At 63.4% G+C, this 51,999-nt stretch carries 56 protein-coding genes, 1 other RNA gene and 2 pseudogenes; 22 read left to right on the forward strand and 37 right to left on the reverse strand.

All coding sequences use genetic code 11. The annotated features are described in order from the left end of the window. From ACR2J1_RS11765 to ACR2J1_RS11835, 15 genes are all read right to left on the reverse strand, one after another. A partial coding sequence (locus tag ACR2J1_RS11765; RefSeq protein ID WP_434019512.1) for a dihydropteroate synthase occupies positions 1 to 616 on the reverse strand: 616 nt, incomplete at its 3' end. A gap of 108 nt (positions 617 to 724) precedes the next feature. Beyond that, complete coding sequence (gene ftsH, locus ACR2J1_RS11770; RefSeq protein WP_434019513.1) at positions 725 to 2,659, reverse strand: ATP-dependent zinc metalloprotease FtsH; 1,935 nt, start codon at positions 2,657 to 2,659, stop codon at positions 725 to 727. Between the two features lie 168 nt (positions 2,660 to 2,827). Further along, positions 2,828 to 4,123 carry a tRNA lysidine(34) synthetase TilS gene (tilS, locus tag ACR2J1_RS11775; RefSeq protein WP_434019514.1) on the reverse strand — a complete coding sequence of 432 codons (1,296 nt, stop codon included), beginning with the start codon at positions 4,121 to 4,123 and terminating at the stop codon, positions 2,828 to 2,830. A 1-nt stretch (position 4,124) separates the two neighbouring features. Then, positions 4,125 to 5,156, reverse strand: coding sequence for a tol-pal system protein YbgF (ybgF, locus tag ACR2J1_RS11780; protein WP_434019515.1), 1,032 nt, complete (start codon positions 5,154 to 5,156; stop codon positions 4,125 to 4,127). Positions 5,157 to 5,390: 234 nt separating this feature from the next. After that, the gene (gene pal / locus ACR2J1_RS11785) at positions 5,391 to 5,894 is read right to left on the reverse strand and encodes a peptidoglycan-associated lipoprotein Pal (protein WP_434019565.1); all 504 of its coding nucleotides are present in this window, start codon (positions 5,892 to 5,894) and stop codon (positions 5,391 to 5,393) included. A 225-nt stretch (positions 5,895 to 6,119) separates the two neighbouring features. Continuing rightward, complete coding sequence (locus ACR2J1_RS11790; RefSeq protein ID WP_434019516.1) at positions 6,120 to 6,275, reverse strand: hypothetical protein; 156 nt, start codon at positions 6,273 to 6,275, stop codon at positions 6,120 to 6,122. Between the two features lie 279 nt (positions 6,276 to 6,554). Beyond that, positions 6,555 to 7,895, reverse strand: coding sequence for a Tol-Pal system beta propeller repeat protein TolB (tolB, locus tag ACR2J1_RS11795; RefSeq protein WP_434019566.1), 1,341 nt, complete (start codon positions 7,893 to 7,895; stop codon positions 6,555 to 6,557). Between the two features lie 26 nt (positions 7,896 to 7,921). Then, complete coding sequence (locus tag ACR2J1_RS11800; RefSeq protein ID WP_434019517.1) at positions 7,922 to 8,803, reverse strand: hypothetical protein; 882 nt, start codon at positions 8,801 to 8,803, stop codon at positions 7,922 to 7,924. A gap of 27 nt (positions 8,804 to 8,830) precedes the next feature. After that, positions 8,831 to 9,307 (reverse strand): ExbD/TolR family protein, encoded by a 477-nt coding sequence (locus ACR2J1_RS11805; RefSeq protein ID WP_434019518.1) that lies wholly within the window; start codon positions 9,305 to 9,307, stop codon positions 8,831 to 8,833. Positions 9,308 to 9,319: 12 nt separating this feature from the next. Beyond that, positions 9,320 to 10,012 carry a protein TolQ gene (gene tolQ / locus ACR2J1_RS11810; protein WP_434019519.1) on the reverse strand — a complete coding sequence of 231 codons (693 nt, stop codon included), beginning with the start codon at positions 10,010 to 10,012 and terminating at the stop codon, positions 9,320 to 9,322. 220 nt (positions 10,013 to 10,232) lie between these two features. Beyond that, positions 10,233 to 10,706 (reverse strand): YbgC/FadM family acyl-CoA thioesterase, encoded by a 474-nt coding sequence (locus ACR2J1_RS11815; protein WP_434019520.1) that lies wholly within the window; start codon positions 10,704 to 10,706, stop codon positions 10,233 to 10,235. A 2-nt stretch (positions 10,707 to 10,708) separates the two neighbouring features. Further along, the gene (gene ruvB, locus ACR2J1_RS11820; RefSeq protein ID WP_434019521.1) at positions 10,709 to 11,746 is read right to left on the reverse strand and encodes a Holliday junction branch migration DNA helicase RuvB; all 1,038 of its coding nucleotides are present in this window, start codon (positions 11,744 to 11,746) and stop codon (positions 10,709 to 10,711) included. A gap of 51 nt (positions 11,747 to 11,797) precedes the next feature. Further along, entirely contained in the window at positions 11,798 to 12,415 is a 618-nt protein-coding gene (ruvA, locus tag ACR2J1_RS11825) for a Holliday junction branch migration protein RuvA (protein ID WP_434019522.1), read from the reverse strand. Continuing rightward, positions 12,412 to 12,954, reverse strand: coding sequence for a crossover junction endodeoxyribonuclease RuvC (gene ruvC, locus ACR2J1_RS11830; protein ID WP_434019523.1), 543 nt, complete (start codon positions 12,952 to 12,954; stop codon positions 12,412 to 12,414). The genes ruvA and ruvC overlap by 4 nt, the downstream gene beginning before the upstream one ends. Before the next feature lie 499 nt (positions 12,955 to 13,453). Beyond that, complete coding sequence (locus ACR2J1_RS11835; RefSeq protein WP_434019524.1) at positions 13,454 to 13,576, reverse strand: hypothetical protein; 123 nt, start codon at positions 13,574 to 13,576, stop codon at positions 13,454 to 13,456. Positions 13,577 to 13,783: 207 nt separating this feature from the next. Here ACR2J1_RS11835 and ACR2J1_RS11840 point away from each other — a divergent pair, with 207 nt between their 5' ends. Next, positions 13,784 to 14,845, forward strand: a complete 1,062-nt coding sequence (locus ACR2J1_RS11840; RefSeq protein WP_434019525.1) for a glycosyl hydrolase family 28-related protein — start codon at positions 13,784 to 13,786, stop codon at positions 14,843 to 14,845. 39 nt (positions 14,846 to 14,884) lie between these two features. Here ACR2J1_RS11840 and ACR2J1_RS11845 read toward each other — a convergent pair whose 3' ends face one another. The 3 genes from ACR2J1_RS11845 to ACR2J1_RS11855 form a co-directional block, all read right to left on the reverse strand. Further along, a complete protein-coding gene (locus ACR2J1_RS11845) occupies positions 14,885 to 15,067 on the reverse strand; it encodes a hypothetical protein (RefSeq protein WP_434019526.1) in 183 nt (60 codons plus the stop codon). A 106-nt stretch (positions 15,068 to 15,173) separates the two neighbouring features. Further along, positions 15,174 to 16,427 (reverse strand): ATP-binding protein, encoded by a 1,254-nt coding sequence (locus ACR2J1_RS11850; RefSeq protein ID WP_434019527.1) that lies wholly within the window; start codon positions 16,425 to 16,427, stop codon positions 15,174 to 15,176. Next, a complete protein-coding gene (locus ACR2J1_RS11855) occupies positions 16,424 to 17,152 on the reverse strand; it encodes a response regulator (protein ID WP_434019528.1) in 729 nt (242 codons plus the stop codon). The genes ACR2J1_RS11850 and ACR2J1_RS11855 overlap by 4 nt, the downstream gene beginning before the upstream one ends. 211 nt (positions 17,153 to 17,363) lie before the next feature. Here ACR2J1_RS11855 and ACR2J1_RS11860 point away from each other — a divergent pair, with 211 nt between their 5' ends. Then, positions 17,364 to 18,056: a hypothetical protein gene (locus tag ACR2J1_RS11860; RefSeq protein WP_434019529.1), complete on the forward strand. Its 693-nt coding sequence runs from the start codon at positions 17,364 to 17,366 to the stop codon at positions 18,054 to 18,056. 35 nt (positions 18,057 to 18,091) lie between these two features. Here the strand turns inward: ACR2J1_RS11860 and ACR2J1_RS11865 are convergent, their stop codons facing one another. The 8 genes from ACR2J1_RS11865 to ACR2J1_RS11900 all read right to left on the reverse strand — a co-directional run bounded on the left by ACR2J1_RS11865 (position 18,092) and on the right by ACR2J1_RS11900 (position 23,412). After that, positions 18,092 to 19,075: a Gfo/Idh/MocA family protein gene (locus ACR2J1_RS11865; RefSeq protein WP_434019530.1), complete on the reverse strand. Its 984-nt coding sequence runs from the start codon at positions 19,073 to 19,075 to the stop codon at positions 18,092 to 18,094. Continuing rightward, positions 19,075 to 20,223, reverse strand: coding sequence for a DegT/DnrJ/EryC1/StrS family aminotransferase (locus ACR2J1_RS11870; RefSeq protein WP_434019531.1), 1,149 nt, complete (start codon positions 20,221 to 20,223; stop codon positions 19,075 to 19,077). Before ACR2J1_RS11870 ends, ACR2J1_RS11865 begins: the two co-directional genes overlap by 1 nt. Positions 20,224 to 20,359: 136 nt before the next feature. Continuing rightward, the gene (locus ACR2J1_RS11875; protein ID WP_434019532.1) at positions 20,360 to 21,106 is read right to left on the reverse strand and encodes a YebC/PmpR family DNA-binding transcriptional regulator; all 747 of its coding nucleotides are present in this window, start codon (positions 21,104 to 21,106) and stop codon (positions 20,360 to 20,362) included. Between the two features lie 247 nt (positions 21,107 to 21,353). Further along, on the reverse strand, positions 21,354 to 21,539 hold the full coding sequence (locus ACR2J1_RS11880) for a hypothetical protein (protein ID WP_434019533.1): 186 nt from the start codon (positions 21,537 to 21,539) through the stop codon (positions 21,354 to 21,356). A gap of 11 nt (positions 21,540 to 21,550) precedes the next feature. Beyond that, positions 21,551 to 22,393, reverse strand: coding sequence for a TIGR00282 family metallophosphoesterase (locus ACR2J1_RS11885; RefSeq protein ID WP_434019534.1), 843 nt, complete (start codon positions 22,391 to 22,393; stop codon positions 21,551 to 21,553). A 113-nt stretch (positions 22,394 to 22,506) separates the two neighbouring features. Further along, positions 22,507 to 22,664, reverse strand: a non-coding RNA gene (gene ssrS, locus ACR2J1_RS11890) — 6S RNA. Between the two features lie 35 nt (positions 22,665 to 22,699). Further along, positions 22,700 to 23,104 (reverse strand): cell division protein ZapA, encoded by a 405-nt coding sequence (locus ACR2J1_RS11895; RefSeq protein ID WP_434019535.1) that lies wholly within the window; start codon positions 23,102 to 23,104, stop codon positions 22,700 to 22,702. 17 nt (positions 23,105 to 23,121) lie between these two features. Continuing rightward, positions 23,122 to 23,412, reverse strand: a complete 291-nt coding sequence (locus tag ACR2J1_RS11900) for a DUF4164 family protein (protein WP_434019536.1) — start codon at positions 23,410 to 23,412, stop codon at positions 23,122 to 23,124. Positions 23,413 to 23,647: 235 nt separating this feature from the next. Here ACR2J1_RS11900 and ACR2J1_RS11905 point away from each other — a divergent pair, with 235 nt between their 5' ends. The 6 genes from ACR2J1_RS11905 to ACR2J1_RS11930 all read left to right on the forward strand — a co-directional run bounded on the left by ACR2J1_RS11905 (position 23,648) and on the right by ACR2J1_RS11930 (position 29,009). Then, positions 23,648 to 24,271, forward strand: coding sequence for a thiamine phosphate synthase (locus tag ACR2J1_RS11905; RefSeq protein ID WP_434019537.1), 624 nt, complete (start codon positions 23,648 to 23,650; stop codon positions 24,269 to 24,271). Further along, the gene (locus ACR2J1_RS11910; RefSeq protein WP_434019538.1) at positions 24,268 to 25,188 is read left to right on the forward strand and encodes a tetratricopeptide repeat protein; all 921 of its coding nucleotides are present in this window, start codon (positions 24,268 to 24,270) and stop codon (positions 25,186 to 25,188) included. Before ACR2J1_RS11905 ends, ACR2J1_RS11910 begins: the two co-directional genes overlap by 4 nt. 95 nt (positions 25,189 to 25,283) lie before the next feature. Further along, positions 25,284 to 25,847, forward strand: coding sequence for an elongation factor P (gene efp, locus ACR2J1_RS11915; RefSeq protein ID WP_434019539.1), 564 nt, complete (start codon positions 25,284 to 25,286; stop codon positions 25,845 to 25,847). Positions 25,848 to 25,929: 82 nt separating this feature from the next. Next, a complete protein-coding gene (locus ACR2J1_RS11920) occupies positions 25,930 to 26,760 on the forward strand; it encodes an inositol monophosphatase family protein (protein ID WP_434019540.1) in 831 nt (276 codons plus the stop codon). A 183-nt stretch (positions 26,761 to 26,943) separates the two neighbouring features. Next, entirely contained in the window at positions 26,944 to 27,978 is a 1,035-nt protein-coding gene (locus ACR2J1_RS11925) for a flagellar motor protein MotA (RefSeq protein ID WP_434019541.1), read from the forward strand. A gap of 2 nt (positions 27,979 to 27,980) precedes the next feature. After that, positions 27,981 to 29,009 carry a peptidoglycan -binding protein gene (locus ACR2J1_RS11930; RefSeq protein ID WP_434019542.1) on the forward strand — a complete coding sequence of 343 codons (1,029 nt, stop codon included), beginning with the start codon at positions 27,981 to 27,983 and terminating at the stop codon, positions 29,007 to 29,009. On the opposite strand, the pseudogene ACR2J1_RS11935 reads toward ACR2J1_RS11930, so the two are convergent. Further along, positions 29,010 to 30,847: pseudogene (locus ACR2J1_RS11935) on the reverse strand (ABC transporter transmembrane domain-containing protein). 147 nt (positions 30,848 to 30,994) lie between these two features. Between ACR2J1_RS11935 and rpmE the strand changes: the two are divergent. Continuing rightward, positions 30,995 to 31,216 carry a 50S ribosomal protein L31 gene (rpmE, locus tag ACR2J1_RS11940; protein WP_434019543.1) on the forward strand — a complete coding sequence of 74 codons (222 nt, stop codon included), beginning with the start codon at positions 30,995 to 30,997 and terminating at the stop codon, positions 31,214 to 31,216. A gap of 2 nt (positions 31,217 to 31,218) precedes the next feature. Here rpmE and ACR2J1_RS11945 read toward each other — a convergent pair whose 3' ends face one another. Beyond that, positions 31,219 to 31,755, reverse strand: a complete 537-nt coding sequence (locus ACR2J1_RS11945) for a DUF1465 family protein (RefSeq protein WP_434019544.1) — start codon at positions 31,753 to 31,755, stop codon at positions 31,219 to 31,221. Between the two features lie 275 nt (positions 31,756 to 32,030). Beyond that, the gene (locus ACR2J1_RS11950; protein WP_434019545.1) at positions 32,031 to 32,219 is read right to left on the reverse strand and encodes a DUF1192 domain-containing protein; all 189 of its coding nucleotides are present in this window, start codon (positions 32,217 to 32,219) and stop codon (positions 32,031 to 32,033) included. Positions 32,220 to 32,295: 76 nt separating this feature from the next. Between ACR2J1_RS11950 and ACR2J1_RS11955 the strand changes: the two genes are divergently transcribed. Further along, complete coding sequence (locus ACR2J1_RS11955) at positions 32,296 to 33,303, forward strand: NAD(P)H-quinone oxidoreductase (RefSeq protein ID WP_434019546.1); 1,008 nt, start codon at positions 32,296 to 32,298, stop codon at positions 33,301 to 33,303. On the opposite strand, the gene ACR2J1_RS11960 is transcribed toward ACR2J1_RS11955, so the two are convergent. Next, positions 33,300 to 35,081: an SLC13 family permease gene (locus ACR2J1_RS11960; RefSeq protein WP_434019547.1), complete on the reverse strand. Its 1,782-nt coding sequence runs from the start codon at positions 35,079 to 35,081 to the stop codon at positions 33,300 to 33,302. The genes ACR2J1_RS11955 and ACR2J1_RS11960 overlap by 4 nt on opposite strands. 354 nt (positions 35,082 to 35,435) lie before the next feature. On the opposite strand from ACR2J1_RS11960, the gene ACR2J1_RS11965 reads away from it, so the two are divergent. Further along, entirely contained in the window at positions 35,436 to 36,734 is a 1,299-nt protein-coding gene (locus ACR2J1_RS11965) for a pentapeptide repeat-containing protein (RefSeq protein ID WP_434019548.1), read from the forward strand. On the opposite strand, the gene ACR2J1_RS11970 is transcribed toward ACR2J1_RS11965, so the two are convergent. Further along, complete coding sequence (locus ACR2J1_RS11970; protein ID WP_434019567.1) at positions 36,729 to 37,508, reverse strand: autotransporter outer membrane beta-barrel domain-containing protein; 780 nt, start codon at positions 37,506 to 37,508, stop codon at positions 36,729 to 36,731. The genes ACR2J1_RS11965 and ACR2J1_RS11970 overlap by 6 nt on opposite strands. A gap of 160 nt (positions 37,509 to 37,668) precedes the next feature. Next, a complete protein-coding gene (locus ACR2J1_RS11975; RefSeq protein ID WP_434019549.1) occupies positions 37,669 to 37,956 on the reverse strand; it encodes a hypothetical protein in 288 nt (95 codons plus the stop codon). A gap of 262 nt (positions 37,957 to 38,218) precedes the next feature. Here ACR2J1_RS11975 and ACR2J1_RS11980 point away from each other — a divergent pair, with 262 nt between their 5' ends. Together ACR2J1_RS11980 and ACR2J1_RS11985 are read left to right on the forward strand one after the other, a co-directional pair. Then, positions 38,219 to 38,986: a DUF1013 domain-containing protein gene (locus tag ACR2J1_RS11980; protein WP_434019550.1), complete on the forward strand. Its 768-nt coding sequence runs from the start codon at positions 38,219 to 38,221 to the stop codon at positions 38,984 to 38,986. Positions 38,987 to 39,241: 255 nt separating this feature from the next. Next, positions 39,242 to 40,867 carry an acyl-CoA synthetase gene (locus ACR2J1_RS11985; RefSeq protein WP_434019551.1) on the forward strand — a complete coding sequence of 542 codons (1,626 nt, stop codon included), beginning with the start codon at positions 39,242 to 39,244 and terminating at the stop codon, positions 40,865 to 40,867. A gap of 21 nt (positions 40,868 to 40,888) precedes the next feature. Here ACR2J1_RS11985 and ACR2J1_RS11990 read toward each other — a convergent pair whose 3' ends face one another. Further along, positions 40,889 to 41,308, reverse strand: a complete 420-nt coding sequence (locus tag ACR2J1_RS11990; protein WP_434019552.1) for a hypothetical protein — start codon at positions 41,306 to 41,308, stop codon at positions 40,889 to 40,891. A 360-nt stretch (positions 41,309 to 41,668) separates the two neighbouring features. Between ACR2J1_RS11990 and ACR2J1_RS11995 the strand changes: the two genes are divergently transcribed. The 4 genes and pseudogenes from ACR2J1_RS11995 (at position 41,669) to ACR2J1_RS12010 (ending at position 45,438) form a co-directional block, all read left to right on the forward strand. Continuing rightward, a complete protein-coding gene (locus tag ACR2J1_RS11995) occupies positions 41,669 to 42,118 on the forward strand; it encodes an alpha/beta hydrolase family protein (RefSeq protein ID WP_434019553.1) in 450 nt (149 codons plus the stop codon). Between the two features lie 433 nt (positions 42,119 to 42,551). Then, entirely contained in the window at positions 42,552 to 42,944 is a 393-nt protein-coding gene (locus ACR2J1_RS12000) for a DUF1622 domain-containing protein (protein WP_434019554.1), read from the forward strand. A 3-nt stretch (positions 42,945 to 42,947) separates the two neighbouring features. Continuing rightward, positions 42,948 to 43,336 (forward strand): annotated as a pseudogene (locus ACR2J1_RS12005) (tautomerase family protein). A gap of 218 nt (positions 43,337 to 43,554) precedes the next feature. Further along, positions 43,555 to 45,438 (forward strand): B12-binding domain-containing radical SAM protein, encoded by a 1,884-nt coding sequence (locus ACR2J1_RS12010; RefSeq protein ID WP_434019555.1) that lies wholly within the window; start codon positions 43,555 to 43,557, stop codon positions 45,436 to 45,438. Between the two features lie 43 nt (positions 45,439 to 45,481). Here the strand turns inward: ACR2J1_RS12010 and ACR2J1_RS12015 are convergent, their stop codons facing one another. Continuing rightward, on the reverse strand, positions 45,482 to 46,468 hold the full coding sequence (locus tag ACR2J1_RS12015; RefSeq protein WP_434019556.1) for an SH3 domain-containing protein: 987 nt from the start codon (positions 46,466 to 46,468) through the stop codon (positions 45,482 to 45,484). 267 nt (positions 46,469 to 46,735) lie between these two features. Between ACR2J1_RS12015 and ACR2J1_RS12020 the strand changes: the two genes are divergently transcribed. Beyond that, positions 46,736 to 47,110, forward strand: coding sequence for an STAS/SEC14 domain-containing protein (locus ACR2J1_RS12020; RefSeq protein ID WP_434019557.1), 375 nt, complete (start codon positions 46,736 to 46,738; stop codon positions 47,108 to 47,110). Here ACR2J1_RS12020 and ACR2J1_RS12025 read toward each other — a convergent pair. Further along, entirely contained in the window at positions 47,107 to 47,463 is a 357-nt protein-coding gene (locus ACR2J1_RS12025) for a c-type cytochrome (protein WP_434019558.1), read from the reverse strand. The genes ACR2J1_RS12020 and ACR2J1_RS12025 overlap by 4 nt on opposite strands. Before the next feature lie 229 nt (positions 47,464 to 47,692). Beyond that, entirely contained in the window at positions 47,693 to 47,869 is a 177-nt protein-coding gene (locus ACR2J1_RS12030) for a YdcH family protein (protein ID WP_434019559.1), read from the reverse strand. 211 nt (positions 47,870 to 48,080) lie between these two features. Between ACR2J1_RS12030 and ACR2J1_RS12035 the strand changes: the two genes are divergently transcribed. The 4 genes from ACR2J1_RS12035 (at position 48,081) to rpsU (ending at position 50,357) form a co-directional block, all read left to right on the forward strand. Beyond that, positions 48,081 to 48,287 carry a YdcH family protein gene (locus ACR2J1_RS12035; protein ID WP_434019560.1) on the forward strand — a complete coding sequence of 69 codons (207 nt, stop codon included), beginning with the start codon at positions 48,081 to 48,083 and terminating at the stop codon, positions 48,285 to 48,287. Between the two features lie 105 nt (positions 48,288 to 48,392). Beyond that, on the forward strand, positions 48,393 to 48,890 hold the full coding sequence (gene purE / locus ACR2J1_RS12040) for a 5-(carboxyamino)imidazole ribonucleotide mutase (protein ID WP_434019561.1): 498 nt from the start codon (positions 48,393 to 48,395) through the stop codon (positions 48,888 to 48,890). Further along, complete coding sequence (locus ACR2J1_RS12045) at positions 48,883 to 49,965, forward strand: 5-(carboxyamino)imidazole ribonucleotide synthase (protein WP_434019562.1); 1,083 nt, start codon at positions 48,883 to 48,885, stop codon at positions 49,963 to 49,965. The genes purE and ACR2J1_RS12045 overlap by 8 nt, the downstream gene beginning before the upstream one ends. 161 nt (positions 49,966 to 50,126) lie before the next feature. Then, positions 50,127 to 50,357, forward strand: a complete 231-nt coding sequence (gene rpsU, locus ACR2J1_RS12050) for a 30S ribosomal protein S21 (RefSeq protein ID WP_434019563.1) — start codon at positions 50,127 to 50,129, stop codon at positions 50,355 to 50,357. A gap of 80 nt (positions 50,358 to 50,437) precedes the next feature. On the opposite strand, the gene ACR2J1_RS12055 is transcribed toward rpsU, so the two are convergent. Further along, positions 50,438 to 51,361 carry an alpha/beta hydrolase gene (locus tag ACR2J1_RS12055; RefSeq protein WP_434019564.1) on the reverse strand — a complete coding sequence of 308 codons (924 nt, stop codon included), beginning with the start codon at positions 51,359 to 51,361 and terminating at the stop codon, positions 50,438 to 50,440. Between the last annotated feature and the right edge of the window lie 638 nt (positions 51,362 to 51,999).

A 51,999-nucleotide genomic window follows, 5' to 3' on the forward strand; every position in this document is an offset into this window, starting at 1 on the left:
TCTCGGCCGCAACGGCGAGACTGTCGGGATCGTAAGTGAGCCCCGAGACGTCATTGAAGATCGCGGCACCTGCCGTGGCGGCGGCACGCGCCACATCGGCTTTCCGCGTATCGATGGAGATGGCAGCCTTGATGCCGTGCAGCTGCTCGATGACCGGCACCACGCGGGCAAGCTCGTCTTGCGTCTCGACCGTATCGGACCCCGGCCGCGTCGACTCTCCGCCAATATCGACAATGTCTGCACCCGCGGTGGCGAGGCCAGCGGCGTGGACCACCGCTTCCTCTTTGGTGTCGTACAGCCCGCCATCGGAAAAACTGTCCGGCGTCACATTGACGATGCCCATCAGCAACGGACGGTCGAGACTGAACCCGGCGAAGGGCGGGCGCTGTGCCGTCACTCGCTCAAGCAGCGGCGTGAGATCGGCATCTCTCGATTCGGCGAGCGCGCGCGCGGCGAAGAGATGGGCCTTGCTGTCGCCGGGAACGCCTTCGATCAGCTCGGCCGCGGTGAAGGCGATCACACTGCCGGCGACCGGCAGTGCAAAACCTTCCGCAATGGCTGTCGCAGCGGTCGGGCCGTAGAGAAAGCCGATCGGCCGGAGAAAAAGCTTCGTCATCACGGCAGGCTTAGCACGGACGCCGCCCGCACGCGCCTGTGTCAAAAACGAGCATGCCCGGCACAAGGCCGGGCATGACGACTAGACTATGAGGTCGGAGCTTAAGGCTCAAGTCGTGGGCTGAGGCGCCATGCCGCCAGTGTCAGGCTCCGGCGGTGCCTTCTTGCCCTTGCCCGCGACGGGCACGGCCGAGGCTGGCGGCGGCCGCGTGCTGGTATCGGGCGTGAAATCCCGAACCGGCGGCTTGCCGTTCAGGAGATTCTTGATCTCCTCGCCGCTGAGGGTCTCGTATTCCAGGAGCCCACGCGCGACGACGTGGAGATTGTCGATTTCCGTCTCGAGAATTCTGCGCGCCTCGGCATAGGACTCGTCGACGAGGCGATGAATCTCATCATCGACGGTCTTCTGCGTCTCGTCGGAGAGATTTTGCGTGCGCGAGATGGAATGGCCGAGGAACACTTCTTCCTCGTTGTCGCCATAAGCGAGCGGGCCGAGCTTGTCGGACATGCCGTATTGCGTGACCATGGCACGCGCGAGCTGCGTCGCCATCTTGATGTCCATCGAGGCACCGGACGTGACCTTCTCGTAGCCGAAGATCAGCTCCTCGGCGACACGGCCGCCCATGGCGACGGTGATGTCCGCCTTGAGCTTCGCGCGCGTATGGGAAAGCATGTCGCGTTCCGGCAGCCGCATGACCATGCCGAGCGCACGTCCGCGCGGGATGATCGTTGCCTTGTGCACGGGATCGGACGCCGGCTGATGCAGGGCGACGAGCGCATGCCCACCTTCGTGATAGGCGGTGAGCGTCTTCTCTTCTTCCGTCATCACCATCGAACGGCGTTCGGCGCCCATCATCACCTTGTCCTTCGCGTCCTCGAACTCGTGCTGTGTGACGAAACGCTTGGACCGGCGCGCGGCGAGCAACGCGGCCTCGTTGACGAGATTGGCGAGATCGGCGCCCGAGCAGCCGGGCGTGCCGCGCGCAACGACGCGCAGATCGACATCCGGCGAGGGCGGAACCTTGCGCACATGGACCTTCAGGATCTTCTCGCGGCCGATGATATCGGGGCGCGGCACCACGACCTGACGGTCGAAGCGGCCCGGACGCAGCAGCGCGGGATCGAGCACGTCGGGACGGTTTGTGGCCGCGATCAGAATGATGCCTTCATTGGCCTCGAAGCCGTCCATCTCGACGAGCAACTGGTTGAGGGTCTGCTCGCGTTCGTCGTTGCCGCCGCCGAGGCCCGCCCCACGATGCCGTCCGACGGCGTCGATTTCGTCGATGAAGATGATGCAAGGCGCGTTCTTCTTCGCCTGCTCGAACATGTCGCGGACGCGGCTTGCGCCGACCCCGACAAACATCTCGACGAAGTCGGAGCCCGAAATCGTGAAGAACGGAACGTTCGCCTCGCCGGCGATCGCGCGCGCGAGCAGCGTCTTACCGGTGCCGGGAGGGCCGACCAGCAACGCGCCGCGCGGGATGCGCCCGCCGAGCTTCTGGAACTTTTGCGGATCGCGCAGGAACTCGACGATCTCCTCCAGATCCTCCTTCGCCTCTTCCACGCCGGCAACGTCGTCGAAGGTGACGCGGCCGTGGCGTTCGGTCAGGAGCTTCGCCTTGGACTTGCCGAAGCCCATCGCGCGACCGCCGCCGGACTGCATCTGGCGCATGAAGAAGATCCAGACCGCGATGAGAAGCAGCATCGGGAACCAGGAGACGAGCACGCCGAGCAGCGACGGCACGTCCTCCTCCGACGGCTTTGCGGTGATCTTCACGTTCTTCTGGTAGAGCTTGTCGACCAGGTTGGGATCGTTGGGCGCATAGGTCTGGAAGGCGCGGCCATCGGAAAAGTGGCCGGTGATCGTGCTGCCGGCGATGGTCACGTCCTGAATGCTGCCGCTATCGACTTCGCTCAAAAGCTGGGAAAAGCTGATCTCATTGCCGCGAACCTGGACCCCAGGGCTCTGGAACAGGTTGAACAGCGCAACGAGCAGCAGGCCGATAAAAACCCAGATGGCGAAGTTACGGAAATTGGGATTCATGACTGTCCTGACTGATTGAGGTCCGGGCGGACCCCGCGCCCTCGGAATGCCTGCGCGCCATCCTTGGGACTAAGCCTTGCTAACATAGGAACCAGCGCTCTCCTTGCCAAGTAAAGCTAACGCAAAGAGGTGCACGGTTCCTCAACGTCTTACCGCCGCATCGCGGCGTTAGCGCGGCGGGGCATCAACCACGGCCGCGTTAACGAAGGCGGTTCTGAAGCCGGGGGCTCCCCCGTCAGCAGGGCTTCCGGGCCGCGGCACGGCGACAAGACGATCCTCGCGCCAGCAGGCAGGAAGCGTCCGCCCCGCAAGCCGCGGCAGGGCCGCAAGCCACGGCACCGTGCGCCGCAGCTCGATAAAACCGCCCTCTCCCAACGCCCGCACCGTGACCGGTCCCTGCGTGCCCGCGTCGAGCCCGACGCGGAAGCGATTGTCCCACAGCGCCTGCGAACCCGGCTCGAGCGACAGGACCGGCAGCGGAAGCCGCGTCCGCACCTCGCGGAAGACCCCGAGGCGTCCCGCAGCGGGTTGCACCCGGCAGGCGCTGAGCGTCCGTGCCTTGAGCGGATCTTGGGCAACAGCGGCCATCAGCGCCTCGAGCTTCGCGAGCTGTAAGGGTTCCTCCCGCCCGCTGACCGAGGCGATGACCCGGCCGAGCGCACGCAAGGCGATCTCCTCCGACGCCGAGGCGAGCGCGCCCTGGTCGAGGAGGCAATAGCCAGCGTCCTGTGTCTCGCAATGATCGGCGAGGAAAGAATTCGTCGCGCGTTCCAGCGCCTCTTTCGCCCGCCGCAGGCGCCGCGCCGAGCGTGCCAACGCCTCTGGCGTCAGGCCGAGACGGAGAAGCGCCTCGCGCTCATCCCTGAGCCGCGCGCGCTCGAAGCGGGAATCGGCATTGCTGGGATCGGTCGCGAACGGGACGCCGCGCACCACAAGCGTCGAGACAAGCCGAGCCTTCGGCACATCGAGCAGCGGCCGCAAGACAGCAATGCCGCCCCATGCACTTTGCTCGGACACGGCGGACAGGCCGTCGAGACCGCTGCCGCGCTTCAGCCGCATCAACACGGTTTCGGCCTGATCGTCGAGATGATGCGCGGTCACGAGCGCTGGAATGTCGTGCGCGTGGCAATACGCGGCGAGGAGATCGTAGCGGGCGATACGCGCGCGCGCCTGCAAGCCGCCGGCACGCGCATCCGGAACCCCTTGTAGCGTGGCGTGGTCCAGGCCGAGACGAGTCGCCACGGCGGCGACCGTTGCCGCCTCGTCCTTGGCCTCTGGGCGCAGCGCGTGATCGACCGTGAGCACGGTGAGCCTGACGCCGCGATCGGAGGCCCACGGAGCGGCAAGCTGGAGAAGGGCGATGCTGTCGGGGCCTCCCGACACTGCAAGCGCCAAATGCGAATAGCGGTGGAGCGGCGCCAGCATCGCGCCGGCCTCCCCGTCTGAAACTGGAAGAACACTCATCTCAGCAACCGGCCTTCGTGCGCTCGTTCGCAGCCAACTCGCGAATATGATCTCTCGCGGACGGATATTTGGTCTTCAGCTCATTGAAGGTCGAGCACGCGGCGTCCTTCTGTCCCAGCGCGGCGAGCGACATGCCGAGCTTGAGGAGAGTGTCGGGGGCCATCTGATTCGACTTGTAGGTCTGGTAGCCCTTGAGGAAGGTGTCGGCAGCATCCTTGAACTGACCGCGCATGAAATAGCTCTCGCCGAGCCAATATTGCGCATTCCCCGCCAGCCTATCGCTCGGATAGGTGGCGAGAAACTCACGGAACACCGGCTCCGCGGCGACGTAGTCGCGCTGCATGACGGACCCATAGCCCTGCTCGTAAAGCGCCTTGGCGTCGTTGGCCGGTAGCGCCGCTGTCAGGCTCTGCGGCTGATCGTGTCCGCCGCTTCCGCTACCAAGATCGGAGGGCAAGGGCGACAAGGACTCAGGCCACGCATCGGCGTCTCGATTCTCCGGAGGCTGGCTCGCGCCGTTCGGCGTGGTTGTCGTATCGAAAGACGTTGGCGCGATGGCGTCGGTCGCGGACGCAAGGGCCGTCGGCGATTGCGCAGGCGCCTGTCCCTGACGCCCGGGCACGTCGCCGTTTTGCGGCAGAGGCGGCAGCGACTGCGGCGCGCAGGAGAGCTGCGCCTGCATGGCGCTCAATTGTTGCGCCATCTGCTCCATCTGGTTCGTCAGCGCTTGGATCTGGGTCTCAAGCGCTTGGATGCGGGGACCCGCATCGCCGAACCCCCCATCGTCGCCGCGCGAGACCGACGGCGGCGCGCTCGAGCCGGCCTGCGAGCCCGCGTTGGGATTCGCCCGCAACAAGGATTCCAGAGTTCCGACCATGACCTGAAGGTCGGCGAACTGCTCTTCCAGCCTGCCGATTCGACTGGAGGTTGAATCGCCGCTCGGCGCCTTCGGCTGTGCCGCCGGCGCAGGCGCCGCCTGCTGGGCATAAACCGGCGACGCGAGAAGGCAGGCGAGCAGGCCGGCCGCCGCCACAGCGCGAAGCGGGTGCGAACGCGCGCACCTCGACGTCAGGAGAGCGATCACGATGGGGCCTTGTCGATGCCTGGCTGATGCCTGCGGTCCGTCAAGAACATGCCGGAACCTAGCGCATTTTCAGCCGGTTTGGGGCCAAACTTTGATCGGAGCTATTACGCCGCAATCGAGCCGGAGGCCCCCGCCCCAAGCGTCAGCTGGCGGATGCCAGCCGACCGACTTCCGTTCAGCCCGCTAGTAACGCGCGACCGCCGCGTTGTTCAGGTTCGTCTTCGCGCGGCGATTCTGCGACCAGCAGGAAATGTCGTCGCAGGTCGCGACCGGGCGCTCCTTGCCGTAGGAAATCGTACGCAGCCGGCCCTGGTTCACACCTTGCGCGGCGAGGAAGTTCCTGACGGAAATCGCGCGCCGTGCACCAAGCGCGATGTTGTATTCGCGCGTGCCGCGCTCGTCGGCGTGGCCCTCGATCAAGATCGTGTATTGCGGATATTGATTGAGCCAACGGGCCTGATTGCGCAGAATCCCCTGAGCCTCGCCCGTCAACGATGAGCTATCCACCAGGAAGAGAACGACATCGCCGACATTGACGGCGAAATCTCGGCTGGTGCCGGGTTGAACCGGGCCTTCTCCACCGAGACCATATTGCTTTGGCTGCGCCTGACGCGAGCAAGCCGCAAGTGCCAAGGCAACCACCAGAACGCCTGCGATTTTGCAAGCGCACTTAATCCCACCACTCATGTACATGAACTGAACTCCCGCTACCCGGTTTTAGGAAATCGTTAAAGGTAAAACCTTAACGATTCCCTATTAACCTTGATCGTCGAGCAGACTAGCAGCCGGGAAAGGCCAAAAAGAGCCTCAAAAGAATTGGATGCCAGGGACACTGCTATGAGCAGTGGCCCGGCACCCGATCCTTGTCGGTGGAAGGCCGGAGCCTTCCACCAGAAATCCTTTGGCCGCAGCTTAGACGCGAACAACCTGCTCGACCACGACGTCGGCTGAGCCGAGCTTCAGGGGCTCTGCGACGACGGCCTTCTCGTGGTGGCCAAAGCAGCCACCAAGCGCAACTGTGGCGGCCACGAGTGTGGCAACGACGATAACGCCCTTCAAACCCTGCATGGTCTTCTCTCCTTTGGTTAAAACGGCAGTAGCCGTCTTTGCATGTACCGGCGCGGCTGGTTCAGATCAAGACCGGACTACCGTTCTACAACCGTTTTCCGGTGGGTTGATGCCAAAATGCAACGCCGAATCTCATCCTCCAGCCAATCGAGGCTAGCCCTCAGGGGGACCTCGATCAAGAAGGTTAACACCCTGCCGGATTAGGCTTAAAAAAGCGTAACTTACCGTGCCGAAAGGAAGCGGCAACGCTTCCTCTGAGACATTCTGGCAACGCTTTCGCTAGTTGATGAGGGGCGACCAGGCCGGGTCGGAGCCGAACGCCGGCGTGGCCACCTGGCGCTCGTTATAGCCGGTGAGATCGATGGTGAAGAGCCTCGGGCCCCCGCCGGCGCCGGGCGATTCCCGGAAGAACATCAGGACTCGGCCATTCGGGGCCCAGGTCGGCCCCTCATTGTGGAAGCCCTCGGTCAGAACGCGTTCGCCGGAGCCGTCCGGCTTCATCACGCCGATCAAAAATTGGCCGCCTTGCTGCTTTGTGAAGGCGATGAGGTCGCCCCGCGGCGACCAGACCGGGGTGGAGTAGCTGCCAGCGCCCCGGCTGATGCGGCGCTGGCCGGAGCCATCGGCATTCATGACGTAGATCTGCTGTGAGCCCTCGCGGTCGCTCTGGAACACCACCTGGCGTCCGTCAGGGGAATAGCAGGGAGAGGTGTCGATGGCCTGTCCCTGGGTCAGGCGCATTGTCCTGCGGCTGCGCAGGTCCATGGCGAAGATGTTGGCGTTTCCGCCCTCCTCGAGGCTCATGATGATGCGCTGGCCGTCTGGCGAGAAGCGTGGCGCGAAGGTCATGCCCGGAAACGCGCCGACGATCTCCCGCTGCCCCGTTTCGATGTTGAGAAGGTAGACCTTGGGCTTCTCGCCGCCGAAGGACATGTAGGTGATCTCTTGCGTGGAGGGGCTGAAGCGCGGCGTGAGCACGAGCTCGTTGCCCGTCGTCAACAACCGCACGTTGTATCCATCCTGGTCCATGATGGCGAGACGCTTCATGCGCTTGTCCTTCGGACCCGATTCGTCGACGAAGACGACGCGGCTGTCGAAATAGCCCTTCTCGCCCGTGATGCGCTCATAAATGGCGTCGGCGATGATATGAGCGATCCGCCGCGCCTCCTTCGGCCGGGTGAAGAACTGCTCGCCGGCGAGCTGCTTGCCCGACAGCGGATCCCACAGCCTGAACTCAGCCTTGAGCTTGCCGTCCTGGCTACCGACGCGGCCGACGACGAGAGCCTGCGCGTTCAGCAGGCGCCAATCCTCGAAACGCGGCACCCGATTCGTGTCGAGGCCCTTCTCGATGAAGGCGGCGGGGTCGATTGGCTTGAACAGGCCTGACGACTGGAGGTCGCTCGCCACGACATTGCTGATTTCACGAGCCTTTTCCGCATCCACCGAACCATCGGTGGCGAACTCGGGAATGGCGATGGGCATCGGCTGGATGTTGCCCTGCGTGATGTCGAGCTCCATCACCGCGCGCGCCGGTGTCGGCAGCGCAGCCACGAGCGCCGCGAGACCGAGCGCGAGCGCCGGCGCTGTCCGGAGCAAGATGGATGAGGGTGCAGAGTGCATTTCGGTCATACAAGTCATGAGCAGATTTAGCCGCTCCGATACATTTGGCTTGGGTCGAAATTAAGGATCATGTCGCGCCAGGCCGAGTATTTCTCGACCGGCAGCGTGTAAGGCTGGCACTGGTAGACCGCGCGCACCGCGCTGTCGGCAGCGGCCTGGAAAAAGGCCGAGCCCCCGCTATTGGCGATGCTGGGGTAGCCGATCAGGGTGCCGTCCTCATTCAGCTGGAGGCGCAGCTTCACGACGATGCTGTCCGCGCCGAGTCCGCCCGGCGGCGGGTTCCAGCACTGCGCGATTCGCGCGCGCAACGCGTCGATCTCGTTCACCGACATCGTCAGTTGCGTGCCGTTGCTCTGCCCGCGCACCGGTTTCTCCGGCGCATCCTCGGCGATCTCGTTGGGCGTCGCCTCCTCGGCCGCATCCGGAATCTTGTTGAGGAGAGCGGCAATCCGATCGGCGTTGAAGTCGCGCGAGGGCTTTTTCGGCGCCGGCTTTTTCGGAGCGTCAGCTTTTTTCGGCTCGGGCTTTTTGGTCTCGGGCTTCTTTTCCGGTTCCGGCTCCTTGGCCTTTGCGATTTTTTCCGGCTTGGGCTCCGGCTTTTTCGGCGACTCGACCTTTTCCGGCACGGGCTCCGGCTTTTTCTCCGGCAGCGCCTCGGTTTTCTCCGGCGGTTCGACCTTTTCCTTCACCGCGACCGGCTTCTCTTCCTTGGGCTTCGCCACCAGGGGAGCTTCGTCCTTGGCGTTGGCCATGCCGGCCTTCAGCCTGGTGATCTCGGCCGGCGTTGCGAGGTCGACAGGGATTTCCTGGAGCGGCGCTGAGTCGAGCTTCGTCGTCGGGAGGGCGGCCACCACCCACAGCAGGAGCGCGCCGTGCAGCGCGGCAGAAATGAAGGTGCTTCTGCGCATCCTATCCGAGCTTTCGAGCTTCCCTCGTTACAGCGGGTCGACCTGATCGGTGACGAGCGTGACCGGCAGACCCGCCTCTTTGATTCTCGCCAGGACTTTCACGACATTCCCGTAGGCGGTGCGGTTATCACCGCGCACCCACACCCGTTCTCCGCTTCCGGTCTCCCGGATAGCAGCAAGTTTGGGCACAAGTTCGTCAAAGCTGATCTCGGAGTTCTGCAAAAAGATCTTGCCGTCCGGATCGACGCTGATGTTGAGCGGCTCCGCTTCCGCCTTGACTGGCCCCGCCTCGGTCTTGGGCAACTCGATATTCGGCAGCTCGCTCTTGGCGGCCTCGACCTCGACACCCACCGTCAGCAACGGCGCCGCCACCATGAAGATGATCAGCAGCACGAGCATGACATCCACCATCGGCGTGACATTGATCTCGCTCATCGGGCGTGACGCGCGCCGCCGCGTCCGCCGGCTTCCGCCTCCGCCCCCGGTGTCGATCGATGCACCCATCGCCTTGCCTCCTTACACCGTGGTCTTGTCGATCTGCCGCGACAGGATCGCGGAGAACTCGTCGGCAAAACCTTCCAGCCGTCCCGCGTGCCGGGCGACTTCCGTGTTGAATTTGTTATAAAAAATGACCGCTGGAATCGCCGCGAGCAGGCCCAGCGCGGTGGCGAACAGAGCCTCCGCGATGCCGGGCGCCACCACTGCAAGGCTCGTATTCTTGCTGACCGCGATCGCCTGGAAGCTCGTCATGATGCCCCACACGGTGCCGAACAGACCGACGAAGGGCGCCGTCGAGCCGACGGTGGCGAGAAAGGTGAGCCGCCGCTCCATGCGCTCCACCTCGCGGCTGACGGTCACGTCCATGACCTTCTCCACGCGGAGTTGCACTCCTGCCGAGGGCTTTGGATTTCGCTCGATACTTCGTTTCCATTCGCGCATGGCCGCGACGAACAGCGCCGCCATGGAGGTGTTCCGGCGCTGCGACAGCGCCTGATAGAGCTCTTCGAGCGACTGGCCGGACCAGAACACCTGCTCGAAATTGTCCGTCTCCTTGCGCGTCCGCGCGAAGAGGAAGAACTTTTCGAAGATGATGGCCCAGCTCCACATCGACGCCAGCACCAGCCCGATGATGACGAGCTTGACGACGATGTGCGCATTCTTGAAGAGCTCGAAGATCGATAGATCGACCGCAACGTCCGGCGGAGTCATGACGGCCTCTTGGCATGATCCAAAACTCGTCTCCCCGGGCCGCGGCCTTGGCGAGACGAAGCTTGGACTTCGTGGGGCTTGTTCCACGCTTGCTTGACGAAAATCGCCGGGGAGAACGCTAGGCGACCTTACGCGAGCGAATGTGACTAAACTTGGGCCCGTTTACCGTGATGGTCCGCGCTAGCTCTTCCGCTCCGACCCACACGCTTTACTGTTCTCGCTACGTTTCACGCCGATGGTTAACGAATCGTTGAAGCGCATCGCGCACCATCACCCCGATACGCTGCGGCTTGCCCGCGAACGACACCAGAACCACCACCACCCGCATGCGGGCAAGCACGGTCCCCGCAAGCCTGACCTCCTGCGTCAGGACGAGCGAAGCGCCCCCGATCTCGGCGCAGCGCGTCACCACCTCGAGCACCTGGCCCAGGCGAGCCGGCTTCAAATAATCAATCTCGATGCGGCGAACCACGAAGACGGCCCCCTCGCCCTCCTTCGGCTGCGCCAGGCTCTGATGATGGATCCCGAGCACGCGGATAAAATCGGAGCGGCCGCGCTCGCAAAAACGCAGAAAGCTTGCGTGATAGACGACGCCGCCGCAGTCGGTGTCTTCGAAATAGACCCGCACCGGGAGGATATGGGTGTCGCCCTCGATGCGTCCGGCGAGGTCCGGCCACGACCTGCTGACCTCCACCGTCACGTCTCCTCGCCGCCGTTGAAGAGCGGGAATTGCGACGACTGCGCCGAGGTCGGCAGCCCGAGATGGGTGAAGGCCGAGGCGGTGAGGACGCGCCCGCGCGGCGTGCGCGCAATCAAGCCCTGCTGCAAGAGATAGGGCTCGATGATCTCCTCGATGGCGTCGCGCGGTTCCGACAGCGCCGCCGACAACGTCTCCACCCCGACGGGCCCACCGTTATAGTTCACCGCGATGCAGCGCAGGTAACGGTGATCGAGCGCGTCAAGGCCGCGCGTATCGACCTCGAGCTGCGATAGCGCCCCGTCGGCGATCTTGGCGTCGACGGCGGCAGCGCCGGCGACGGATGCGAAATCCCGCACCCGGCGCAAGAGCCGCGCCGCAACGCGAGGCGTACCGCGCGCGCGCCGTGCAATCTCATGCGCGCCTTCCGGCGTGAGACCAAGCCCAAGCAGCCGCGCACCCCGGCGCACGATCTCTTCCAGCTCCGCAACGCCGTAGAATTCGAGCCGGATGGGAATGCCGAAACGCTCGCGGAGCGGCGTGGTGAGAAGGCCCGTGCGCGTGGTGGCGCCGACAAGCGTGAAGCGGGAAAGATCGATGCGCACCGAGCGCGCCGCCGGTCCCTCGCCGATGATGAGGTCGAGCTGGAAGTCCTCCATCGCCGGATAGAGGATTTCCTCGACCGCCGGACTGAGCCGGTGGATCTCGTCGATAAAGAGGACGTCGCGGTCCTCGAGATTGGTGAGAAGTGCTGCGAGATCGCCGGCCTTGGCGATCACCGGACCGGAGGTCGCGCGAAAGTTGACGCCGAGCTCGCGCGCCACGATCTGCGCAAGCGTGGTCTTGCCGAGACCGGGCGGCCCGGCGAAGAGCACATGATCGAGGGCCTCGCGGCGAGAGCGCGCGGCATCGATGAACACCTTGAGATTGTTGCAAACTTTCGCCTGACCGATGAACTCGGACAGCGTCTGCGGGCGAAGCGAGACCTCGGGCTGGTCGTCGTCGCGTTTGGCGGCCGCGAGCACCCTCTCAGCCATGCGCCCTGCCTCCGAGCCGGGGATTGATGACGGCGGCCGCCAGAGACGTCCTCATTGCGCAAGCTCCCGAAGGCCGAGGCGGATAAGCTCCTCGGTCCGCGCCTCGCGGCCGGCCTTGTCTAGTGCCGCGGTGACGGCGGCGGCGGCCTGCACATGGGCATAGCCGAGATTAAGTAGCGCAGACACGGCATCGCGTGCAGCGAGCCCCTCCGGCAGTGCCGCCACGGCCGGCTGCACGCCTCCGCCCGGCCGCAGCGCCGGTGCAAGCATCGGCATTTTGTCCTTGAGCTCGGCGACGATGCGCGCGGCGACCTTCGGACCGACACCGGGCGCCCGCGCGACCTGGGCATTGTCCTGTAGCGCCACCGCATTGGCGAGTTCGCCCGCACTCAAGACGCCGAGCACCGCAAGCGCAACCTTCGCCCCGGCCCCCTGCACCGTCTGGAGCGCGCGGAACCAAGCGCGGTCATGCTCGGTGGCAAAGCCGTAAAGCCGGATGGAGTCCTCGCGCATATGAGTGTCGATGGCGAGGCTGACCATGTCGCCGATGGCGGGGAGGCCGGCGATGACCCGCGCCGACACCGTCACCTCGTAGCCGACGCCGCCCACATCGATGATCAAGGATGCGAAGCCGACACTATCGAGACGGCCCGTGAGCTTGCCGATCATGACGCGCTCCGCAGGCTGAGCGCGACCGCCGCCTCGAAGCGCCGCCAAGAACGCGAATGGGCATGCGTGATGGCGATGGCGAGCGCGTCGGCAGCATCGGCGCTATCGGGGGTGGCGCGCGGCAGGAGGCACTTCACCATGGCGCGGATTTGAGCCTTGTCGCCGTGGCCCGCGCCGACCACCGTCTTCTTGACCGCATTCGGGGCGTATTCGGCGATGGGGAGGCCGAGCAGCGCCGGCGCGAGCATCGCGATGCCCCGCGCCTGCCCGAGCTTCAGCGTGGCGGAGCCGTCGCGATTGACGAAGGTCTGCTCCACGGCGGCCTCTGCCGGCGCGAGAAGCGCCAGGACCTCCGACAGCCCGTCGAAGAGCTGCCGCAAGCGGGGGCCCAGGCTCTCGGCCTGATCCGACGTGACCGAACCGCAGGCGACAAAGATGCGCTTCACCCCGTCGCTGTCGATGACGCCCCACCCGGTGCGCCTGAGCCCGGGATCGATGCCGATGATGCGGATCGTCTGTCTCGCGTTTGCCAACGGCACTCCTTGCTGACCGCGCCCCGGGCCAGATCGAATCGTTTGGCGATTCTGCCATGCGGCGGCCGGAGGAGGTAGCGCACTGAATTCCGTCACTAGGCGATGATCGCGTGTCGTGCTTGCTCTTCCCACATCAACGCCACCGGACCCACCCTCGCAAAATCCGTGCTTGGGCACCAAATACCGGCTGCGGCGTTATTCTACCGGAGCGTGGAGAGGCGGCGAAGCCGATGTTGAATCGAGATTTTGCGAGCCCTAGAAATAGTCTGCTGGCATCCTTGCCCACCCGGCAGTTCGAGAAACTTCTACCCTTAATGCAAAGGGTTACCCTCGTCCCTCGCCGGGTCCTGCAACACGCGAATCTTCCGATCAAGCATGTCTATTCATAGAAGATGGGCTCGTTTCCGTCCAGCCTTGCCCCTTCTCTGCACTCTCGTCGAGATCGAATTGCACGCCCACTGAACATAAGATGCCCAGCCAAGGCCGGGCACCTTATGCACATGCCCTACTGGCCGCCTCGAATGACCGAGCAATTGCCCACCGTGTCGACGGTCACGAAATATCGTTCCGCCAAAGCGGGGGTAGCCAGAACGATCGTCAACAGGCTTGCGATCAGGTATTTTTTCATCTCGGGTTCCTCCTTCGGAAGAGATCAGCTTCGAAGGTATGGTTTCCCGTCGTTGAGCAGCAGGCGCACGGGCGAGGACTCGGTACGGTACTGGACGTTGTTTCTGCACGCCGGTCCGCCGGCGCAAACTTGGGAACGGCGCCGTCAAATCTTCCACTTTTCGGCGGCATGCTTCGCCTAGATTGAGCTTGAGGGAGCAGGAGGCGGATGCGGGAACGGGTCGCCGGCCAGATCGGATATGCGCTGAGCGCCGCATGGCCCTTGCTGGCTTTCGGGTCGTGCCTGCTCGCTCTGGCGGTTCCCGCGCCGGCCAGGGCCGCGCAAGACTGCGAAGTGCGGGGGCGCTCCTCCGTGGTCGTGAGTGTCAAAGCCAAGGGCGCCAAAGGCGACGGCAAGACCGACGATACCGCCGCCATCCAGGCCGCGATCACGGCGGTCGGCGGGACCGGCGGCACGGCGCTTGTGCCCAAGGGCACCTACATGGTCGACGCCGAGAGCGAGAAGCGGCTCATGCTCAAGAGCGACATGACGCTCAAACTCGACGACGGCGCCACGCTGAAGGTCATCCCCAACGGCGCAAAGCACACCGCTGCCCTGACCATCTCCGCCGTGTCGAACGTCACGGTGATCGGCGGCACCCTCGAGGGCGATCGCAAGGAGCACAAAACCAAATCCGGCCAGTGGGGCATGGGTATCCGCATCGTCGAGGATGCGCGCGACGTCACCATCGCGAACGTGACCGCGACGAAAATGTGGGGCGACGGCTTCTATGTCAGCAGCGCCAGCAATGTGCGCTTTTGCGCCGTTACAGCAGAGGGCAATCGCCGGCAGGGACTGACGATCGTCGCCGCCGATGGCGTGCTCGTCCTGGATTCCGTTTTCAAGGATACGCGCGGGACCCGCCCAAACGCCGGCATCGATCTCGAGCCCAACAAGCCGGACCACATCATCACCAATGTACGGATCGAGAATTCCAAGTTTCTCGACAATGCCGGCGCGGGAATCATCCTCAACTGCAAGCATGGGCGCATCTCCAAGGTGGAGGTCGCGCGCAATGTCTTCCGCGGCAATCGCCCGCTGCTCATTGCGAACGCACCGGCGGAGATCACATCGGATTTCTGCCGCAACCGGCAATTCACCAAACAGGAGCAGATCGCGGCCGGCTTCAATCCCTATGCCACGCCCATCGAAATCGTGGTGCTGCAAAGCGATTGCGAGAATATCGGCATGGAGGCCCGCCGGGGAAAGTCAACGAAACCGAAACCCTGAGGCGCGGCACGTGACCACCCCGCCTGCGCGGGCTTGCGCTCAGCTCACGCCCGGACCGCGCATCTCCTTGATGGCTGCCTGAATGCGGCGCCAGTCGCTCGCCTCTTTTGTCGTGCCTTGCTGCTCGCATTCGGCGGCCTTCCGCGCGGCCTCCAGTTCAGCCTTGTCTCCATGCGCGTCGAAGAGACGGCGCGCAAGGTCATGAATTTGGCTCATGTGCATGGCCTACCCTCCTTATCGAACCACTGAGTTTCGACGCGCTATGCGACAGAACAAGGGCACCGGAAGGACGAAGTCGCCGCGGAAACGTCGACCGCACTTCCGCAATCTAAGCCATCGCAGGCTCCGGCGCCTTCGGCAGCTCGACGATCTGAACCAACCCACCGGACTCGCGATTAGCGATGCTGATAGCGCCGCCGGCGCGCTGAATGATCTCGCGCGCGATGGTGAGGCCGAGACCGGCACCGCGAATGTCCTGCCGCCGCGCGGGGTCGGCGCGGAAGAACGGCTCGAAGACCTGGCCGATCAGCGACGGCGGAATACCTGGACCCTCGTCCTCGATAACGATCCGCGCGGTCACCCTATCCATGCCGTCCACCTTGACGCGCGCGCGGACCCCATGGGTCGCCGCATTGATGATGAGATTGCGCAGCGCACGATTGAGCGTGAGCCGGCTCGCGCAAACGCTGACCGGCTCCGTCGCCATATTGGTCACGTCGAGATCCTGATCGCGCAATTCGGCGCCGATGCTCTTCACCAGCTCGTCGAGGCGGATCAGCTCCGGAGGCGACTTGCCGGATTCTTCGCGCACCAGCAGGATGGCGCTGTCGGCGATGCGCTCCAGCTCATCGAGATCGTTCAGCCACAGCGCGCGCTCCTCTTCGTCCTCCACGAACTCCGCCCTGAGGCGCATGCGCGTCATCGGCGTGCGCAGATCATGGCCGGCCGCAGCGACCAGCCGCATGCGGCTCTCGATCGCGCCCTTAAGGCGCAAGGAGAGCGCATTGAGCGCCTTGGCCGTCGCGCGCACTTCGCCCGGACCACGTTCGGGTATCGTCGGCAGCACCCCGTCAGGCCCCACCGAGGCCACGGTATTCTCAAGAAGGGCGAGCGGCCGCACCATGCGGTTGGCGACAAATACGGCAATGGCCGTGGCGCCGAACGTGATGAGGGCGAGCCACTTCAGGAGCACCCTGGTCGGCACGCCCCGCGGTGGCAGATTCATGATCGGCATGAGGTACCACTGGTTCTCAGCAATCGGGATCGAGACGGTCAAAGGCGCTCCCCTCTTTGCGCGGGAGATCGTCGCCGGCAGGTCGAGACCACGCGCCGACAAGGCATCGCGCAGCCGCAGCGTGGCGTCGTCGTAGTCACGCCCGGCAGCGGGTTGGTTGGAAAGGGGCAGCGTTGCCCCCTGCTTCGTGAGCGTGACGATCGTCTCCACCTGTTGTGCGACGGGCTCAAGGGAATGACGCGAAGCCGGCGGCCCCAGCAGATAGAGCAGCACCGCCGTGAGCAGAAACACCACGGAGACGATAGCGACGACGAGCAGCAGAATGAATTTCGCGCGGAGAGTATTCATGATGCCGCATCCTCGACGTCAACCTTCACGGTGAGCTGATAGCCGCCGTTGCGCACCGTCTTGAACAAGGTCGCGCCGCCGCTGTCGCCGAGCTTGCGCCGCAAGCGGCTGACGAGCACGTCGATGGAGCGGTCGAGAACGTCGCCGTTGCGGCCGCGGGTGAGGTCGAGCAGCTGATCCCGGGAAAGGAGCCGTCCCGGCCTGTCGAGGAAGGTCTTGAGCAGATCGAATTCGGCGCCCGTCAGCTCGACGTGCTGTCCGCCCGGATCGCTCACGCGCCGCGTTTGCGGATCCGCCGTAAAGCCTTCGAAGCGATAGGTCTTGGCCAGGGGGGATGGCGGCAGGGTCTCGGCGCGACGCCGCAGCACCGCCCTCACCCGGGCGATGAGCTCGCGCGGATTGAAGGGCTTTCCCAGATAGTCGTCCGCGCCGATCTCAAGACCGATGATGCGATCGACATCCTCCTTCAGCGCGGTGAGGAGAATGACTGGAACGTTGGAGCGCTGCGCGCGGAGATCGCGGCACATATCGAGGCCGGAGCCGTCGGGAAGCATGACATCGAGAACGACGAGGTCGATCTGGTGCGTGGTCAGCTGCTCGCGGAGTTCACGACAACTGGCGGCAAGGCGCACGCGAAAACCCTGGCTCTCGATATAGCGGGCGAGGAGCTTGCGGATTTCGGGGTCGTCGTCGACGACGAGAATTTGCGGTGTGCTGGCGGTCATCGGGGCCTTGCGCGAGGATTGGGTGCACTCGTTCTAGACCTCCTCCGCCCGCGTCACGAGCGGATTTTTGTAAACAAAACAGCTTCTTGCCCCATCAGCAACGTTCGGACACAACTCTCAGGAGCCCAGCAACGTTCGGACATGACGAGACCAACGCGCGCAACGAAGCCGCTTTAGCAATGAACACTCATCAGCCCAAGGACACACGAACATGAAGCACGCCCCCAAGGTCCTTTCCGTCCTCGCCGTCGCCAGTCTAGCCCTGCTGACCGTCGCCTGGGCGAGTTCCGACCGGAGATCAGATCGAAGCCATGGGATGAAGTCAGACGTTGCCGGAGACTCCGAACAGGGCGGCCGTCACGGTGATGGCGGCAAAATGCACGGTAAGCATCACGGCAAGATGTGTGAGCGTGGCGGTCGCGGCGAAGTCAGCTGGCACGGCAAGCACGGCAAAGGCGACAAGCAGGGATCGTGGCGCGATCCGGAACGTCTCGCCCAGAAGCTGAGCGCCCTGGAGACCGAGATCGGCATCCGCTCCAATCAGCTCGATACGTGGCGCGATTTCACCGATGCGTTGCTTGCCGTGATGACACCGCCGTCGCGGTTCTCAAAACCGGCCGACGCCAACGCGGACAACGATGAGCCCTTCAAGCTCGCCCAACGCCTCGCGGAAAATGCCATAGCGCGTGGTCAGAAGGCCGAGACGCTTATGAAGGCGATCGAAGCGCTGCGCGGCACGCTGAGCGCGGAGCAACTGCAAAAGGTTGCTTCTGTCGAAGCGAAAATGCGTGGAAAGATGCATGGACCGCACGGTCACCGTCCCGGACCCGGCCCCGATCGCGGCGGCCCGAGCGAACCCGATGCAGCACCGGAGCCGGCCGAGCCGACCCCTCAGGCCGAGTAACGACGAAAGGGGGCGTCCTAAAGGCGTCCCCTTTTTTATGCTGGCGCCGGCAGATGGGCGCCGATGCGCCGCAGATGGTCTTCGATGGAGTCGTTGATCATGCTCGCCACGCGCAAGGCCTCAGAACCGGCGCGGCCATCGACCACCGGCTGCCGCCCGGTCGCAATGCAATCGAGAAATTCATCGATCTCGTTGGCGAGACTGTTTTCCTTGGGAATGTCGTAGGATTCCGTGGCGATGGCGCCGATTCCCAGCACGGCGGGATCGCCGCGCAAATGATACGCGAAGATGCGGGCCTCGGCCAAATCGCACACGATGTAGCTCTGGCGCTGAAAGACGCGCATGCGCCGCTCGGTCTTGTAGCTGACCCGGCTCGCGGTGACGTTGGCGACGCACCCGGACTCGAACGTGATGCGGGCGTTCGCCATGTCGATTTTCTTACCCAGGATCGGCGTCCCCACAGCGTCGACTTTCCACACCGGCGACCCCGCGAGACCGAGAACGATGTCGATGTCGTGGATCATGAGATCGAGAACGACATCCACCTCGATGCCTCGTTCTTTCCAGGGCGCGATACGATAGCACTCAAAATAGAGCGGCTGCGTGATGGTCTTGGCGAGCGCACGATAGGAGCTCGAGAAGCGCTCGATATGTCCCACCTGGAGCACAGATTTATGCTCCTCGGCGAGGCGGGTGAGATGGTGGGCGTCATCGAGCTTGTCGGTGATCGGCTTCTCGATCAGCACATGCATGCCGGCGTCGATAAGCTCGCGCGCGACCTCGAAATGGTAGGGCGTGGGCACCGCTATGCTGACGGCTTCCACACGCCCGATGAGGCTGCGGTAATCCTGCCCGGGCTTGCCACCGAATTCGGCCGCGACGGCACCTGCGCGCGCAATGTCCGCGTCGATGACGGCGACAAGCTCCGCGCGCGGGTTGCTCGAATATTGATCACAATGAAATCGGCCAAAATGGCCGGCGCCCACCACGGCGACTTTGATGCGGGGTTGCTCAGCCATCAGGCCGCCAGCACCGTGCGGACCACGAAATCGATGGCGTCATCTGTCAGATAAGGATGCATTGGCAGGCTCACGACGCGATCCGACAGCCACTCGCATTGCGCAAGCCCAGTGGGCGAGACGGGGTAATCACGATAGGCCCCCTGCACATGCAACGGTTGAGCATAATGGATCGCGGTATGGATCCCGGCCTCGCGACAGGCGCGGACGATCGCGCCCCGCTTCTCCGAAATGATGGTGTACTGCGCCCAGGCCGACGTGGCGCCTGGCCGTACGCGTGGCGTCTGCACGGCCGAGCCGAGGCCTTCCGCATAGCGATCCGCAACAGCATCGCGCTTCACGAGCTCATCGGCGAACAGGGTGAGCTTCTGCAAGAGGATGGCGGCTTGGAAGCTGTCGAGCCGGCTGTTCCGGCCGACATGGCTGAAACCCTTTTCGTCCTTGCCGTGTCCGCGCAGGACGCACAGCAGCTCGGCCTTCTCCGTGTCGTCGGTGAAGATCGCGCCGCCGTCGCCGTAGCAACCGAGCGGCTTGGAGGGATAGAAGCTCGTGGCGGTATAGGCGGCGAGCGTGCCGACCTTTTTGCCGTCGAGGCTGGCGCCGAAGCTCTGCGCGGCATCGGCGATCACCATAAGCCCATGCGCCTCGGCGAGTCCGTCGATGGCGTCGTAATCAGCCGGCTGCCCGAACAGGTCGACGGCGATGACGGCGCGCGGCTCAATCCCGCGCCGCTTGGAGTCTTCGATCGCGGCCTCGAGGCTCGCTGGATCGAGGTTGAAGCTGTCGCGGTCGACATCGATGAAGATCGGCGTGGCGCCGGTCAGCACCACCACCTCGACGGTCGCGACAAAGGTGAAGGCCGGCACGAACACGGCATGGCCCGCGCCGATCCCTTCCGCCATCAGGATCAACTCCAGCGCGTCGGTGCCGTTGGCGCAGGTGACGCATTGCGTGGCGCCGCAATACGCTTCCAACCGCCGCTCCAGCTCCGTGACCTCAGGACCCAGCACGAATCCCCCATGCTGCAACACGCGAGCGATCGCCTGATCGATCTTGTCGGCGATCTTCCGGCGCTGCGCCGCAAGGTCGATCATCGTCATCGGAGCTTCGGTTTTCGGCTTATCGCGCACAGCTACTTCAACACCCACGTCAGGCCCTCTCGTTTGCTAAAATTCGATGTCCCCTCTACACCGCCGAGCGGAACTTTGCAGTCGTGCAGAACGCCGCTGGCTCGCTACTCCCTGAATCGCGGCGCGCCAATGACTTGGTTGGGGTTCGACCGCCTTAGGCGCTGAGGCGCTCCAGAACCTCGTCCGCAATCTCGAAATTAGAATAGACGTTCTGCACGTCGTCGGAATCCTCCAAAGCGTCGATCATCCGCAACAGCTTTTGACCGGCTTCTTCGTCGACGGGCACGCCGGTCTGTGGCCGCCACACGATCCGCGCCGAGTTGGCTTCGCCAAACCGCGCCTCCAGCGCCTTGGCGACGTGATGCAGCTGGTCGGGATCGCAATAGACCAGGTGCCCGTCGTCGCTCGATTCGCAATCCTCGGCGCCGCCCTCGATCGCGGCCTCGATCATGGCGTCGGGCGTCGCCTTATCCGCGGCGAACTCGATGGCGCCGATCCTGTCGAACATGAAGGAAACCGCGCCCGTCTCGCCGAGATTGCCGCCGAACTTGGAGAAAATCGACCGTACCTCGCTTGCGGTGCGATTGCGGTTATCGGTGAGCGCCTCGACGATGACCCCGACGCCGCCCGGGCCGAAACCCTCGTAACGCACCTCCTCGTAATTCTCGCCGCCCGCCTCCTGGCTCTTTTTGATGGCGCGCTCGATATTGTCCTTGGGCATGTTCTGGACGCGCGCCGCCTGTACCGCAGTCCTGAGCCGCGCATTCATGGCCGGATCCGGCAGTCCCATGCGCGCGGCGGCCGTGATCTCGCGGGCAAGTTTGGAGAAAAGCTTGGAACGCTTCTTGTCCTGAGCCCCCTTGCGGAACTGGATATTCTTGAATTTCGAATGGCCTGCCATGCCACCCCTGTTGGTTACCGGCCTCGCGGGAAGGCGACTTATAAGGTTGCGACGGCTCGAAATCCATAGCGGGCTCTTGAGGCCTGTGCCCGCCTGAGAACGGGCGCATTAGGGCAGCCTTAACCCTAACCGCCTGACAACTATGCCCGCAGCGGGGACTGCCCGCTTCCAGCCGAAGGGGACCTTCATGTCGCGTAGAGCTAAAGCTTCCAGCCTTCCGTCGCGAGCCGGCGTACCGTCCGTTCCATCACTTTCTGCTCTCTGCGCGGAGGCCGCCGACCACGTTGCCAGAGCCCGCGCCGCCCTCTTCATCCATGATGTCGACGCCGACCGCGCTTTGGCTGAGCTTGATGAGGCCATCGCCTGCCTGCAGCGCCTTCTGGCCTATGGCCGCAAGGGCCTGAATGGCGCCAGCGGCGTGAGCCGGCTTCACTCCGTCTAACGCTAAGTTCCCGGCTGAGCGTCGGGCAGCCAGAATGCCGGCTCTGTCTGCGACAGCCGTCCACCGAGCCTGATCGGCGCGATGGCGCGTGCGAGCCCCGTGTCGTCATCCACCTCGACGGCAACGCCGCAGATCGTGGCTTCGCCCAAGGCCGGCACGAAACGGCCGGTCGGGATCTTGGTCAGGAATCGCTGGAGCGGCTCCTCCTTGTCCATGCCGAGCACCGAATCAAAATCCCCACACATGCCGGCATCGCTGATATAGGCGGTGCCGCCATTTAGGATCTGCTCATCGGCCGTCGGCACATGGGTATGGGTGCCGATGAGGCAGCTCGCCCGGCCGTCGACGAAATGTGCGAGCGCTTCTTTTTCCGACGTCGCCTCGGCATGGAAATCGATGAGAATGGCGTCGGCGCCGCGCTTCAGTCCGCAGAGATCAAGCTCGCGATCGACGGCACGGAACGGATCGTCGATATCGGCCATGAACACCCGCCCCTGGGCGTTGACCACGAGCACGTCCGCGCCGTTGGCGGCTTTGTAGAGACCCGCGCCGCGGCCGGGCGTGCCTTGTGGAAAATTGATCGGCCGCAGCAGCCTGTCGTGCCGCTCGATAAAGACCAGGGTCTCGCCCTGGTCCCACACATGGTTGCCGGTGGTGACCACGTCCGCGCCAGCATCGAGAAGGTCGAGGAAGATTTGCTCGGAAATTCCAAAGCCGCCGGCGGAGTTCTCGCCGTTGACGACGACGAAATCGGCCGCGTAGCGGGTGCGTAATTGCGGCAGCGCCTCGATGACCGCATTGCGGCCGGAGCGGCCGACCAGGTCGCCCAGAAACAAAATTCGCATGAATTCGATCAGCCTCGCCGCAACGGGTTACGCATGTCGCGTCATTACCCAATCGGTGGGGCGGTTGCTAGGCGGCTGCGAGAAAAACGAGGGCTTACGCACCTTGAGAAGGTAGCGAAGCCACGATGGCCGTCGGAGCGGAGATCCCCGGTGCACCCTACATAGTAGGTGGGCGCCGAGTGACGGAGACCAGGGTCTCCGCCAGGGTCAGCTCCCTTAGGATCTTATAGGGCCCTGGGAAAGTTGCTCCTAACGCGCCTCGCAGCCCGCCATCTCTAATATAGGGCAGATTGCGCAAAGATGCGACTAACGTCGCGATCGCGGCCGGGCGATCTCCTCCTCGGCGTCCAAACCCCCGCCCACGAAGCGCTCGTTGAGCATCTCGAGCCGGTCCGCGGCGGCGCTCACGCGCGCGGCGAGGTCGGACTGCACGGTCTTCGTGGTCTCGTCCGCGGCCGACCTGTCGCGTTTTGCCTCTGCCAGACTTGCTTTCAGGTCCTGCATTTGCCGCCTGGTCTCCCAGAGTTCGTCGGTGACCATCAGTGACGCCATCAGGATGAGCCGGTCGTCGCCGACCTGGCCGAATTTCTGCTGCATGGTGTCGACATGGGAGCTGAGATATTCGGCGAGCGCGATGAGATGGGTTTCTTCGCCCTCCCCGCATTCGAGCCGATAGGTGCGGCCGTTCAGTGTCACCGTGACTTCGCCCATTGTCGTCCCCCGCAATCTCAACCAGGCATTGCCGGCATGATCTCCTTGAGCGTTCCCACCACCGTTTCGAGTCGATCGGAAACCTCATCGTTGGCAGCCTCGAGCCGTCTGACCCGGGCACGCTCCACGTCAAGCTCCTTGAGCAGCCGGTCGCGCTCCTCGCTCAGGAAGCGGACCTGCTGCTGAAGCGTCGCCATCGAAGCGCCGCCCTCGCCCTCGGTGAACATTTGGCTTGAGAAACTCTCGAGGGCATCGAGTGCCGCGTTGAGCCGCATCGTCGCTTGTTGCAGAGCGTCAGGCTGAGTCATCTCGACCTACTGCCCCCTCACCGCTCGGATTCCGCAATTCTCTTCAAGCGACATACTCCCTTCGCTCGAACCAGCGGTACGATGACAATGTGATGACGGTACGTTCGCTCGTCAACGACTTAGGCAGTCCATCGAGACTCTGGGCCCTGATTGACAGCGCCGCGAAGCGCGTGTTTTGAGACGGTCGCCCTGCGCGTTTGGCCGAAAACGGACTTACAGATGGGAGCAGAAATTCATGGCTGAAGCGAGGCCGGCATGCCGGCTTTATTTGCAGCTTCCGGTGATGCCCTCGCCCAAAGCCGAAGAAATTTTGCGTCAGGCGGCGGGTCACGCGTGTTGTGTGTTGCTCTTTCCGCATGCCGGGCAGATCGATGAGACGGAAGCCGTTCGGCTCTTGGGCCTCGCGCAGGAACGCGGTCTTGCCTGCCTCGTTAAGGACGATGCCGCACTTGCGAAGAAGATCGGCGCCGATGGTGTGCATATCAATGCTGATCGAGCCGCTTATTTACGCGCGCGGGCGCTTCTCGGCGAGGACGCGACGATCGGGGTGTTTTGCGGCTTGGTGCGTCACGACGCCATGGAGCTTGCCGAAATCGGGGCCAATTACGTTGCCTTCGGCCCGAATTTGACCGAAGTCGCAACGGAAGGAGATGAGCGCGCGGAGATCCTCGCGTGGTGGTCGGAGATTTTCGTCATTCCTTGCATTGCCTGGGACGTGTCCTCCGCGGAAGAGGCCGCCGCGCTTGCCGATCTCGGCGCGGACTTTGTTGCGGTGCCGCAGACGCTTTGGCAGGAGGACGATGCGCTGGCGCGCGTGGCTGCAATCGATAAGGTTTTGCGCGAGAGGAGGGCCGTGTGAGTGTTTTGTTTGCGCGGCGATGTTTCGCCGCCGCGTCGTGCCTTGCCGCAGCGCTGACCCTCGCACCGGCGAACGCCGCTGAAAGTCCATCCTACGCCGCCTATTCGCAAGGACGCTACCTGACCGCCCTCGATCTTGCCGAGAAAGAGGCCTCCGAAGGCTCCAAGGAGGCTTTCACCCTGATCGGCGAAATCTACTCCGAAGGTTTGGGCGTCTCGCAAGATCTCGAGAAGGCGGCGGACGCTTACGCCAAAGCCGCCGACCTTGGCGATGCTAATGCGCAGTTCTCACTCGGCGCGCTCGTTGCAGAAGGCACCGGCGTGAAGAAGGATTTGCGCATTGCTGCAGACTTGTTCGAGCGCGCCGCCCAAAGCGGGCATTCCTCCGCGCAATATAATCTCGCCCTCATCTATCTGAACGGAAGGGGACGGCCCTCCGACGAAGCCAAAGCCGCCGAGTGGATGCAGAAGGCGGCCGAGCAGGGCCTGGCCGTCGCCCAATATGATCTCGGCGCCTTTTATCAGTTCGGCCGCGGCGTGCCGATCGACAAGGTGAAGGCGGCGGAATGGACCGGCAAGGCCGCGGAAGCCGGCCTGCCCGCGGCTCAGGTCGAGTATGGCGTGATGCTGTTCAAAGGCGCCGGCGTCGCGGCCGATGAGAAGGCCGCCTTCGAGATGTTCAGTCTTGCCGCCGAGCAGGGCAACGCCGTCGGCCAGAACCGGCTGGCCCGCCTCTACGCGAACGGCGTTGCGGTGAAGGAGGACCCCGTGCAAGCCGCGAAATGGCACCTGCTCGCGCGTGCCGCTGGCGTCAGCGATTTCTCCCTCGACGTGCTGCTGGCGAAGCTCAGCAAGCAGCAGCGCGAAGCCGCCGAAAAGGCGGCGGAGGAGTGGCATAACGATCGCCTATCGGAGTGAGTCGAGGCCCTGACAGCCACGCCTCGCGCTCTTGACAGCAAGGGGAACCCCGGCCTTAAAGGCGCCAGCCTCGCCAAGTCTTCCTCAGGGCCCCCATGAAAATCAACGGCAACGAAATCCGCCCCGGCAATGTGATCGAGCACAAGGGTACGCTGTGGGTCGCGGTCAAGACGCAAGCCGTGAAGCCCGGCAAAGGCCCCGCCTATGCGCAGGTCGAGCTGAAAAACGCCATCGACGGCACCAAGCTCAACGAGCGCTTCCGGTCCTCAGAGACGGTCGAGCGCGTGCGCCTGGATCAGAACGACTATCAGTTCCTCTTCGCCGAAGGCGATATGCTGACCTTCATGGATCTTGAGTCCTACGAGCAAGTCCAGATCCCCCGCGATTTCCTGGAAGAACGCGCAGCCTTTCTGCAAGACGGCATGAAAGTGACGATCGAGAGCCACGAGGGCAGGCCCATCGGCATCTCGCTGCCCGACCAGGTCATCTTGCAAGTCGTCGAGTCCGAGCCCGTGGTGAAGGGACAGACCGCGGCGTCTTCCTACAAGCCCGCGATGCTTGAGAACGGCGTTCGCGTCATGGTGCCGCCTTTTGTCGGGGTCGGCGAGCGAGTGGTGGTCGACACCAACGAGCTCACTTACGTGCGCCGCGCCGAGTAGAGGTTCGCTAAGCCGCTCGAAGGCTGCTATTCAGTCGGCGAAGTCCCGTCATACCGGCGCGCACGAGACGCACGAGACCACGATGGCCGCCTCTGCCTTGATGAACGTGATGCTTGCCGCCGCCCGCAAGGCCGGCCGCAGCCTTGCGCGCGATTTCGGCGAGGTCGAGCAGCTCCAGGTCTCGCTGAAGGGTCCCGCTAATTTCGTCAGCGCCGCCGACCACCGCGCCGAGGAGATCCTGCACGCCGAGCTCACCCGCGGGCGTCCGGGCTACGGCCTGCTCATGGAAGAGCGCGGCGTCGTCGAAGGCGCCGATCGCACGCATCGGTGGATCGTCGATCCACTCGACGGCACCACCAACTTTCTGCACGGCATCCCCCTGTTTGCCATCTCCATCGCTTTGGAGCGCGACGGGGAACTCGTTGCCGGCCTGATCTTCAATCCCATTTCCCAGGAGTTCTTCACGGCCGAGCGCGGCAAGGGCGCCTTCCTCAACGATCGCCGCCTGCGAGTCGCGGCGCGGACGGAACTCTCCGATTGCGTCATCGGCACCGGCATTCCGCATGCCGGCAGACCGGAGCATGAGTTGTTCTTGAAAGAACTTGCCGTCGCCATGGCAGCCTCTGCGGGCGTCAGACGCTGCGGCGCCGCGGCCCTCGACCTCGCCTGGACCGCAGCCGGACGTTTCGACGGGTTCTGGGAGCGCAATCTTCGCGCTTGGGACATTGCCGCGGGCATCGTCATCTTGCGCGAAGCGGGCGGCTATGTCAGTGATCCGACCGGCCGCGACGATATGCTGAAGACGGGCAGTATCGTCGCCGGCAACGAGATGATTCACCGCAAGCTGTTGAAACTTTTGAAGACAGCCGGCGCCGAACCCGAAGTGGCGAGGACGCGCAGCGCCGCCTCTTGAGGCCTGAAGCCGAAATATTCTCTGCGGACGGTGGGAAGTTTTTACCGGCATCGCGGCGCCCCGGCGAGACCTTGGGGTCGCGCACGAGAAATAAGCAGGTGCCCTGAGGTTGCCGTTTTGCCCGTCATAGTATTCGGTTAATCTTCGAGACCGACATCCGCCCCGACTCACTGACGGGTTTCCATGGCAGCAGCAGCGACAGCACCATACCAAGCCAAGCTCACGCGCCCGCAAGTCTTTCTTTGGCGCATGGCGCTGTTTCTGATCCTCGCCGTACTGCTCGCCATCATCCTCGATGGCCAGACGCAGCAGATCAGAATGAGTTTCTTGGCCAATCCCGGACTGAACGGGCTGATCATCGGCGTGCTCGTTGTCGGCATCGTCTATGCATTCCGCCAAGTGTTGCGGCTTTATCCCGAGATACATTGGGTCAACACCTTCCGCGTTTCCGATCCCGGTCTTGCGGTCGACAAGCCGCCGGTTTTGCTCGCGCCCATGGCCACCATGCTTCGCGACCGCACCGGCCATCTGTCGCTCGCCACCGGCGCCATGCGCTCGATGCTCGACTCGGTCGCCTCGCGCCTCGACGAGGCGCGCGAGACGACGCGCTATCTCGTCGGTCTCCTGGTTTTTCTCGGCCTGCTCGGCACCTTTTGGGGATTGCTGGCAACGGTGACCTCGGTTGGCACGACGATCGGCGCGCTGGACAGCGGCTCCGGCGAGAACGTGATGATGTTCGACCAGTTGAAGGAAGGCCTCGCCGGTCCGCTGAAAGGCATGGGCATCGCCTTCTCCAGCTCGATGTTCGGGCTCGCCGGCTCCCTAATTCTCGGATTTCTGGATTTGCAGGCGGGCCACGCCCAGAGCCGGTTCTATAACGAGCTCGAGAACTGGCTTTCGGGCATCACCGAGTTGCAGCCGGAGGGTGCGGCGGCCGCAGGCGTGCCTCCACAACTGCGCTTTGCGCTCCTCGACATGCAGCGCTCTCTGTCCGATCTCAGCGAGAAGGTCGAAATGCGCGTGCTCAACGACAACACCGGCAGCGCGGTCAAGAATCTCGGCCAAGGCGTCGAGAAGCTCATTCGCCAGATGCGCGCGGAGCAGAAAGTCGTGCGCGAATGGGCGGACGAGCAGGCTCAGCAGCAGCATGAGCTTGCGCTGGTGCTGCGCCAGATTACCGACAAAGCGAAGCTGCCGGCGGGCGGCGAGCGTAAATAGTCATGGCTCTCGCACCCTCAAGGCGGCGCCCCTACCAGGCCAATTACTGGCCGGGCTTTGTCGACATGCTGTCGACGCTGCTGCTCGTCGTCACCTTCCTCATGTCGCTCTTCATGCTTGCCAACTACTTCGTCACGCAGCAGACGAGCGGCAAGGACACCATGCTCGCGCGTCTCAATCAGCAGCTCGCGCAATTGACCGAGCTGCTCGCGCTCGAGCGCTCCAAGAAGGAATCCGTCGAGGACAATCTCGCGGCCCTGCAAGCGACGCTGACTGACACCGAGAAGGAGAAGCAGCGCCTGAGCGGGGTGATCGGCCAGCAAGGCGGCTTGACCCAGAGCGCCGAGGACCGCACCACGCGCCTCGGCAGCGAGCTTGAGCAGCAGAAGCACATCACCACCGACGCGCTGTCCAAGGTGGAGATCCTGAACCAGCAGCTTGCGGCACTCAGGCTGCAGCTTGCGGCCCTGCAAGAGGCGCTCGATGCTTCCGAGGCCAAGGACAAGGAGAGCCAGGTGAAGATCGCCGAGCTTGGCCAGCGCCTGAACGTGGCGTTGGCGAAGAAGGTGCAAGAGCTTGCGCGCTACCGCTCCGACTTCTTTGGCCAGTTGCGCGAGGTGCTTGGCAATCGCCCCGACTTCCAGATTGTGGGCGACCGCTTCGTGTTCTCCTCCGACGTCCTGTTCGACTCAGGTGCAGCAGAGTTGCGATCGGAAGCGCAACCGCAGCTCGAAAAGCTCGCAAGCGCGCTGAAAGAGCTTGAGACCAAGATCCCCGCTGATATTGCCTGGGTGATGCGCGTCGATGGGCATACGGACATCAATCCGATCGCGACGCCGGAATTTCCGTCGAACTGGGAACTTTCGTCCGCGCGCGCCATCTCCGTGGTGCGCTATCTGATTCAGCAGGGCGTGAAACCGGAGCGGCTGGTCGCGGCGGGCTTCGGCGAATTCCAGCCGATCGCCGCGGGGGACTCGGACGACGCCCTGCGCAAGAACCGTCGCATCGAGCTGAAGCTCACCGAGCGCTAGTCACTCGGCCGCATCCGGAGCGAATTGCAGCTCCGCCAGCCGCGCATAGATGCCATCGCGGCCAAGCAGGCTACGATGGGTCCCCTCCTCCGCAATCCGCCCATGATCGAGAACGAGAATACGGTCGGCGCGCGTGACGGTTGCGAGGCGGTGCGCGATCACCAGCGTGGTGCGATGCTCCATAATTTTGTCCAGTGCGCGCTGCACCAAGGTCTCGCTTTCGGAATCCAGCGCGCTGGTCGCCTCATCGAGAAGCAGAATGGGCGCGTCGCGCAGCACCGCGCGCGCGATGGCGACGCGCTGCCGCTGACCCGCGGACAGGGTCACGCCGCCCTCGCCGAGCATGGTGTCGTAGCCCTGAGGCAGCGCCGCAATAAAGTCGTGGGCGAACGCCGTCCGCGCGGCGGCCCCGATCTCGGCTCTGCTTGCCTCCGGCGCGCCATATGCGATATTCGCGGCCACGGTATCGGCGAACAAAGCCGGCTCTTGCGGCACGATCGCGAAACGCGACCGGAGCGCGTTCAGGTCGGCGTCGTCGACAGGCACGCCGTCGACCAGCACTTGCCCAGAATCGGCTCGTAAAACCGCAGCAAGAGCGCGAAGATCGTGGTCTTGCCCGCCCCCGACGGACCCACGATCGCGACCCTCTCTCCCGGCGCCACATCGAATGAAACCCCGCCAAGCGCGCTCACTCCAGGCCGGAGCGGATAGGAGAACTCGACATTCTTGAAGGCAATCTCGCCGCGCGGAGGGGTTGGCAGCTTCGTGGGATTGAGCGGCGATTTGATCTGCGATTGCACCGCGAGCAATTCGCCCAGGCGCTCCGCGGCGCCGGCGGCCTGACTCACCTCTCCCCAAACCTCGCTGAGCTCGCCCATCGCGCCTGCGGCAAACACCGCATAGAGCACGAATTGTCCAAGTCGCCCGCCGGTCATCTCGCCGGAGAGCACGTCTTGGGAGCCGTACCAAAGGATGCCGACGACGCTGGCGAAGACGAGAAAAATCGTGATGCCGGTTAGCCCTGCGCGCGCCTGCGCGCGCGAGCGCGCAGCCTCGAACGAACGCTGCACGGCGTCGCCGAAGCGGACGGAGGCTTCCTTCTCATGCGTGAAGGCCTGCAACACGCGAACCTGACCCAAACTCTCGCTGGCATAGGCGGAGGCATGCGCAAGCGTGTCCTGCGCCGCGCGCGACCGGGAACGCACGGCGCGTCCATAGGCGACAAGCGGCAGCACGATGATGGGAATTGCGATCAGCACCAGCAGCGAAAGCTTAGGACTTGTGATGATCATCATGATGATGGCGCCGATCAGCACCACCGCATTGCGCAAGGCCTGCGAAATGGCGGTGCTGGCCGCTGCCTTGATCTGGGTCGTGTCCGCGGTGAGCCGCGACATCACTTCCCCGGACTGCGCCGTCTCGTAGAAAGCGGGGCTGAGCCCCGTCAGGTGCTTGAACACGTCGGCGCGAATATCGGCAATGACCCGCTCGCCGAGCAAATTCACGCAATAGAACCGCGCGGCGCTCGCCACCGCGAGAATTAGGCCGATGCCGACAAGGGTAATGAAGTAGATGTCGATGAGATCGGGCTCGATGCCGCTGAAGCCGAGATCGATCATGCGCCGTACGGCGAGCGGTACGGCGAGCGTGGCCGCCGCCGAGACGAGCAGCGCCACGAAGGACGCCGCCAGCATGGCCTTGTAGCGCAAGAGATAGGGCTTGAGCCCAAGCAGTGGGCGTAGCGACAGCCGCCGCTCCGCGTCGCCTTGGGGCGTCAGCGGCGTAACGGGGTGCGCATCCCTGCCATTTGGCTTGGCTGTCACGATCTCCGGGCCCATGCGATCTCAACCAGGTCGCTACCTTAGGGGGGGCAGCGCCTGGGACGAAAGCGCGGAAACCGCGCCCTTCCGGCGCAGCCTTGTGCCGGCGCCGAAGTTCCGTTATAGGCTCCGGCTAACAAAACGCGATTTTTAGGGCTGACGGCCATGAAGAAAGAAATTCACCCCGAATATCACCACATCAAGGTGGTGATGACGGACGGCACCGAGTTCGTGACCTATTCGACCTACGGGGCCGACGGTGACACACTGAAGCTCGATATCGATCCCAAGACCCACCCGGCCTGGACCGGCGGCAGTCAGCACCTGATCGACCGCGGCGGACGTCTGTCGCGCTTCAAGCGGAAATACGAAGGCTTCCTGAAATAGATTTAGTCGGCGTCGGAGCCGAAGGCCGCGCGTAGCCGCGAGAGCTGCGTCTGCAGCGGATGCTCGAGCTGTGCCGTAAGCGGCAACCTATTGAGCCCGAGCATATGATCGAGGCGGATGACCCGCTCTTGCAGCTTCAGACTTTGCTGGATCAACTCGCGCAAGCGATCCGGCAGCGCTTCGAATTCCTTGCTGGGCTGATCGCTGCCTGCCCCCGGCAACTTGATCTTGCGCTGCTCCTCGACGGCCTGCTCGGGCGTCAGTTCGCCTTCGCTCACGGCGCGGCGGATCAGAAGCCAGGAGGCGAGCTGCATCAGCCGCGTCGTTAAGCGCATGCTCTCGGTGGCGTAAGCAAGGGAGTGCGGCGGGCGGAGCTTCCGGGCTTCCTTGCGTCCGTCGCCGTCGAGATAGGTCGCCGCGGCCTCGACAAGGGCCATACCTTTCCGAAACACGGACCTGAATTGCTCAGACTGCGCGAATCTCGCCCCGAATGAGACCGTGACATTCTCACGGTCTCCGCTCTTAGAACGCCCCGCCATCGGCTACTCCCCTCGTACGCGCTAGCCGGCGGCATACTAACGTTTACGAACGTCGCGTCAGCCAGCTTCGAGCGCAAAGGTTAAACCACTGAATCAGGCAAAAAAAGAGCCGCCATGCGGCGGCTCAGGAAGTCAACAGGGAGGCGTCAAACAGAGTGGACAGGCCACTCAGATCCAGAGGACTGGATGACGCTCAAAGTAGCGGTGAAACGCTAAGAACGAGTTAACGCTAAGCTGCGGTTTACCTAAAGGAATGGTTGGCGCCGAATTTTACCTCAGCGCTTGAAAGCTGCTTCGGCGGCATTCTTCGACGACTGCTTTTCATCCAGCGCAACTTCAATCCGGGCGATCTCCGCTTGCAGCGTCTCGGTCAGAGCCCTGAGCTCAGCCACCGAAAGCGTGCTGAGATCTGCGCCCACCACATGCGCCTTCGCCTTTTTCGGCTGGAGGTCTTCGATATCCATCCCTCATCCTAGCATCGTGCCGCGCGCTTCTCTAACGTCACGCCGGACATTTGGTGTGAGAGATGGGAGGAATTTCATGCTTCCAGAGACGATGACCGTCATTGAAGCGGCCGAAAGCGGTGGGCCTGAGGTGCTTGCGCTGGCGACGCGGCCGGTGCCGACGCCGGGAGCCGGGGAGGTCCTCATTGCGGTCAAGGCCGCCGGCATCAACCGGCCCGACGTGCTCCAGCGCCAGGGCCTCTATCCGCCGCCGAAAGGCGCCTCGGACCTGCTCGGGCTCGAAGTCGCAGGCACCGTCGTCGCCCGCGGCGAAGCCGCCACGCGCTTTAAAGAGGGCGACGCGGTGTGTGCGCTGGTCAATGGCGGCGGCTACGCCGAGTTCGCGGTCGCGCCCGAGGCCACCACCCTTCCGTTACCGCAAGGCCTGTCTTTCACCGAGGCCGCCTCTTTGCCCGAGACGGTGTTCACCGTCTGGCACAATCTCTTCGAGCGCGGCGGCCTCATGCCAGGCGAATGGCTGCTGGTGCATGGCGGCGCGAGCGGTATCGGCACGACCGCGATCCAGATGGCGAGCGCGCTCGGCGCCCGCGTTCTTGCGACCGTCGGCAGCGAAGCGAAGGTCAAGGACTGCGGGGCTCTGGGTGCCGTCCGCGCGATCAATTATCACGAAGAAGACTTCGTCGAGATCGTCCGCGAGGTCACCCAAGGCCACGGCGCCGACGTCATCCTCGACATGGTGGGGGGCGATTATATCGAGCGCAATCTTCGCGCGGCGGCCCTCGAGGGGCGCATCGTGCAGATCGCATTCCTAACGGGGTCCAAGGTCGAGATCGACCTGATGCGGTTGATGATGCGCCGCCTCACCCTCACCGGCTCGACGCTGCGGGCGCAGACGCCTGAGGTCAAGGCGCGCATGGCCAAGGCGATCGAGCAGCGGATCTGGCCGCTCATCGCTGAGGGCCGGCTCAAGCCTGTGATCGATTCAAGCTTCAACCTGAGAGATGCGATCGGCGCGCATCGGCGCATCGACGACCTGGACCATATCGGCAAGATCGTGCTGGTGGTGGGCTCGTCACGCCCTTAGTTGAAGGGCATCAACACCGAGATCGCGGCACAGGTGGCGAGGCCGACGATCAGATTCATGGGCAAGCCGATCCGCAAAAAGTCCGCGAACCTATAGTTCCCGGAAGCGTAGACCATGGTGTTTGTCTGATAGCCGATCGGCGTGGCAAAGCTTGCGCTCGCTCCCATCATCACCGCGACGAGAAGCGGGCGCGAGTCGACACCCAAGCCTTCGGCCAAGCCAATGGCAATGGGCGTTAGAACGACGGCGACCGCGTTGTTGGTGATCAGTTCCGTGAGTCCGACAGCCAAAAAATAAAGGGTCACGAGCAGCAGGAAGGGGCTGCCTCCGCCCAGCAGCGGTTCCATGCCATCGACGATGGCATGGATGGCGCCGCTTTTCTCCATGCCGGTTCCGATCGCGAGCATGGCGAAGATCAGGACCAGAATGCTGCCGTCGATCGATGCCCAAGCTTCCTCGGCGTCGATGCAGCGCAAGATCAGAATGACGGCGACGGCCAGCACTGCCAGGCCCTCGATCGGCATGACATTCAAAGCAGCGAGCAGAACGACCCCGGCAAGGGCGGCGATGGCGATGGGTGCCTTGCGCCGCCGGTAGCTGCGCGACCGGGGCTGCGTAACGTTGATGAGATCGGTTTCCTCGGCAGCCGCCGCCAGTCCTTCCGGGGTGCCTTCGAGCAAGAGGCGATCGGCGGCGCGGAGCCTCACTGAACCGAGATCGAAGCCTGGTAGGTAGCGGTGGCGGCTGATACCGAGCAGCCGCACGCCGAAGCGGCCGAGGCGCAATTCGCTTACGGTACGAAACGACGCCCCCCTGCCCGGCGCCAGCACGGCCTCCACGAGCACCTGTCTTTGGTCACCCTCCACCGGCTCTACGCCAAGAATCTCGAAGCCGCGCTCACCATGCAGCGTCAAGACCTCTTGCATCGTTGCGAGGATGACGATGCGATCGCCGCCCTGAAGCTTGAGATCCAGGATGCCGTCGCGCTTGGATTCCCCGTTCCGCTGCAAGCCAATAAGGCGGATACCGGGACGGTTCACTTCTTTCACGTTCTTCAGCGCCTTGCCGATGAAGGCCGCATCGTCGGAGACCGTGAGCTCCGTGAGAAAGTAGACCTTACCCTCCTCGTCGATAAGCTCTGTTGCCGCCATTCGGGCCGGCAGAAGGTATCGTGCCAGGATTAGCATGGTCACCGAGCCGACAGCCGCCACGACGACTCCGACCGGCGTGATCTCGAAGATCGAGAAGGCCGGTATGCCTTGGTTGCGTGCGACGCCATCGACCAGGAGATTGGTAGAGGTGCCTATCAACGTGCAGGTGCCGCCGAGAATGGCGGCATAGGATAGCGGGATGAGAAGCTGGGTCGGGGCCATGCCGACCGTGCGGGCGAGGCGCACCGCGATCGGGATCAGCACCATGACAACCGGCGTATTGTTCATGAAGGCGGAGGCCACGATCGTAGCGAGGAGGAAGAGCGCAAGCGCGTTTATGGGCCGATCCACCGCGCGCGAGGTGATCCACGACGCTGCTGCATCCAGAGTGCCCGTCCGCACGAGGGCCCCGGACAGCACGAACATGGCCGCAATGGTGATGGGAGCGCTGTTGGAGAACACCGCCATCACGTCTTTGGTGTCGATCAGCCCGATGACAAGGAATGTCGATGCACCGGCGATAGCGACGACAGCCGGTGGAAAACGCTCCAGGAGAAAGGCGGCAAACGTCGACGCCAGGATCAGAATCGCAATGGCGGCTTGGTGCTGCTCGATGAAATTCGCCAAGTAATCCCCGCCGCCTTTTGCCCCCGCTTCTTCCAGTGTGGGGCAAAGGCGGAATTGCCGTCCACAGGGAAAATACTCGGTTGCAGGGCGCTGAATTGTCGCCGCGTTCGATCGACCCACCGGGGGATGACCAGAGAGACGAATGCCGATTTTAGCTAGGATTGACGGCCCATTCTGGTGTATTGTTAAGCATAAAAAGCGGCTTTGTAAGCGTAAGCGAGTTCAGTTTTGCCCGATCAGAGACACGTCAATGTCCTGCGGAGCGGCCCACGAGCGTGGAACGCTTGGCGCGCCGAGAACCCTGCCACAATTCCGGATTTATCTGGTATCGCTCTGAAGCTGAGTGAGCGCCAGATGGGACACATCAACGGGGGTCCCATAAACCTGACCGGCGCCCGCCTGAACGAGGCCGGTCTCCGCTTTGCGACTCTCTCCGATGCAGACCTCGAAGCCGCGTGTGCAAGCTACGCCGATTTCACGCATGCCCGGCTGGATCGCGCCAATTTGAGCGGCGCGGATCTTACCAACGCGGCCCTCGATCACGCGGATTTCGCCGGCGCCAATCTCAGACGCGCCAATCTCTCCGGCGCAAGTCTGCTGCACGCGCGAAACCTGACGCAGGAGCAGGTCGACGCCAGCCTCGGCAGCAATGCCACCGTTCTGCCGCCCAACCTTGCACGCCCCGCGCGATGGCCCACGGCACAGACGGCAGAGACGCGCAACCGCGCCCCCATCGAGAAAAAAGCGGCTGAACATTCGACAGAGCCCGCGAGGCAAGCTCCGCAGGATTTCCGCAATGACAAACGGCCGCTGGCGGCCGCCATGTCCATTGGCGCTGTGCTGATCCTTGGCGGCATTGGCTGGTTCGACGCGGAGAGCAACAGTCTGTCGCAGAAGCGCGAAGAGGGAACCCATATCGGCGCGCCGTCGAAGCCCGCGTCTCCGCCGAAAGAACTGGGATCGCGCGAGAGCGCTAGGGTCGAACCGTCAGCGGTGCCCCCGGCCAAGGAAATAGAAACCGAGGCTGAGCCCGCGCCGTCACGGGAGGCGATCGCCCCCGAAGTTAGGGATCCGGAAACGCAAACGTCTGCCATCGACCCGGGTCCGGACGAGCAGCCCGAACCTCCCTCGCCCCCAGAGATCGAGAGGCGGCATGGGACAACGCCCGACTTGACCGCGAGGCCGGGCCACGGTTCGGAAAGCCAGCAGGGTTTGGCCGCTCCTGAAGAACCGAAAGCTGAATCATCTAGCGCTGCGCCCGCCTCCGACGCTCGCGAGGAGGCCGCATCCACCGGCGGGGCGCCGATTCCGCCCATCGAAGACGGGCAAGCGGCGCCAGTCGAACCAAGTGCGACCCCCGATGCGCCAAGCGACATGTCGGCCCTGTCGCCACCCGCCATTGCTTCATTGCCACAAGCAACCGCACCCGACGAAATAGAAGCCTCGCTTCATGCGGAGGACATTCCCCCTCTGCCGCTGCGGAAGCCTAGCCTCAACGCGAGCCGCCCGACGCCAGAGCCATCACGGAGACAGGGCCAATATTCGCAGGGGTCGAGGTCCAAGGCGGACAACCGCGCACGGTCACTCACGCAGAAGGATGCGCAGGAGATTGTTCGGCGCGTCGTGTCCGATCTGCTCGCGGGCGGATTATAGAGCCTTCAATTTAGTTTGAAGGTCAGCCCGACCTGGCCGGCGATCGCATCGTAGTCCTCGTTGTGATCGCCGCGCACGGAGAGATAGGCCTTGGACGGACTGATCGATCTCGAAGTCCATTCCCACCCGGCCGAACACGGTCGTCGGGTCCTCCTCGAAGGAAAAGTTCACGCCCTCGACCCGGATGTCGTTGTTGTAGTCGAAGCGGTGGTCGACGCCGGCCTGAACGAAGGGCTGAACCACGGTCCGTCCATAGACGAGCGTATTGAACAGGCGGACCGAAAGTGTCCCGGAAAAGGCCTCGACGTGCCCTTCGCCGAATGTCAGGCCGGCGCTGTCGGTGTGCCGGTCCGTCCTGATGTCGAAATAGTTGAGACCCGCTCTGAGATCGACCTTGCTGCTGGACCAGGCAGGAAGCACGACGCCTCCCGCCAACGAGGACGCAAATCCGGACGTGTCAAAATTGGCGTGTGCATCGGACAGCGCATTCCGCACCGACGCGTCGCCGAACTGCCCCGATGCCAGTCCAAGCCCGTAAAAGCGTCCATCGGTCAAGAGAGCATAGCCCCCGGCCGAACCGCTATCCAGCGACGCATCGCCGGTGTGCCTGAAGCCGAGCTCGCGCAGGAGAAGATCGATCTCGGAGTTCGTATAGTTCCCGAAAGCGCCCAAGGTCAAGGTGTCCTTCGGCAGGCCGAGCGCTTTCGATGCATCGAAACGCATGCCGAGCGTGCCGCCAACATCGAGGCTGTCGAACTCCGGCGTGCGCCCGATCCGCGTGCCGCGGCGGTCGCCAAAAAACCGTCATGCGATGTATGCGACACCCCGGAAATGCCAAATGTCGCGACCGTGGGCGTGATGCTCCGCGTCGTCGTCGCTGTCCCGAAGGCCGACACCGAAGCGTTCAAGAGCGTGCTCGACAGCGCGAAGTCCGTCACTTGCTGCGTGGTTTGCAGCGACGCGGATGTGAGTGCGGTTGCAACGACTTGTTGCGAGTTGACCGTTGCGCCGCCAGCGACTCCACAAAGGTAATGCAAGCCGACGGCACGCAATTGATGAGGGCGGAGGCGGCAGGGTTGAGCGCGGCGTCGAGCGTCTCGATGAGATCGAGGTCAAGTGTCAGGAGAGACAGATCGAGCGGCTGACCGCCGCCGAGGACATCGAGGTCGATGACCTGCGCCTGTGCCGGCGTGGCGGCAAGGAACGCCGACGAGGCGACCACCCAACGACGCGGCTACGACGAGCCGTCGAAAAAACCTCAGACTTCGCTGCCGCGCCGCGCTGCTCTTCCGGGGGCATAACGAGGAGTGTACCCCCCAAGTTCCGGAAAATGCCATGAGAAAGGGGCAAAACCCGGCTAAGTGTTTGCCTGAGAAGGGATCAACCCCTATATATGCCCCTATTCCCTGCATTCGAGTTGGTTGGCTCTTTCACCAGAGAGGGCGGGAGACCGCCTCTAGCTTCACAAGGTTTCGAAAAAACCCATGCTACGTATTCCACTCATGCCGAAAGCCACCGCCGTGTGGTTGGTCGACAACACATCCCTCACCTTCGAGCAGATCGCGGAGTTCTGCGGCCTGCACATGCTCGAGGTGAAGGGCATCGCCGATGGCGACGTGGCCCATGGCATCAAGGGCATGGATCCGATTTCGAGCGGCCAGTTGAGCCGCGAGGAGATCGCCGACGCCGAGAAGGACACCTCCCACCGTCTGAAGCTCTCTGAGCCCAAGGTGGAGATGCCCGAGGTGAAGACCAAGCGGGGGCCCCGCTATACGCCGGTGTCGCGCCGCCAGGACCGTCCGAACGCCATCCTTTGGCTCTTGAAGAACCACCCCGAGGTCAAGGACTCCCAGATCATGCGCCTTGTCGGCACGACCAAGCCGACCATCCTCGCCGTCCGCGAGCGCAGCCACTGGAATTCACCGAATCTGGTGGCGCAGGACCCCGTCACGCTCGGGCTCTGCTCCCAAACCGATCTCGATGCCGAGGTGAAGAAGGCCGCCGCGCGGCTTGAGCGTGAGCGGAAGGACTCCGGCATTGTCGAGGCTCCGAAGGCCGGCACCTTGATGCCCACTGAAGAAAGCATCGCCACGCCGCCCCCGCCGCCTGAGGCGCCGATCGCCACGACGCTGGCGAAGGAGGCCCGCGAAGCGATGCATCACGAGGACGAAGAAGACGAGCCGGTCCCGGACGCTGCCTCCGTGTTCGCCAAGCTCAAGGACTTGAAGCGCAACGACACTGCCTCTGAATAGAGGTTTACCCAGTTCGCTGCCGCATTTGATCGGGATCAAACTGTCCCGCGACCCCGCCCGCCATGGTGCGCCTTCCAAATTGGGAGGTGCAACGGTGAGTTCGGTCGATATTCTCTTCCTCACCGTGGTGCTGGCAGCGTTCGTCGGCCGGCGCTCGCCTACTTCTCCAGCAGGAAGATCGATTGATCATTGCCTCTCGCCTTGGCTAGGCTGCGACAAGGAAACGCAGCACAAGAACAGCCCAAGGCGAGGGAAATGGCCAACCCCTATAATGAAGGCCTCGATAAGAACGCGGCCAACTATCAGCCGCTGACTCCGCTCGTCTTCCTCCAACGCGCGGCGAGCGTGCATCCAGACCACGTCGCGGTCGTTCACGGGGCGCAGCGTTTCACCTATCGCGAATTCTACGATCGGTCCCGCCGCCTCGCCTCGGCGCTTGCCGCGCGCGGTATCGGTGTTGGCGACACCGTGTCGGTAATGCTTGCCAACTCTCCGCCCATGCTCGAAGCGCATTACGGCGTGCCGATGACCGGCGCGGTGCTCCATTGCTTCAACACCCGCCTCGACGCGCCGGCGATCGCATTCATGCTCGATCACGCCGACACGAAAGTGCTCATCGCCGATACGGAGTTCGCGTCCGTCCTCAAGGAGGCGCTTGCGCTTGCGACGGTGAAGCCGCTCCTGATCGATTACGAGGACACGCAATGCGGCATCGGCGGCGAGCGTCTGGGGACCATGGACTATTGGAAGTTTCTCGCAGACGGCGACGCCGACTATGCCTGGCAAATGCCGACCGATGAGTGGAACGCGATCTCGCTCAACTATACGAGCGGCACCACCGGCAACCCGAAAGGCGTCGTCTATCATCACCGCGGTGCGGCGCTCATGTGCTATGCCAACACCCTCGCCACGACCATGGGGCCGCATCCGGTCTATCTCTGGACACTGCCGATGTTTCACTGCAACGGCTGGTGCTTTCCCTGGTCGCTCAGCCTCGTTGCGGGAACCCACGTCTGTCTGCGGGCCGTCCGCGCGCAGCCCATGTTTGCGGCCATCGCTGAGCACGGCGTCACCCATCTTTCCGGCGCGCCCTTTGTCATGGCCTGTCTTTTGAGCGCGGGCGACGATGAGCGGCGGAGCTTCAATCAACGCGTCGCCTTCAGCCACGCCGCGGCGCCTCCGCCCGGCGCCGTGCTCGCCAAGATGGACGAGGCCGGTTTCGAGCTGACCCACCTCTACGGCCTGACCGAGACCTACGGTCCCGCCACGCTGAACGAGTGGCACGCGGCCTGGGACGAGTTGCCAAACGAAGACCGCGTCAAAAAGCGCATCCGCCAGGGCGTGCGCTATCACGCGCTCGAAGATCTGACCGTCATGGACCCGGAAACCATGGAGAAGGTGCCGGAAGACGGCGACACGCTGGGCGAGGTCATGTTTCGCGGAAATATCGTGATGAAGGGCTATCTCAAGAATGGCCGCGCGACGGAGGAAGCCTTCGCCGGCGGCTGGTTCCATTCCGGCGATCTCGGCGTGATGCACCCCGACGGCTACATCCAGCTCAAGGACCGCTCCAAAGACATCATCATTTCCGGCGGGGAGAACATCTCCTCCATAGAGGTCGAGGACGTGCTTTACAAGCACCCCGACGTGGCGGCAGCCGCCGTCGTCGCCAAGCCCGATCCGAAATGGGGTGAGACGCCTTGCGCCTTCGTCGAGACGCGTCCCGGCTCCAAAATCACGGAAGAAGAACTGATAAAATGGTGCAAGGGCAAGCTCGCGCGTTTCAAGTGCCCGCGCCACGTCGTCTTCGTCGAACTGCCCAAAACCTCGACCGGGAAGATCCAGAAATTCAGGCTGCGGGATATGGCGAAGGAGGTCTGACCTCCTTCGCCTGTCGCTGGCTCAAACGCTAATGTTTGCCGTGCTTGCCGCCACCGCCGCCGTGGTGCTTGCCACCGCCGCCTTTATGCTTGCCACCGCCGCCACCGTGATGCTTCCCACCGCCGCCGTGATGCTCGTAGTTCTTGCCGTCGTGGTGCCGGCAATATTTCCCACCGCGGTGATGGCCGTAACCGGGTCCCAACCAGCCGTAACCGTAACCGAACCCATAGCCGTTACAGGCGCCGCGATGGCGATGCCAGCCCCACTCAGGCGCCCATCTCTGGCTGCAATGCCGCCATGCACGTCGATGAGATCTGAGGGCGCGGCATCCTCACTGAGCGGGATGGCCGTCGATCCGGCGTTCACAGCCGAGGCGGGCGTCACGCCCCAGACGAGACCAAGCGAAGCGAAGGCAACGGCGAAAGCGAAATGAAGTCGCATGGGAAGTCCTCCTGTGATGGCGGTCGCTTCGGCCTCGACCACCACTCAAATGAGCTCGCGCAATGCGCAAGCCCTCGGCGGAGCAAACCTTCGCATTCACAACTCTGTTACCGCGATTAACTCAATCTCACTTCGAGGTTGAAAAAAACTCCATCTCGCCGCATCGAAGACCATGCGCTTAGGTCTCCGCGCGCTCGGCGCTCTGCTGCTCTGGCCGCTTGCAGCTCCTGCTGCCGAGACGTCATTTCGTGCTGGCTTCATGGCGCTGACGGTCGCGGGCGACCCCCCCTTTTTTTTCCCGTCGGCGTCTGGTACCCGACGCTCGCCAAGGAGACGGACTGGACGGTCGGCCCATATGCGATGAGTGCCGCACGGGACGCAGCTCCGGCGCCGGGACGCTTTCCCTTGATTGTCCTCTCCCACGGCAGCGGTGCGGATCAATTTCACCACCGCGACAGGTCGACATATCTCTCCCCTCACGGCTTCATCGTCGCTGCGATCAAGCACGCGGGCGACAGTTTGGATGATGTTGGCGGCCGCGGCAGCGACGTGCAGCTCACCGGACGCCCCTGGCAGGTGAAGCAGACGCTCGATGCCGTGCTTGCCGACCCGCGCCTCAAAACCAGCATCGACGCAAACCGCATCGGCATGATCGGCTATTCCGCCGGCGGCTACACGACGCTGACCACGATCGGTGGCCGGCCCGACTACGCGTTATGGGGCGTGCATTGCAAGGAGCATCCCGAGGACTACGAGCTCTGCCCCGCAGATGGCAGTTGGGTGCCGCCCCGCATCACGCGCCCCGGCTGAGAACTCCCGCCGCCCGACCCCGCATCAAGCTGCCGTCGTGATGCGCCAGCCGGCATTCTCTTCGATGCGAAAGGCCTCTCCGGCATCAGCATTCCGTTGCGAATCGCGCGCGCGACGATCATTTCGTGCGCAATGATTGGAACGCCGACCACGTAGCCGCATTGCTCACCAACGACCTGGACGTGACGAGCGTGCCCGGCGACCATTCATCTTTATCGCGCCCTGCCCGTCCGAGCTTGCCGAGCGCTATCCTGAGTCCTGCACTGATGCTCCAGGCATCGATCGCGCCGCCATTCATGCCGAGATCGCGACGGAGCTTGTGGATTTCTTCAACAGCAACCTTCCCCCACCCGAAGCCGCGGCACCAGCGCCGCGCTGAGGATGACGACAATTCCCGCTTGCGGTTAGACTTCATCTGGCCAAGATCTGAAGGATGGGGGGCGAATCCATTCCGCTCGAGGCGCAGTTCAACCTGCTCGCGAGTTATGTTGCGCTGGTGATCGAATGCGGCGCCGTTCTCGTCGTAAGCTTCGGCGCAATCCAGTCCTTTTCCGGCGTGGTCGCATCGATCTTCATGGGTTCGGCGAGCGAGACGGCGGGTCGCCAGATCTGGCTCCGCTTCGCCACTTGGATCCTGCTCGCGCTGGAATTCGCTCTCGCCGCGGACATCGTGCGCACGGCGGTTGCGCCGACTTGGGAAGACATCTTCAAGCTTGCCGTAATCGCCACCATCCGCACCATGCTCAATTACTTCCTGGCGAAGGACATCGCGTCCTTCGACGCGCCGCTTCAGCAGCCGCCATCGACCACGACGCGCCAGGACTGAGGCATGCCTCTTCTCCGCATCGACCTAATCGAAGGCCGGACCGATGCCGGGCTGAAAGCACTGCTCGATGCGCTTCACGCCGCCATGCTCGCGGCGTTTAAGGTGCCGGAGCGCGACCGCTATCAGATCGTGCACGAGCATCCCCCAACGCGCATGATCGTCGAGGACACGGCCTCGGCATCCCGCGCACGGACAAGGTCGTGGTCCTCCAGGTCATCACGCGCTGGCGCGGCCGCGAGGCGAAGGAAAACTTTTATCGCCTCGTTTGCGAGCATCTGGAGCGGGATTGCGGCATCTCGCCATCAGACGTAGTCATCTGCCTTGTGGAGAACAGCGACGAGGATTGGTCCTTCGGCGTGGGCCGCGCCCAATTTTTGACCGGCGACCTCTAAAACGGCATTTTTGCAACAGTTCTAGCGTTGGACGCCTGCGGCTTTATGTGGTTCAGTCCAAGTTAACCACTTGGCTTTGCGTACCGACGGGCTTCGGGGTACGCGCATTCCGGCGCCGGATCTTACGACGAGCCGGAGTCAGGGGTTTAACCAGAGGTGCATGCGCTTGAGGGCCAAAGAGCCTTTCGCGCGAGTACGCCTCTCCGGGGGTCTGAGGGATGATCGGAACGAAGCGCGCGCGCGAAAAGCGATTCCAGATCATTCTGATCAAGCCATCTCATTACGACAGTGACGGTTACGTCGTGCAATGGGTGCGTTCGACCATGCCGTCGAACTCGCTCGCCGCCGTCTACAGCCTCGCGCTCGGCGCCGCGAAGCTGCAACTTCTCGGGCCCGACATTCCAATCGACGTCACCGCCATGGACGAGACCAATACCCGCGTCCGCACGCGCGAGATCGCCCGGAAGATCAAGGAGAATGGCGGGCTCGGTTTCGTCGGCATTATCGGCGTGCAATCCAACGAATTCCCCCGCGCCGTCGATATTGCGCGCTCTCTGCGCGAAGCCGGCGTGCAGGTGATGATCGGCGGCTTCCACGTCTCAGGCTGCCTCTCCATGCTCAAGGAGCTGCCCGCCGACATCAAGGCGGCCCAGGCACTGGGCATTTCCATTTACGCGGGCGAGGCCGAGGAAGGTCTCGACGAAGTGATCCTCGACGCCGCGCGCGGCGAGCTTCGCCCCCTCTACGACCATATGAAGCACCTGCCCGATATCGGCGACATCGCATCTCCCCCCTTCCTGCCGAAGCACTTCGTGCAACGGACGATCGGCAATCTGACGAGCTTCGATGCCGGCCGCGGCTGCCCCTTCCAATGCTCCTTCTGCACCATCATCAACGTGCAGGGACGGAAGTCGCGCTACCGCTCGCCAGACAGCGTCGAGAAGATTCTGCGCTGGAACTACGAGCAGGGCGTGAACCGCTTCTTCATCACCGACGACAATTTCGCCCGCAACAAGGATTGGGAAGCGATCTACGACCGCATCATCAAGCTGCGCGAAGAGGATGGCTTGGACATCCGCTTCTGCATCCAGGTCGATACGCTTTGCCACCGCATCCCGAACTTCATCGACAAATCGAAGCGCGCCGGCGTCACGCGCGTGTTTATCGGGCTTGAGAACATCAACCCCGCGAACCTGATCGCCGCCAAGAAGCGGCAGAACAAGATCACCGAATATCGCAAAATGCTGCTCGAGTGGAAGCGGGTCGGCATCATGACGTATGCCGGCTACATTCTCGGCTTCGAGAACGACACGCCGGAGTCGATCCGCCACGACCTCGAGATCATCAAGAAAGAGCTGCCGCTCGACATGATCGAGTTTTTCGTCCTCACGCCGCTACCCGGGTCCGAGGACCACAAGGTGCTTTACGAGAAGGGGGTCTGGATGGACCCCGACATGAACAAATACGATGTCGAGCACGTCGTCACCGCCCACCCGAAGATGACGGCCGAAGAGTGGTCGGGCATCTACCAGGAGGCGTGGGGCCTTTATTACACCGACGAGCATATCGAGACGATCGTGCGCCGCGCCTATGCCTGCGGCATCAACCTGCGCTCGCTCCGCACGGTGCTGTTCTGGTTTTCGAGTGCGGTCCCGGTGGAGGGTTTGCATCCCCTGCAATGGGGGATCTTTCGCATCAAGCACCGTGGCGACCGGCGTTCCGGCCTGCCGATCGAATCGCCCGTCACCTTCTACGCCAAATACGCGGCCGACATCGCCCGCAAGGCCTTTGCGCTGCAACAGCGCTGGCGGTACATATCGCGCATCATGCGCAAGATCGAGGCCGATCCGCACGCGGGATATTATATGGACGGCGCCCTGACGGCCGAAGCCGACGACGATACCGACCATATGGACCTTTACACGCAGAACGACGCCGCCCGCGTGGCTGTCGAGCGCGAGCTGCGTGTCGCAGGGCGCCCGGCGCATGGCAATGGGAAGAACGGCCATCGCGATCACGGCGATGCCGAACATGCGCACGATCATCACGGTCATGCCCACGATCGCCATGACGACCGCGTCGAGATCTCACCCACCGCCTGATTGCCTGTCGGAATGTCGTTGAAGCGGTCGCTCTAGCCGAACGCTAGTTGCCGCCGCCGAAGGCCCGCTCGATCATGTCGGCGAAGCCACCGCCATTGCGCCGCAGCCAGCCCTGCCGTGTCGGCTGCGGCTCTTCGTAGGCCTGCTGGTCATAGGCCTGATTCTGGCCGTTTCCGAAGCTCGCCTGGAGATACTCGGCCCTGATCCAGCCCGTCGCGGCGCTTTGCGGGTCGGTGACCTGCACCCAGCCGTCGCTCTGCGAGACCACGCGCAGCGTCCGTCCGGCTGGGAAGGCAAACAGCATCGCGGCTTCGTCTGCCGGATTGGCATGCATGGAGGCCGTCCCGACCAGCCTTACCCATTGCTCTTGCTGCTGCTGATCCTGCGGCCAGTCGTCCTGCGACTGTTGCTGGCCTTCATAGCCTTGCGGCGGCTGGCCTTCGTATCCTTGCGCAGGCTGGGCCTCATAACCTTGCGGAGGCTGCCCCTGATATCCTTGCGGCGGCGGGCCCTCATAGCCTTCCGACTGCTGGCCGACATAGCCTTGCGGCGGTTGGCCCTCATATCCCGGCGCAGGCTGGCCTTCGGGTCCCTGATTCTGCTCTGCGCTATAACCTTGCGGGTGCTGCCTACTCCAGGGGAGCGGCGACGCCGCCGCGTCAGTCTGATCGGCGTCAGGCGCCTGCCCCGAAGCCGGAGGCATGTCGGGAACCTGGCCGGCGTCGGGTTGCGTGCCATCCGGGTGCCCCGGCTCGCCTTGGACCACGGGGTCCCAACTCCGCTCTTGCGGATCCACCGCAGCGGTGGTCGTGGGGTCGGGCTGCTCGCGCTCCGGGCTCGCCACTTCCGCTGAGGGGGTGGCAGCATCGCTCGGGGCGGCACTCGTCGGCCGATCGGTGGTGGAAATCTCGTAGGCGAGCTTGGTGGCCTTGGAGGCGGTTTGCGGAGCCTCGACAGGAGAGACCACGAAGGCAATCACCACGCACACGGCCGCGAACACGACCAACAATGCTGTGATCAGCCTCTTCATGCTGCTCTTCCCGACATTGCTTTAAGCCTTAGAAACAGAATGCGGCGGCAAGTCGTCCCAAACTTGTTTATGAACAGGCACCGTTTAACGCCGCGTGAATGTGCGCCCCGTCGAGGGACTTATCGAAGCCAGACTAAAGCGCCGCGAGCCGCATGCAAAGCCTTACCCGCCCCGTGGAGCCGCACTAGGCGGGGACGCGTCGCTTGGCTAGGATGGTGGCTGCGTCGCGCTCATCCCTACCCGTCAGCCTGTTTCCCGGAAGCCCGCATGCTCTCCTACAAGGAATATGACAATGCTCAGGCCGTCGAGATCGTAATCGGCGGGCGCGTGTCCACCGAGGAGTTCGACAAAGTCGCGGGCAAGCTCGAAGCCTTCATCACCCGCCACGGCACAGTCCGCGTGCTCGAAGTCGTCCGCGATTTCGAGGGCATGGATGCCGGCGCCTTCTGGCACGACATCAAGTTCAGCCTCCGCCACTTGCAGGACTTCAGCCGTGTCGCGGTGGTCTCAAGTCCGGAAATCCGCAATCTCTGGTCAGCGCTCGTCGCGCCCTTCATGCGCTGCGAGGTCGAGCATTTCCCTCCACATGAATTGGAGGCGGCGCGCGATTGGCTGATGTGGCCGGAAGGCGCCGTCGACTAGCGGCGTGGCTCCTTGCGCTGCTCAACCTGGACCGATTGCAGATATTCGATGATCGCCTCCACGTCCGTGGGGCTGAAGACGAAGATCGGCATATCGGGATGGCCGGAGACAATGCCTTCGGCAAGCGATTCGGCGAGGTCTTCAATCGGGTAATGGCTGGAAAGGGTGCGGAAGGGAGGGGCCTCCTTATGCGGGCTCGCGCCCTCCTCGCCGATCGCATGGCAGCGCGAGCAATTCTCGCGCAAAAGCGCTTCGCCCTTGTCCCCCATGCCCTTTTCAACGGCGCTCGCATCCATCGCCGAGAGGCCCAGCATGGCAAGCGCAGCGAGAACCACCGTCGCAGTGGCTCTCATCGTTCTCCTCCCAGCACTGGCTGACATTCGGCAGGACCATGGGGCAACTCACGCGTCACAAGGACGTAGCAGAAATTGCCGGGTGCGGCTCTTGATGCGAATAAATGCTGGACCTCTGCGGCAAACGAAAGGCCGCGGAGCGCATGATCATGCGCGCTGCGGCCTATAAAACTGCCCCTCCGCTCCAATCAGCGGGCCTTAGCGGTCCCCGAGGTCTCCTTCGGCTGACCTAGTGAGTCAGCTCGCATCTGATTCGCTCTATTTCATCCTTCAGACGCAATTTTTGACGCTTCAATTCCGCGATCTTGAGGTCGTCGGCCGTTGGCCGCGCCAACTCTTCTTCGATTTTCCGATCTAACGCGCGGTGCCTCTCGGACAACTCCACGAGGTGTGCGTCAAGCGCCATAGCGGACCTCCATGTCAGTGGTCTGGAACCAACGATAGTGACAAATCGCCGGCGATTTGTCTAATGGCCGCCATGCGCTTCCGCGTCACTCTTGATTTCTCTCTGTGACGGGACGCAGGCGTAAGCTGTCGCCGCCCGTGGCACTTGCGTGCCGCAAAGTTCGCCGCGATACTCCGCCCCGTCCCAGGGGCAAGGGAGCAAGGGACGTCCGATGGAGAGCGAGGACATTCGCGAACTCCGGACGACCTTGACGAGGCGCAAGCAGGAGCATCGCGACCTCGACAGCGCCATCAATGCGCTGGAAGAATCCGGCCGCGCCGACGCCTTGCAGTTGAAGCGGCTTAAAAAGAAGAAGCTGTTTCTCAAGGACGAGATCTCGCGCATCGAGGATCAGCTTCTCCCCGACATTATTGCCTGAAGGAGCGTTTTGCGACCGCGGCGAGGCCCCGAAAATCCGCGACTTTCCTTGCCAAGCAAGGGTGCGTCCCTATAATCCCGCGCTTTCCGGCCTGGACCCTTCCCCATGAGCAAGCAGAGACCGAGCGTCGGCATCATTATGGGAAGCCGTTCCGACTGGCCGACGCTGAAGTTGGCCGCGGACGTTTTGGATGCGTTGGGCGTGCCTTACGAAACCCGCGTCGTGTCCGCGCATCGCACGCCGAAGCGGCTCTATACGTATGCGAGCGAAGCGGCCGAGCGCGGGCTGAAGATCATCATCGCCGGCGCCGGAGGCGCGGCGCACCTTCCCGGCATGACGGCCGCGATGACGGAATTGCCGGTGCTCGGCGTGCCCATCGAGAGTCGCGCGCTGAAAGGCCTCGACAGTCTGCTTTCGATTGCGCAGATGCCGGCCGGCGTGCCGGTCGGAACCCTCGCCATCGGCGAGCCCGGCGCCACCAACGCGGGACTGCTCGCAGCGCAGATTCTGGCGCTCTCCGATCCTGCCCTCGCCTCTCGGGTCATGGCCTGGCGCGCAGCGCTGACCGCGGGCGTGCCGGAGGTACTGGAAACGAATGCGTGAGGCCCTGCCGCCCGGCAGCACCATCGGCATTCTGGGCGGCGGACAGCTCGGCCGCATGCTCGCGGTGGCGGCCTCTCGGCTCGGTCTGAAGATCCATATTTACTCCGACGAGCCCGACCCGCCCGCCTTCGCCGTCGCCGCGGCGCGCACCGTGGCCGGCTACAACGATGCCGACGCGCTTCTCAAATTCGCGGGCGCCGTGGACGTTGTCACCTGCGAGTTCGAGAACGTGCCGACGGCTGCACTCGAGGCCGCCGGACGCAACGCCCCTGTGTTTCCGCCGCCCCGCGCCTTCGCCGTGGCGCAGGATAGGCTCGCCGAGAAGGACTTCCTCCAAGAGCTCGGCATTGCGGTCGCGCCCTTCGCCCCGATCGGCAGCGTGCGGGAACTCCAGGCCGCGCTGCCCGGAATCGGTTTTCCCGCTCTCTTGAAAACGCGTCGCTTCGGCTATGACGGCAAGGGCCAGGTGATGATCCGCAGCCAAAGCGAGGCGGAAGCGGCCTTGGACAGCATCGGCCACGTGCCGGCGGTGCTCGAAGGTGTGGTGCTATTTGAGCGCGAGATCTCGGTGGTCGCCGTGCGCGCACAGGACGGGACGCTTCATTTTTACGATCCGAGTGAGAATGTGCATCAGGATGGCATCCTCGCCAGGAGCCGCGTCCCGGCACCCATCTCCGCAACCTGCGTGTTCGAGGCACGGAAGATCGCGGGCAAGATCGCCAACGCGTTGTCCTATGTCGGGGTGATCTGCGTGGAGATGTTTCAGCGCATGGGCGATGGATCCGCCCTTGTCGTCAATGAGATCGCGCCGCGCGTCCACAATTCGGGTCACTGGACCCTCGACGCCTGCCTCGTGAGCCAATTCGAGAACCATATCCGCGCCATTGCGGGCTGGCCCTTGGGCGAGACCTCCCGCCATAGCGATGCGGTGATGGCCAATATCATCGGCGCGGATGCGGACAGGTGGCGGGACTTTGCTTCCGCCGAAGGTACGAGCCTTCACCTCTACGGCAAGGAAGAAGCGCGGCCCGGCCGCAAGATGGGCCATTTTATCCGGCTTTATCCCAAAACCTGATCGGCTGCGGAGAGCCGCCAATACGCCCGGCGTCTGGACAACGACCGGGGCTTCTGTTAGAGCAAGCCCGGATGCGAAGCTTTGACCTTCCGGTCGGGGCTAGCTTTGGCCACGCATCCTTCCCTTACAACGGCCAATCGCAAAACTGGAGAACTCTGCGCGTGCAAGTCGTCGTCCGCGATAACAATGTCGATCAGGCCCTTCGGGCGCTGAAAAAGAAGATGCAGCGTGAAGGCATCTTCCGCGAGATGAAGCTGCGCAATTACTACGAGAAGCCCTCGGAGAAGCGCGCCCGCGAAAAGGCTGAAGCCATTCGCCGCGCCCGCAAGCTGGCCCGCAAAAAGGCTCAGCGCGAGAGCGGTATCGTCGCCAAGCCGCGGCCGCCCCGCTAAGCTCCTTTAAGACGCTAAGCGCCAAAAATCAGGGGCCCGAGTGGGGGCCTTTCGCGTTTAAATCCAGCAATCTCAATTCGTCAGCCGACCCTGAGCGGCCGCTTTGCGCGCGGACGTATTTCTTCCGCCTCGAAAGCCGCCGCGTCGCCGCCATAGCTGCGCAACGCGACATCGCCTTCGACGAGCTCCAGTTCGGGCCGGCCGCGCTTCGGCTGTAGATCTTCGACGAACTCATACACCTTGTCCCAGGCGCCATGCTCGAAGAGGTCGTTGTGACCGGCTCTCGGCAGGATCGCCAGCTTCTTGGGATTGTTGGCCTCGTTGTAGACGCGCCGTCCTTGCGCCACGGGGATCATGCTGTCGCGCGCGCCGTGAACGATGAGGAGCGGCACATCGACTGCGCCGATGCAGTCGATGGTGCGGTAATTGTCGCCCACGACAAATCGCAGCGGCAGAAACGGCCATGCCTTCTGTCCCACATCGGCGATGGACATGAAGGGGGACTCAAGCACCAGCGCCTTCAGTTCGCGGGTCAAAGCAAGCTGCGTGGCGACACCGGTGCCGAGCGACTCGCCATAGGCGACAATGTCCTTGGCGCCGAGGCCGAGGCCGCGCAGATAGTCGTAGGCCGCCGCGGCGTCGGCAACGTTCTTTCTCTCGCTAGGGAAGCCGCGCGAACCGCCGAACCGGCGATAATTGAGCATGAGCATGCCATAGCCGTCGGCAGCGATGGTCGCGATCTTGCCGGCGCGGTGGGCGACATTGCCCGCATTGCCCATGAAATAGAGCATGGTCGGCTTCGGCCCGCGCGGAGGCAGATGCCATGCGATCAATTTGGTCCCGTCGGCGGCGGATAGCTCCACCTCCTGCACGCCCGGAAGGCCGGCATCCTTCGGCGCGACGCGCATGCGATCCGGCATGTAGACGAAATTGCGATGCAGTATGCGAGCAGCGAAACAGACGATCACGTAACTGCCGATAAGGGCGAGCAGAAGGTTCAACATGGGCTCAGCGTTACCTTTCGATACTTCTGGGTCCGGGCTGCAATCTGTCTACCCTAATCTTTATAAACGGCGCTTGAATGACGCGGTTCTACAGATAAGCCCCCGTACTCTACTAACTTTTGCTGGGGAATTTAGAAGGAAACGCAATCTGCCTGCTCGTGACGACCGTTGAAAACGTTGCCTGCAAGGGTGCTAGCGTCGCTCTTCTCCTGTTGGCCGCACCCCTCTGGGCAGTTAACGCATACGTCTCGGCTTTGCTCCCGCACACCAAGCCTGTGGGAATTGCCCGTCGCCTCGGTGGGATCGGCTGCAGGGCCGAGGTATCTTCGGGCCGGGCCATCAACAGCCCAAATGTGCGCATGATGTGGCGGGCTCTCCCCAATTACCCCTATATGGGACGCAATCCCCATGCCGCACCCCTCAATTCACTCTCAAAATAGCGACGAAACGGCCCATAACGGCAATAGACCCGCAGATTACCTCATTTTCTTTAATATCAGTTTGAAGACGCGCCCGTCACTACCCGGTCGGGGAGGACCCCTGCCAGGCGGCGCTGCGGCAACTTGCCAGGGGGAGCTAGAGGCCCTTCACGATCGCTTCGGTCATCTTCTTGGCGTCGCCCAGCACCATCATGGTGT

The sequence above is a fragment of the Methyloceanibacter sp. genome (assembly GCF_050999895.1).
In the GTDB taxonomy this organism is placed as follows: Bacteria; Pseudomonadota; Alphaproteobacteria; order Rhizobiales; family Methyloligellaceae; genus Methyloceanibacter.

Excerpts from the sequence above, each read along its gene's own strand:
- ftsH (WP_434019513.1), bottom strand. The coding sequence starts at position 2,659 with ATGAATCCCAATTTCCGTAACTTCGCCATCTGGGTTTTTATCGGCCTG.
- tilS (WP_434019514.1), bottom strand. The coding sequence starts at position 4,123 with ATGAGTGTTCTTCCAGTTTCAGACGGGGAGGCCGGCGCGATGCTGGCG.
- pal (WP_434019565.1), bottom strand. The coding sequence starts at position 5,894 with ATGAGTGGTGGGATTAAGTGCGCTTGCAAAATCGCAGGCGTTCTGGTG.
- ACR2J1_RS11790 (WP_434019516.1), bottom strand. The coding sequence starts at position 6,275 with ATGCAGGGTTTGAAGGGCGTTATCGTCGTTGCCACACTCGTGGCCGCC.
- tolB (WP_434019566.1), bottom strand. The coding sequence starts at position 7,895 with ATGCACTCTGCACCCTCATCCATCTTGCTCCGGACAGCGCCGGCGCTC.
- ACR2J1_RS11800 (WP_434019517.1), bottom strand. The coding sequence starts at position 8,803 with ATGCGCAGAAGCACCTTCATTTCTGCCGCGCTGCACGGCGCGCTCCTG.
- ACR2J1_RS11805 (WP_434019518.1), bottom strand. The coding sequence starts at position 9,307 with ATGGGTGCATCGATCGACACCGGGGGCGGAGGCGGAAGCCGGCGGACG.
- tolQ (WP_434019519.1), bottom strand. The coding sequence starts at position 10,012 with ATGACTCCGCCGGACGTTGCGGTCGATCTATCGATCTTCGAGCTCTTC.
- ruvB (WP_434019521.1), bottom strand. The coding sequence starts at position 11,746 with ATGGCTGAGAGGGTGCTCGCGGCCGCCAAACGCGACGACGACCAGCCC.
- ruvA (WP_434019522.1), bottom strand. The coding sequence starts at position 12,415 with ATGATCGGCAAGCTCACGGGCCGTCTCGATAGTGTCGGCTTCGCATCC.
- ACR2J1_RS11835 (WP_434019524.1), bottom strand. The coding sequence starts at position 13,576 with ATGAAAAAATACCTGATCGCAAGCCTGTTGACGATCGTTCTGGCTACC.
- ACR2J1_RS11840 (WP_434019525.1), top strand. The coding sequence starts at position 13,784 with ATGCGGGAACGGGTCGCCGGCCAGATCGGATATGCGCTGAGCGCCGCA.
- ACR2J1_RS11845 (WP_434019526.1), bottom strand. The coding sequence starts at position 15,067 with ATGCACATGAGCCAAATTCATGACCTTGCGCGCCGTCTCTTCGACGCG.
- ACR2J1_RS11850 (WP_434019527.1), bottom strand. The coding sequence starts at position 16,427 with ATGAATACTCTCCGCGCGAAATTCATTCTGCTGCTCGTCGTCGCTATC.
- ACR2J1_RS11855 (WP_434019528.1), bottom strand. The coding sequence starts at position 17,152 with ATGACCGCCAGCACACCGCAAATTCTCGTCGTCGACGACGACCCCGAA.
- ACR2J1_RS11860 (WP_434019529.1), top strand. The coding sequence starts at position 17,364 with ATGAAGCACGCCCCCAAGGTCCTTTCCGTCCTCGCCGTCGCCAGTCTA.
- ACR2J1_RS11865 (WP_434019530.1), bottom strand. The coding sequence starts at position 19,075 with ATGGCTGAGCAACCCCGCATCAAAGTCGCCGTGGTGGGCGCCGGCCAT.
- ACR2J1_RS11875 (WP_434019532.1), bottom strand. The coding sequence starts at position 21,106 with ATGGCAGGCCATTCGAAATTCAAGAATATCCAGTTCCGCAAGGGGGCT.
- ACR2J1_RS11885 (WP_434019534.1), bottom strand. The coding sequence starts at position 22,393 with ATGCGAATTTTGTTTCTGGGCGACCTGGTCGGCCGCTCCGGCCGCAAT.
- ACR2J1_RS11895 (WP_434019535.1), bottom strand. The coding sequence starts at position 23,104 with ATGGGCGAAGTCACGGTGACACTGAACGGCCGCACCTATCGGCTCGAA.
- ACR2J1_RS11900 (WP_434019536.1), bottom strand. The coding sequence starts at position 23,412 with ATGACTCAGCCTGACGCTCTGCAACAAGCGACGATGCGGCTCAACGCG.
- ACR2J1_RS11905 (WP_434019537.1), top strand. The coding sequence starts at position 23,648 with ATGGCTGAAGCGAGGCCGGCATGCCGGCTTTATTTGCAGCTTCCGGTG.
- efp (WP_434019539.1), top strand. The coding sequence starts at position 25,284 with ATGAAAATCAACGGCAACGAAATCCGCCCCGGCAATGTGATCGAGCAC.
- ACR2J1_RS11920 (WP_434019540.1), top strand. The coding sequence starts at position 25,930 with ATGGCCGCCTCTGCCTTGATGAACGTGATGCTTGCCGCCGCCCGCAAG.
- ACR2J1_RS11925 (WP_434019541.1), top strand. The coding sequence starts at position 26,944 with ATGGCAGCAGCAGCGACAGCACCATACCAAGCCAAGCTCACGCGCCCG.
- ACR2J1_RS11930 (WP_434019542.1), top strand. The coding sequence starts at position 27,981 with ATGGCTCTCGCACCCTCAAGGCGGCGCCCCTACCAGGCCAATTACTGG.
- rpmE (WP_434019543.1), top strand. The coding sequence starts at position 30,995 with ATGAAGAAAGAAATTCACCCCGAATATCACCACATCAAGGTGGTGATG.
- ACR2J1_RS11945 (WP_434019544.1), bottom strand. The coding sequence starts at position 31,755 with ATGGCGGGGCGTTCTAAGAGCGGAGACCGTGAGAATGTCACGGTCTCA.
- ACR2J1_RS11950 (WP_434019545.1), bottom strand. The coding sequence starts at position 32,219 with ATGGATATCGAAGACCTCCAGCCGAAAAAGGCGAAGGCGCATGTGGTG.
- ACR2J1_RS11955 (WP_434019546.1), top strand. The coding sequence starts at position 32,296 with ATGCTTCCAGAGACGATGACCGTCATTGAAGCGGCCGAAAGCGGTGGG.
- ACR2J1_RS11965 (WP_434019548.1), top strand. The coding sequence starts at position 35,436 with ATGGGACACATCAACGGGGGTCCCATAAACCTGACCGGCGCCCGCCTG.
- ACR2J1_RS11980 (WP_434019550.1), top strand. The coding sequence starts at position 38,219 with ATGCTACGTATTCCACTCATGCCGAAAGCCACCGCCGTGTGGTTGGTC.
- ACR2J1_RS11985 (WP_434019551.1), top strand. The coding sequence starts at position 39,242 with ATGGCCAACCCCTATAATGAAGGCCTCGATAAGAACGCGGCCAACTAT.
- ACR2J1_RS11990 (WP_434019552.1), bottom strand. The coding sequence starts at position 41,308 with ATGCGACTTCATTTCGCTTTCGCCGTTGCCTTCGCTTCGCTTGGTCTC.
- ACR2J1_RS11995 (WP_434019553.1), top strand. The coding sequence starts at position 41,669 with ATGAGTGCCGCACGGGACGCAGCTCCGGCGCCGGGACGCTTTCCCTTG.
- ACR2J1_RS12000 (WP_434019554.1), top strand. The coding sequence starts at position 42,552 with ATGGGGGGCGAATCCATTCCGCTCGAGGCGCAGTTCAACCTGCTCGCG.
- ACR2J1_RS12010 (WP_434019555.1), top strand. The coding sequence starts at position 43,555 with ATGATCGGAACGAAGCGCGCGCGCGAAAAGCGATTCCAGATCATTCTG.
- ACR2J1_RS12015 (WP_434019556.1), bottom strand. The coding sequence starts at position 46,468 with ATGAAGAGGCTGATCACAGCATTGTTGGTCGTGTTCGCGGCCGTGTGC.
- ACR2J1_RS12020 (WP_434019557.1), top strand. The coding sequence starts at position 46,736 with ATGCTCTCCTACAAGGAATATGACAATGCTCAGGCCGTCGAGATCGTA.
- ACR2J1_RS12025 (WP_434019558.1), bottom strand. The coding sequence starts at position 47,463 with ATGAGAGCCACTGCGACGGTGGTTCTCGCTGCGCTTGCCATGCTGGGC.
- ACR2J1_RS12030 (WP_434019559.1), bottom strand. The coding sequence starts at position 47,869 with ATGGCGCTTGACGCACACCTCGTGGAGTTGTCCGAGAGGCACCGCGCG.
- ACR2J1_RS12035 (WP_434019560.1), top strand. The coding sequence starts at position 48,081 with ATGGAGAGCGAGGACATTCGCGAACTCCGGACGACCTTGACGAGGCGC.
- purE (WP_434019561.1), top strand. The coding sequence starts at position 48,393 with ATGAGCAAGCAGAGACCGAGCGTCGGCATCATTATGGGAAGCCGTTCC.
- ACR2J1_RS12045 (WP_434019562.1), top strand. The coding sequence starts at position 48,883 with ATGCGTGAGGCCCTGCCGCCCGGCAGCACCATCGGCATTCTGGGCGGC.
- ACR2J1_RS12055 (WP_434019564.1), bottom strand. The coding sequence starts at position 51,361 with ATGTTGAACCTTCTGCTCGCCCTTATCGGCAGTTACGTGATCGTCTGT.